Annotated in this window: 49 protein-coding genes (1 of these 49 running past the window's edge); 24 read left to right on the forward strand and 25 right to left on the reverse strand. The window is 31.8% G+C overall.

Annotated elements, in window-relative coordinates; translation table 11 throughout:
• Positions 1-1,162 (reverse strand): dicarboxylate/amino acid:cation symporter (locus tag ACWI69_RS04060; protein WP_448820572.1); only part of this gene is annotated, 1,162 nt, incomplete at its 3' end.
• Positions 1,163-1,363: 201 nt separating this feature from the next.
• On the opposite strand from ACWI69_RS04060, the gene ACWI69_RS04065 reads away from it, so the two are divergent.
• The 6 genes from ACWI69_RS04065 to ACWI69_RS04090 all read left to right on the forward strand — a co-directional run bounded on the left by ACWI69_RS04065 (position 1,364) and on the right by ACWI69_RS04090 (position 9,668).
• Positions 1,364-2,326: an FUSC family protein gene (locus tag ACWI69_RS04065; protein ID WP_448820573.1), complete on the forward strand. Its 963-nt coding sequence runs from the start codon at positions 1,364-1,366 to the stop codon at positions 2,324-2,326.
• Positions 2,327-2,398: 72 nt separating this feature from the next.
• Positions 2,399-4,654, forward strand: coding sequence for an Orn/Lys/Arg family decarboxylase (locus tag ACWI69_RS04070; protein ID WP_448820574.1), 2,256 nt, complete (start codon positions 2,399-2,401; stop codon positions 4,652-4,654).
• A gap of 20 nt (positions 4,655-4,674) precedes the next feature.
• The gene (locus ACWI69_RS04075; RefSeq protein ID WP_448820575.1) at positions 4,675-6,141 is read left to right on the forward strand and encodes a basic amino acid/polyamine antiporter; all 1,467 of its coding nucleotides are present in this window, start codon (positions 4,675-4,677) and stop codon (positions 6,139-6,141) included.
• A 40-nt stretch (positions 6,142-6,181) separates the two neighbouring features.
• Complete coding sequence (gene hdcA / locus ACWI69_RS04080) at positions 6,182-7,060, forward strand: histidine decarboxylase, pyruvoyl type (RefSeq protein WP_448820576.1); 879 nt, start codon at positions 6,182-6,184, stop codon at positions 7,058-7,060.
• Positions 7,061-7,352: 292 nt separating this feature from the next.
• The gene (gene gap, locus ACWI69_RS04085; protein WP_448820577.1) at positions 7,353-8,360 is read left to right on the forward strand and encodes a type I glyceraldehyde-3-phosphate dehydrogenase; all 1,008 of its coding nucleotides are present in this window, start codon (positions 7,353-7,355) and stop codon (positions 8,358-8,360) included.
• A 108-nt stretch (positions 8,361-8,468) separates the two neighbouring features.
• A complete protein-coding gene (locus ACWI69_RS04090; RefSeq protein ID WP_448820578.1) occupies positions 8,469-9,668 on the forward strand; it encodes a phosphoglycerate kinase in 1,200 nt (399 codons plus the stop codon).
• A 177-nt stretch (positions 9,669-9,845) separates the two neighbouring features.
• On the opposite strand, the gene ACWI69_RS04095 is transcribed toward ACWI69_RS04090, so the two are convergent.
• The 4 genes from ACWI69_RS04095 to ACWI69_RS04110 form a co-directional block, all read right to left on the reverse strand.
• A complete protein-coding gene (locus ACWI69_RS04095; protein ID WP_448820579.1) occupies positions 9,846-11,252 on the reverse strand; it encodes a hypothetical protein in 1,407 nt (468 codons plus the stop codon).
• 27 nt (positions 11,253-11,279) lie between these two features.
• Positions 11,280-12,248 carry a type I phosphomannose isomerase catalytic subunit gene (locus ACWI69_RS04100; protein WP_448820580.1) on the reverse strand — a complete coding sequence of 323 codons (969 nt, stop codon included), beginning with the start codon at positions 12,246-12,248 and terminating at the stop codon, positions 11,280-11,282.
• Positions 12,249-12,385: 137 nt separating this feature from the next.
• Positions 12,386-14,251, reverse strand: coding sequence for a bifunctional metallophosphatase/5'-nucleotidase (locus tag ACWI69_RS04105; RefSeq protein WP_448820581.1), 1,866 nt, complete (start codon positions 14,249-14,251; stop codon positions 12,386-12,388).
• Positions 14,252-14,253: 2 nt separating this feature from the next.
• On the reverse strand, positions 14,254-15,378 hold the full coding sequence (locus ACWI69_RS04110; protein ID WP_448820582.1) for a YibE/F family protein: 1,125 nt from the start codon (positions 15,376-15,378) through the stop codon (positions 14,254-14,256).
• Positions 15,379-15,523: 145 nt separating this feature from the next.
• On the opposite strand from ACWI69_RS04110, the gene ACWI69_RS04115 reads away from it, so the two are divergent.
• The 3 genes from ACWI69_RS04115 to ACWI69_RS04125 all read left to right on the forward strand — a co-directional run bounded on the left by ACWI69_RS04115 (position 15,524) and on the right by ACWI69_RS04125 (position 17,968).
• A complete protein-coding gene (locus ACWI69_RS04115) occupies positions 15,524-15,646 on the forward strand; it encodes a hypothetical protein (protein ID WP_448820583.1) in 123 nt (40 codons plus the stop codon).
• Positions 15,647-15,764: 118 nt separating this feature from the next.
• A complete protein-coding gene (locus tag ACWI69_RS04120) occupies positions 15,765-16,325 on the forward strand; it encodes a HutD family protein (RefSeq protein ID WP_448820584.1) in 561 nt (186 codons plus the stop codon).
• 242 nt (positions 16,326-16,567) lie between these two features.
• Positions 16,568-17,968 carry a hypothetical protein gene (locus ACWI69_RS04125; protein WP_448820585.1) on the forward strand — a complete coding sequence of 467 codons (1,401 nt, stop codon included), beginning with the start codon at positions 16,568-16,570 and terminating at the stop codon, positions 17,966-17,968.
• 46 nt (positions 17,969-18,014) lie between these two features.
• Here the strand turns inward: ACWI69_RS04125 and ACWI69_RS04130 are convergent, their stop codons facing one another.
• The 5 genes from ACWI69_RS04130 to ACWI69_RS04150 all read right to left on the reverse strand — a co-directional run bounded on the left by ACWI69_RS04130 (position 18,015) and on the right by ACWI69_RS04150 (position 23,673).
• Positions 18,015-19,340: an HTH domain-containing protein gene (locus tag ACWI69_RS04130; protein ID WP_448820586.1), complete on the reverse strand. Its 1,326-nt coding sequence runs from the start codon at positions 19,338-19,340 to the stop codon at positions 18,015-18,017.
• 136 nt (positions 19,341-19,476) lie between these two features.
• Entirely contained in the window at positions 19,477-19,995 is a 519-nt protein-coding gene (locus ACWI69_RS04135) for a TlpA family protein disulfide reductase (RefSeq protein ID WP_448820587.1), read from the reverse strand.
• Complete coding sequence (locus tag ACWI69_RS04140) at positions 19,979-22,573, reverse strand: hypothetical protein (RefSeq protein ID WP_448820588.1); 2,595 nt, start codon at positions 22,571-22,573, stop codon at positions 19,979-19,981. Before ACWI69_RS04140 ends, ACWI69_RS04135 begins: the two co-directional genes overlap by 17 nt.
• Positions 22,574-22,632: 59 nt before the next feature.
• Positions 22,633-23,469, reverse strand: coding sequence for a hypothetical protein (locus tag ACWI69_RS04145; protein WP_448820589.1), 837 nt, complete (start codon positions 23,467-23,469; stop codon positions 22,633-22,635).
• A 63-nt stretch (positions 23,470-23,532) separates the two neighbouring features.
• Complete coding sequence (locus tag ACWI69_RS04150; protein WP_448820590.1) at positions 23,533-23,673, reverse strand: hypothetical protein; 141 nt, start codon at positions 23,671-23,673, stop codon at positions 23,533-23,535.
• Between the two features lie 244 nt (positions 23,674-23,917).
• On the opposite strand from ACWI69_RS04150, the gene ACWI69_RS04155 reads away from it, so the two are divergent.
• Positions 23,918-24,088: a hypothetical protein gene (locus ACWI69_RS04155; protein WP_448820591.1), complete on the forward strand. Its 171-nt coding sequence runs from the start codon at positions 23,918-23,920 to the stop codon at positions 24,086-24,088.
• Between the two features lie 2 nt (positions 24,089-24,090).
• Here ACWI69_RS04155 and ACWI69_RS04160 read toward each other — a convergent pair whose 3' ends face one another.
• Both ACWI69_RS04160 and ACWI69_RS04165 read right to left on the reverse strand, forming a co-directional pair.
• Positions 24,091-24,861, reverse strand: a complete 771-nt coding sequence (locus ACWI69_RS04160) for a hypothetical protein (RefSeq protein WP_448820592.1) — start codon at positions 24,859-24,861, stop codon at positions 24,091-24,093.
• A gap of 152 nt (positions 24,862-25,013) precedes the next feature.
• Entirely contained in the window at positions 25,014-28,628 is a 3,615-nt protein-coding gene (locus ACWI69_RS04165; RefSeq protein ID WP_448820593.1) for an autotransporter outer membrane beta-barrel domain-containing protein, read from the reverse strand.
• Positions 28,629-29,048: 420 nt separating this feature from the next.
• Between ACWI69_RS04165 and ACWI69_RS04170 the strand changes: the two genes are divergently transcribed.
• The 8 genes from ACWI69_RS04170 (at position 29,049) to ACWI69_RS04205 (ending at position 37,757) form a co-directional block, all read left to right on the forward strand.
• Positions 29,049-30,224, forward strand: a complete 1,176-nt coding sequence (locus ACWI69_RS04170) for a hypothetical protein (protein WP_448820594.1) — start codon at positions 29,049-29,051, stop codon at positions 30,222-30,224.
• Positions 30,225-30,417: 193 nt separating this feature from the next.
• On the forward strand, positions 30,418-30,969 hold the full coding sequence (locus tag ACWI69_RS04175; RefSeq protein ID WP_448820595.1) for a hypothetical protein: 552 nt from the start codon (positions 30,418-30,420) through the stop codon (positions 30,967-30,969).
• Between the two features lie 107 nt (positions 30,970-31,076).
• Entirely contained in the window at positions 31,077-31,775 is a 699-nt protein-coding gene (locus ACWI69_RS04180) for a hypothetical protein (protein WP_448820596.1), read from the forward strand.
• Between the two features lie 20 nt (positions 31,776-31,795).
• Positions 31,796-34,375 carry a hypothetical protein gene (locus ACWI69_RS04185; RefSeq protein ID WP_448820597.1) on the forward strand — a complete coding sequence of 860 codons (2,580 nt, stop codon included), beginning with the start codon at positions 31,796-31,798 and terminating at the stop codon, positions 34,373-34,375.
• Positions 34,376-34,389: 14 nt separating this feature from the next.
• Complete coding sequence (locus ACWI69_RS04190) at positions 34,390-34,893, forward strand: hypothetical protein (protein WP_448820598.1); 504 nt, start codon at positions 34,390-34,392, stop codon at positions 34,891-34,893.
• Positions 34,893-35,327, forward strand: coding sequence for a hypothetical protein (locus ACWI69_RS04195; RefSeq protein ID WP_448820599.1), 435 nt, complete (start codon positions 34,893-34,895; stop codon positions 35,325-35,327). The genes ACWI69_RS04190 and ACWI69_RS04195 overlap by 1 nt, the downstream gene beginning before the upstream one ends.
• A 1-nt stretch (position 35,328) precedes the next feature.
• Positions 35,329-37,041 (forward strand): hypothetical protein, encoded by a 1,713-nt coding sequence (locus ACWI69_RS04200; protein ID WP_448820600.1) that lies wholly within the window; start codon positions 35,329-35,331, stop codon positions 37,039-37,041.
• The gene (locus ACWI69_RS04205; RefSeq protein WP_448820601.1) at positions 37,041-37,757 is read left to right on the forward strand and encodes a hypothetical protein; all 717 of its coding nucleotides are present in this window, start codon (positions 37,041-37,043) and stop codon (positions 37,755-37,757) included. Before ACWI69_RS04200 ends, ACWI69_RS04205 begins: the two co-directional genes overlap by 1 nt.
• A 107-nt stretch (positions 37,758-37,864) precedes the next feature.
• Here ACWI69_RS04205 and ACWI69_RS04210 read toward each other — a convergent pair whose 3' ends face one another.
• Both ACWI69_RS04210 and ACWI69_RS04215 read right to left on the reverse strand, forming a co-directional pair.
• Positions 37,865-39,556, reverse strand: coding sequence for a DUF2207 domain-containing protein (locus ACWI69_RS04210; RefSeq protein ID WP_448820602.1), 1,692 nt, complete (start codon positions 39,554-39,556; stop codon positions 37,865-37,867).
• Positions 39,537-40,091, reverse strand: coding sequence for a LemA family protein (locus tag ACWI69_RS04215; protein WP_448820603.1), 555 nt, complete (start codon positions 40,089-40,091; stop codon positions 39,537-39,539). Before ACWI69_RS04215 ends, ACWI69_RS04210 begins: the two co-directional genes overlap by 20 nt.
• A 148-nt stretch (positions 40,092-40,239) precedes the next feature.
• On the opposite strand from ACWI69_RS04215, the gene ACWI69_RS04220 reads away from it, so the two are divergent.
• Positions 40,240-41,634 (forward strand): hypothetical protein, encoded by a 1,395-nt coding sequence (locus ACWI69_RS04220; protein WP_448820604.1) that lies wholly within the window; start codon positions 40,240-40,242, stop codon positions 41,632-41,634.
• A gap of 75 nt (positions 41,635-41,709) precedes the next feature.
• Here ACWI69_RS04220 and ACWI69_RS04225 read toward each other — a convergent pair whose 3' ends face one another.
• The gene (locus ACWI69_RS04225) at positions 41,710-42,027 is read right to left on the reverse strand and encodes a hypothetical protein (RefSeq protein WP_448820605.1); all 318 of its coding nucleotides are present in this window, start codon (positions 42,025-42,027) and stop codon (positions 41,710-41,712) included.
• A gap of 185 nt (positions 42,028-42,212) precedes the next feature.
• Between ACWI69_RS04225 and ACWI69_RS04230 the strand changes: the two genes are divergently transcribed.
• Together ACWI69_RS04230 and ACWI69_RS04235 are read left to right on the forward strand one after the other, a co-directional pair.
• Positions 42,213-43,136 carry a CBS domain-containing protein gene (locus ACWI69_RS04230; RefSeq protein ID WP_448820606.1) on the forward strand — a complete coding sequence of 308 codons (924 nt, stop codon included), beginning with the start codon at positions 42,213-42,215 and terminating at the stop codon, positions 43,134-43,136.
• Between the two features lie 17 nt (positions 43,137-43,153).
• Positions 43,154-44,431: an ArsB/NhaD family transporter gene (locus ACWI69_RS04235; RefSeq protein ID WP_448820607.1), complete on the forward strand. Its 1,278-nt coding sequence runs from the start codon at positions 43,154-43,156 to the stop codon at positions 44,429-44,431.
• A 50-nt stretch (positions 44,432-44,481) separates the two neighbouring features.
• Here the strand turns inward: ACWI69_RS04235 and ACWI69_RS04240 are convergent, their stop codons facing one another.
• Positions 44,482-45,072 carry a sigma-70 family RNA polymerase sigma factor gene (locus tag ACWI69_RS04240; RefSeq protein WP_448820608.1) on the reverse strand — a complete coding sequence of 197 codons (591 nt, stop codon included), beginning with the start codon at positions 45,070-45,072 and terminating at the stop codon, positions 44,482-44,484.
• 295 nt (positions 45,073-45,367) lie between these two features.
• Between ACWI69_RS04240 and ACWI69_RS04245 the strand changes: the two genes are divergently transcribed.
• Positions 45,368-46,879, forward strand: a complete 1,512-nt coding sequence (locus tag ACWI69_RS04245; RefSeq protein WP_448820609.1) for an ABC transporter substrate-binding protein — start codon at positions 45,368-45,370, stop codon at positions 46,877-46,879.
• A 58-nt stretch (positions 46,880-46,937) separates the two neighbouring features.
• Here ACWI69_RS04245 and pepV read toward each other — a convergent pair whose 3' ends face one another.
• The 5 genes from pepV to ACWI69_RS04270 are packed head-to-tail and all read right to left on the reverse strand — an operon-like array spanning position 46,938 to position 51,238.
• On the reverse strand, positions 46,938-48,341 hold the full coding sequence (pepV, locus tag ACWI69_RS04250) for a dipeptidase PepV (protein WP_448820610.1): 1,404 nt from the start codon (positions 48,339-48,341) through the stop codon (positions 46,938-46,940).
• Position 48,342: 1 nt separating this feature from the next.
• Positions 48,343-48,651 (reverse strand): PTS sugar transporter subunit IIB, encoded by a 309-nt coding sequence (locus tag ACWI69_RS04255; protein ID WP_185892015.1) that lies wholly within the window; start codon positions 48,649-48,651, stop codon positions 48,343-48,345.
• The gene (locus tag ACWI69_RS04260; protein ID WP_448820611.1) at positions 48,651-49,952 is read right to left on the reverse strand and encodes a PTS sugar transporter subunit IIC; all 1,302 of its coding nucleotides are present in this window, start codon (positions 49,950-49,952) and stop codon (positions 48,651-48,653) included. Before ACWI69_RS04260 ends, ACWI69_RS04255 begins: the two co-directional genes overlap by 1 nt.
• A 3-nt stretch (positions 49,953-49,955) precedes the next feature.
• Complete coding sequence (locus ACWI69_RS04265; protein ID WP_448820612.1) at positions 49,956-50,912, reverse strand: N(4)-(beta-N-acetylglucosaminyl)-L-asparaginase; 957 nt, start codon at positions 50,910-50,912, stop codon at positions 49,956-49,958.
• Positions 50,913-50,914: 2 nt separating this feature from the next.
• A complete protein-coding gene (locus ACWI69_RS04270; RefSeq protein WP_448820613.1) occupies positions 50,915-51,238 on the reverse strand; it encodes a PTS lactose/cellobiose transporter subunit IIA in 324 nt (107 codons plus the stop codon).
• 253 nt (positions 51,239-51,491) lie between these two features.
• Between ACWI69_RS04270 and ACWI69_RS04275 the strand changes: the two genes are divergently transcribed.
• Positions 51,492-52,370 (forward strand): hypothetical protein, encoded by an 879-nt coding sequence (locus ACWI69_RS04275; RefSeq protein ID WP_448820614.1) that lies wholly within the window; start codon positions 51,492-51,494, stop codon positions 52,368-52,370.
• Positions 52,371-52,545: 175 nt separating this feature from the next.
• Here ACWI69_RS04275 and ACWI69_RS04280 read toward each other — a convergent pair whose 3' ends face one another.
• The 4 genes from ACWI69_RS04280 to ACWI69_RS04295 form a co-directional block, all read right to left on the reverse strand.
• On the reverse strand, positions 52,546-53,220 hold the full coding sequence (locus ACWI69_RS04280; protein ID WP_448820615.1) for an RloB family protein: 675 nt from the start codon (positions 53,218-53,220) through the stop codon (positions 52,546-52,548).
• A 2-nt stretch (positions 53,221-53,222) separates the two neighbouring features.
• Positions 53,223-54,467 (reverse strand): AAA family ATPase, encoded by a 1,245-nt coding sequence (locus ACWI69_RS04285; RefSeq protein WP_448820616.1) that lies wholly within the window; start codon positions 54,465-54,467, stop codon positions 53,223-53,225.
• Between the two features lie 197 nt (positions 54,468-54,664).
• Complete coding sequence (locus tag ACWI69_RS04290) at positions 54,665-55,543, reverse strand: Rpn family recombination-promoting nuclease/putative transposase (protein ID WP_448820617.1); 879 nt, start codon at positions 55,541-55,543, stop codon at positions 54,665-54,667.
• Between the two features lie 248 nt (positions 55,544-55,791).
• Complete coding sequence (locus ACWI69_RS04295; RefSeq protein ID WP_448820618.1) at positions 55,792-57,060, reverse strand: Gfo/Idh/MocA family protein; 1,269 nt, start codon at positions 57,058-57,060, stop codon at positions 55,792-55,794.
• A gap of 159 nt (positions 57,061-57,219) precedes the next feature.
• On the opposite strand from ACWI69_RS04295, the gene ACWI69_RS04300 reads away from it, so the two are divergent.
• On the forward strand, positions 57,220-57,671 hold the beginning of the coding sequence (locus tag ACWI69_RS04300; RefSeq protein ID WP_448820619.1) for a LacI family DNA-binding transcriptional regulator. Its footprint extends 520 nt past the window's final position; only the first 452 of its 972 coding nucleotides appear in the window; it begins with the start codon at positions 57,220-57,222; its stop codon lies off the right edge, out of view.

A 57,671-nucleotide genomic window follows, 5' to 3' on the forward strand; every position in this document is an offset into this window, starting at 1 on the left:
TAGTTCTAAACATATCCACGAACCTATCAATTCCCATCACAAGAGCCATTCCCTCCAAAGGTAAACCAATCTGTTGCAATACCATTCCAAGCATTATGACCCCGACTCCGGGAACTCCTGCTGTTCCTATTGATGCCAATGTTGCTGTTATAATCACTGTTACAAAATCTCCCATTGTTAAATTGACACCGTATATCTGAGCTATAAATATTGTTGCAACTCCCTGCATTATTGCGGTTCTATCCATATTTATCGTACTTCCCAAAGGAAGCGTAAATGAAGATATTGTCTTAGATACTCCAAACTCATCTTGCATTGTTTCCATAGAAGCTGGTAGAGTTGCACTACTTGAAGAAGTTGAAAATGCTACCATCATTGGTCCAGAAAATTTCTTTAAAAATTTAATAGGATTGTATTTAGCCACAAAAATTAATAAACTTTGATATGTTATCAAATAATGTAATAATAAAACAATAATTACACCTATAAAATATTTTAGGAGCGGTAACATTGCCACATACCCCAGTGTTGCAAATGTTTTTCCAATCAATCCATATACTCCAAATGGAGCCAATTGCATTATAATTTCAACCAACTTTAGAACTAAGCTATTTAACTCCTCCATTCCCTTTCTAACTGTCGAGACTTTATCTCCCAATATTGCCATACCTACACCACACAAAATTGCAAATACTATTATCTGTAACATATCTCCTTTAGCTAAGGCTTCCATTGGATTTATCGGTATCATTCCCAATAAAACATCTACAAATGGTTTTACTTCATTTACTGAAACATTACTTGTTACAATTTGGGATAAAATAACTCCCTTTCCCGGATTTATTAAAGAGCCAACTCCTAAGGCTAATGTTATTGCCACTGCTGTAGTTCCCAGATAAAAAGCTAAAGTTTTTACTCCCACTCTTCCTAATTTTTTTATATCTTCAACACCTGCTGCTCCAACAGTTAAAGAACAAAAAACTAACGGTATCACAATCATTCTTATTGCTCTTATAAATCCCGTTCCTAAGAAGTTGAAGAAAAAGTCTATCACATATTTTTTCACTATTAAATCGTTCCTAAATGGATACAATAACAACCCACTTATGACTCCCATAATTAATGATATAAAAATTTTATTTGTTAAACTTAACTTTTTCATCTCCATTCACCCCTCATAGATATCTTACTTTTACAAAATAAATTATATATTTAAAAATCAAAAAAATCAAGATAGAATAAAATATTTTTTCTAAAATATATTTATTTAGAAATATATTTTTATTTATAGTCTGATGGAGGATTTTTACTTTGTTTGTCGAATAAGCTTTTAAACTAAAATTTATTCTTTGGAGGATTTTTTATGATATTTGATAAACTTAGCACTTATGATAGACACAAAGTTCTAAAGAATATGATCGGTCCATATGTAGCTGTGCTTATCGCTCACTCTTTCTCCTTAGAATATAAATATTCGGCTGCCACAATCTGTATTCTAAGTTTAGAAAGTACAAGAAAAGCATCCTTAAGAAGTTCTTTTGAGAGGGTCTTGGCCGCCTCTTTTGGTCTGATTTTATCCGCTACAATTATTCGAATTTTTAATTTTAATCCTATCTCTTTAGCGGTATTCACAGGTATTTTTATGCCTCTTTGTATTCGATTTAATCTAATGCAAGGCTTTTTTACTAACATTGTTCTAGCTACACATTTTCTATTGAATGAAAATGTCTCCTTAGAATTCGTTTTAGATCAGTATATTCTTCTATTAGTTGGAGTAATCTGTGCTATAGTTTCAAATTTATATGTACCTAGTCAAAATAATGAGATTATTTCTCAGCTAGAAAAGGTGGACTCTGTAATGAAAGATATTATTTTTGACTTTGCTAAAGCACTAAAATATAAAGCTGTTTCACTGAGACAAGATGAGCTTTTTGAAGAACTCAAAGTCAATCTAGATGACTGCGAACAACTAGTTGAGATGGAAAAAGATAACCGATTTTTTTTCAAACAAATAGATATCTCCAAAAATTATTCGTTAAAGTTTTCAGAATATATGGTTCTTTTGAAAATTCGAGAATGTTTTAACAAAATATCTACAGATATATCTATAACATCAGAGTTAGCAGTTATTTTAAAGGATTTAGCAACATTGAATTCATCTACTTACACCTACAACACCCTTTTAAAAAGACTAAAACATTCCGAGGAAAGGTTCAAAAATGAGATTGATAAAAACAACTTAAATATTGAAAATAAAGCGACTTATTTCTTACTCATAGAGAATATTAAGGAACTCATTGAACTGCGGGTAAAAAATATTTTTTAAAGGAAAGCTATCACTTTTTTTTAAGAATAGTGCAGGTTAAAAAAATTCCCAAATCTTTAAGGAGGTTTTATCATGAATTCTTTTAGTTATTTAGATTGGCCTTTATTAGTGCTACATGAATCAGGTTCAACTTATGAATCTTCCAAGCAGTTAGATATTCTTTTGGAGTGCTTCAACACATCTTTTGTGGATAACACAACTGATTTTAAGAGAATATTCTCTGCTGATAAAGCTATTTCAGGAGTTGTCTTAGATTTTAATGATGAACTTGAAAATATAGTTAAATCTATCAGAAAAACAAATTCAAAAATTCCAATTTTTGTTATCACAGAGGACAGTCTATCAGAAATACCCTTGCAAGTTTTAAAACAAATTAATCTTGTAATAAATATTTTTGAAGACACTTTAACTTTTTTAGCTGGACAAATCGAAGTTGAACTTGAAAGATATATTGAATCTATAAAACCAATTTTCTTCGGTCAACTTATGGATTATACTCAAAAATTCAAATATCCTTGGCATACACCTGGTCATGCTGGTGGCACAATGTTTCTGACTAATCCTATTGGTAAAATGATGTTTGATTTCTATGGAGAAAATACATTTAGAGCAGACCTTTCCATATCTGTTCCTGAACTAGGATCGCTTTTAGATGATGAAGGACCTGTCAAAGACGCTGAAAACAACTCCGCTAGAGTTTTCTCTGCTGATAAAACTTACTACATTTTAAATGGAACAAGTTCAGTTAACCAAGTAGTTTGGAAAGGTAGGGTCACTAAAGATGATTTAGCTTTTGTGGATAGAAATTGTCATAAATCTCTTAATTATGGAATGGTTGTAACTGGAGCAATACCTATGTATATGATTCCTAGAAGAAACAGTCTTGGAATAATTGGACCTGTTAAATTAGAGGAGTTTACAAAAGAATATATTGACGAGATAATCGCTAATAATCCCGCATTGACTCCTGAGCAGAAGAAACAAAAGATTAAAATGTCTGCATTGACAAACTCCACTTATGATGGACTTTGTTACAACGTTAATAAAATCAAAGAATCTTTAAATAGCAATGTTCTAAATTTACATTTTGATGAAGCTTGGTATGCTTACGCTAAGTTCCATCCACTATATAAAGACCACTACGCTATGACTGATTCTGACAACGCTATTGATCATCCACCAATCTTTGCTTCCCAATCTACACATAAATTGCTGGGAGCATTTTCTCAATCATCAATGCTTCACGCAAAAAATGGAACTAAAGATAAAATTGATTTTGTAGTGTTCAATGAAGCATATCTAATGTATGGTTCTACATCTCCACAATACAGTATGATTGCCTCTCTAGATGTTTCTACTGCCATGATGGACTTTGCTGGGGAAGAGTTAATGAACGAAACTATTTTAAATGCTATTCATTTTAGAAAGAGAATCGCCAATCTAAATAAGGAGTATGCTAGTCTTAATGAATGGTTCTTCTCTTTATGGCAACCAATAAAAACTCTATATAATGGAGTTCTAACAGACTTTGAAGATATTCCTGATGAATACCTATTAAAAAATCAAAATTGTTGGACTTTAGATGCCAACAATAACTGGCATGGATTTGAAGATATTGAAGAAAACTACGTTATGTTAGACCCTATAAAATTAACTGTAAAATGTCCTGGTTTAAATGTAGATGGAAAATATGATGAGGTCGGTATTCCAGCATCTATATTGAGTAATTATATAATAAGTAAAGGAGTAGTCAATGAGAAAACTGACACTTACTCACTTTTATTCCTTCATCCAATTGGAACTACTGTAACAAAACAAGAGGCTCTTATCAAAGCTTTAATGGACTTCAAAAAAGACTTTGATAAAAACACACCTCTTACAGATATTTTCCCAGATTTAGTAAACTCTTTCCCTGAAAAATATTCTAACAAAGGCTTAAAAGATCATTGTTTAGATATGCATAAATACATTGTAGAATCAAAACTTCTAGATCTTATGGATAAGGCGTTCCAAATTATTCCTAAGCAGATTTTAACTCCTGCCGAAGCTTCAGTAGAAGTATTTAGAGGAAATATTGAACACGTACCTATCAAAGATTGTATGAATAGAACTGCTGGTGTTATTGTCGTGCCATATCCACCGGGAATCCCTGTATTGATGGGAGGAGAAAGAGTAGATGATAACTCTAAACCTATTTTAGACTTCCTTTTGGCTAGAGAGGAGTTTGAAAGAGTTTTCCCAGGATATTACAGTGATATCCACGGAATCGAAGCTTTCGTTGATAGTGACGGAGTTAGAAGATTCCATACTATGGTTATAAAAAATTAATTTTTTAAGGAGGCATCAAAATGGCTGATAGTACTAAAAAACTTGGATTAATAACTCTTACTGCCGTTGTTATAAGTGCAATGATTGGTGGTGGAGTATATAACTTACCTCAAAATATGTCTCAGTACGCTGGGGCTGGAGCGATTATTATTGCATGGGTTGTAACTGGAATAGGAATATGGTTTGTTGCCAACACATTTAGAATTCTGGCAGCAGCTAGACCAGATGCGACAACTGGAATCTACTCTTACGGTCAACTTGGATTTGGAAATTTTATTGGTTTCCTTATGGCTTGGGGATATTGGCTTTGTAACTGTTTTGCTAATATCGGTTATGCAGTTTTACTTATGGATTCTTTGGATTATTTCTTCCCAGGATATTTCACTGGGGGGAATAACTTTAACTCTGTTATCGGAGGGTCCTTGGTTATTTGGATTATATATTTTATAGTTTTAGCCGGTGTAAAAGGAGCAACTTCCTTAAATACTATTGGTACTATTGGAAAATTGGTTCCCATTGTACTATTTCTATTGATCACTGCTTTTCTTTTTAAATTTGGTGCATTTTTTATCAACTTCTGGGGTACAGAAACTATCCCAGCTCTTGCTGATAAGCCTCTTGGCTCTGTCTTTACACAAGTTAAGAGTACTATGCTTGTTACTCTTTGGGTTTTTATCGGAATTGAAGGTGCAGTTGTTATATCAGATAGAGCAAAAAGTCAGTCTGATGTTGGTAAAGCTACTCTTTTAGGATTCTTAGCTTGTTTGATTATCTACATTCTACTATCTTTACTTCCAATTGGATATTATTCTCAAGGACAACTTTCAACTATGGCAGCTCCTTCAACTGCAGCTGTTCTAGGTGGAATGATTGGAATTTGGGGAGACTGGATTATGAACATTGGAGTTATAATCTCTATATTGAGTTCTTGGCTTGTTTGGACTATCATGTTAGCCGAATTACCACTTGCTGCAGCTAAAGGACAAACATTTCCCAAAGCTTTTGCCAAAGTAAACAAAAATAACTCTCCATCATTTTCCCTACTTATTTCCAGTATTATTATGCAAGTAACTATGATTTTAGTTTACTTCTCAAATAACGCATGGAACTTGATGCTAAGTGTTACGGGTGTGATGGTACTACCATGTTACATAGCTTGTACTGCTTACCTTTGGAAAATATCAGCAAAAAATGACAACTATCCAACTACTATATTTGCAAGTAGAAAAAATGCTATAATTACAGGTTTCTTGGGAACAATCTATGGTCTATGGCTCATTTATGCGGCTGGATTAAATTATATGCTTTTAGCTGCAGTTATATACGCTATCGGTATTCCATTTTTTATGAGAGCTAGAAAAGAGTTCAACCCGACTCAACCTGAATTTAATAAAGAGGAAAAAGCCTTATCAATAGTTCTATTTATATTGGGAGTTTTAGGTTTAATATACCTAATTATGAACTATAAAGCTCTATTGGGGCAATAAAAATATATCTCTACTATGAAGCGTATAAGGAGGAACAAAAATGAAAATTGACAAAACTGCCATTAGTTTTTATGAGGATTATTGTGATGGATACGGTGCTCCCGGTTCGACTGGAAATGGGTATGTTTCTGTTTTAAAAGTTTCTGTGGGAACTATTCCTAAAACAGATGATATCTTGATAGATGGTATTGTAGCTTACGATAGAGCTGAAGTTAATGATGCCTATATCGGACAAATCAATATGTTGACTGCTTCATCTTTTTGTGGACTTGCCGGTCAAGTCTGGGGATATGATTTAGCTAGACACGACTCAATTGTTGAAGATTCTTTGCCAACAGTTTTAGAGGTACCTCAATTTGATGGATCAATTTTAAAAGTTTATGATGCTAAACCTCTTTTAGAAGCTGGTATCGAACTTTTTGGAACTGAATCTAACAGAAGATTCACACCTCTTCCCGGGTCACATATGATTTGTGCCAACAAAGGTGTAACTGCATATAGACCCACAGAAGATCGACCATTTAAAGAAAATGAAGGGTATGGAGTTTGGTGTTTTATCGCTATCTCTATAGCTAAAAATAGAGATAAAGATGCAAGTCTATTTATCGAGGACGCAGGTATTTGGACAGATAACGACAATCCAGAAGATTTAAAAAAATTCCTAGAAGAACATAGGAAAGCTATCATTTGGTCTGTCGTTGAATGTGGAAAAGACTCTCATGTGGCATACGATAGAACTTATGTGGGATTTGCTTATACTATTATGAAACCGGGTGAAATAGGTACATCTTTAACTTGTGGTCCATATGTTACTTTAGCTAGAAAAGCTGTCCCAGAAAAAGGGTTTGGAGAGTTAAATAATCTAACTCTTTCACAGTGGCTAGATGTTCAAGGGCTAGAACCTATCATAAAAAAGTAGTTCCAAACGCTTAAAAAGATTTTATCTATCCTAAAGAGGAGAGTGGGGTAAAAATATCCTACTCTCTTTTATTGTATATTTTAATGAAAAAGTAATCATAAAAAGATTAATTTTAGTTCCCATGAATAAATTGACAAATCAAGTGAGATAATATATCATTAAGACATATACAAAAGCCATCTTAACAAACTAAAGAAAAAGGAAATATCTATTTTATCCCGTATTTCTTAGAAGATGTGCAAATATTTATCGAACTTAATTAAAAAAATATAAATTTTTAGGAGGTTTCCAAATGGCAGTTAAAGTAGCGATTAATGGATTCGGAAGAATTGGAAGATTAGCATTAAGATTAATGATGAACAACCCTGAGTTTGAGGTAGTAGCAATAAATGATTTAACAGACGCAAAAACTCTTGCTCACCTTTTCAAATATGATTCAGCACAAGGTAGATTCAATGGAACTATCGAGGTTATCGAGGGAGGGTTCTCTGTAAATGGAAAGAAAATTAAAGTTTTAGCTGATAGAGATCCTAAAAACTTACCTTGGAAAGAGTTAAATGTAGACGTTGTTCTTGAGTGTACTGGATTCTTTACTTCTCAGGAGAAAGCTGGACTTCACCTAGAAGCTGGAGCTAAAAAAGTTGTTATATCTGCACCTGCTACAGGAGATATCAAAACTATCGTATTCAACGTAAATCAAGATATTTTAGATGGTACAGAGACAGTAATTTCAGGAGCTTCTTGTACAACTAACTGTTTAGCACCAATGGCTAATGTATTAAATAAAGAGTTTGGAATTGTAGAAGGATTAATGACTACTATCCACGCTTATACAAATGACCAAAACACATTGGATGGACCACACGCTAAGGGAGATTTAAGAAGAGCTAGAGCTGCTGCTGCTAACATTGTTCCTAATACAACTGGAGCTGCGAAAGCAATCGGATTAGTAATCCCTGCATTAGCTGGAAAATTAGATGGTTCTGCACAAAGAGTACCAGTAATTACTGGATCATTAACTGAGTTGATAACTGTTTTAGAAAAACCAGTAACTGTTGCTGAAGTTAACGCTGCTATGAAGGCTGCTGCAAACGAGTCATTTGGATATACTGACGAAGAGCTAGTATCTTCTGATATTATCGGAATTGAGTTCGGATCATTATTTGATGCAACTCAAACAAAAGTTATGACTGTTGGAGATAAGCAATTAGTTAAAACTGTTGCTTGGTATGACAATGAAATGTCTTACACTGCTCAATTAATCAGAACTTTAAAGTACTTCGTAGAACTTTCTAAATAGTTAGAGCATCTGGGAAAAACAGAATAAACAGAATAGCGGAGCTAGATAGTTCCGCTTTTTTTTAAGAAAATATAAATAATTTATGAAATATTGGGAGGTTCACATAAAATGGCAAAGAAAATTGTAACTGATTTAGATGTAGCTGGTAAAAAGGTTTTAATGAGAGTTGATTTTAACGTTCCTATGAAAGATGGACAAATCACTGATGAGAATAGAATAGTAGCTGCTTTACCAACTATAAAATATGTTTTAGAAAACGGAGGAAAAGTTATCGCTTTCTCTCATTTAGGAAAAGTAAAAGAAGTAGCTGATTTGGAAAAGAGAAATATCGAACCTGTTGCTAAAAGATTAGCTGAACTTCTAGGACAACCTGTTACTTTCATCAACGCTACAAGAGGAGAGGAGTTAGAAAAAGCTGTTGCTAACTTAAAAGATGGAGAGATTCTTATGTTCCAAAACACTAGATTTGAAGATTTAGATGGGAAAAAAGAATCTAAAAATGATCCTGAATTAGGAAAATATTGGGCTTCTTTAGGTGATCTATTTGTCAATGACGCATTCGGAACTGCTCACAGAGCCCATGCTTCCAATGTTGGAATCGCCGCTAATATCGGTGAAGGAAATACCGCTGCTGGATTCCTGATGGAGAAGGAAATCAAGTTTATCGGTGGAGCTGTTGATGCACCAGAAAGACCTCTAGTTGCTATCTTAGGAGGTGCTAAAGTCTCTGACAAAATTGGAGTTATCGAAAACTTACTAGTTAAAGCTGATAAAATTTTAATCGGTGGAGCTATGATGTTTACATTCTTCAAGGCTTTAGGAAAAAATACAGGAAAATCTCTTGTTGAAGAGGACAAAGTGGATTTAGCCAAATCTTTACTAGAAAAAGCTAACGGAAAGATAGTTTTACCTATCGATACAGTGGTTTGTAAAGAGTTTTCTAATGATGCACCACATTCAGTTGTATCAGTAGATGCAATTCCTGATGATGAGATGGGATTGGATATTGGACCTGCTACGGTTAAACTTTTTGCCGATCAGCTAATTGGAGCAAAAACTGTTGTATGGAATGGACCAATGGGTGTTTTTGAAATGTCTAACTACGCTAAGGGAACTATTGGAGTTTGTGAGGCTATCGCTAACTTAGAGGATGCTACTACTATAATTGGTGGTGGAGACTCTGCTGCTGCTGCTATCTCTTTAGGATTTGCTGATAAATTCTCTCACATTTCTACTGGTGGTGGAGCTTCTCTAGAATACTTAGAGGGTAAAAAATTACCTGGTGTAGAGTCTATATCTGATAAATAATATGCTTTATATATGAAAAAAGAACTCCGGGGGGCGGAGTTCTTTTTAAATTTTTCTCAAATATATATTAGGGGGAATATATTAGAGAAAAGGATTTGTACACATAGAGTATCATTTTTAGTATACTGTGTATATATACTTTTTTTAACTCTTTTTATATCATAAAAAATATATTTCCTATTTTTTTAATTTTAAAAATCTTTTATCTAAAGCATATTCTATAAAACATCTTTGAATCTCTCTCAAGCTCAAAGTATTTACCTTTCTAAGATTCTTAATACTATAACTTTCTGTATCTGATATTATCAAATCATAGCTTTCAATCTCTTCTTTACTTTTAAACCTAAACTCTAAAAAAGACTCTGTTGTAAAAGATATTTTTGGATAAAAAGTTTTCATGGAGTTAATAACCCTTCGATTATACTCACTATCTATATTTCTGGATACACTCAACACTTTGAATCCCTCTATATATTCTTCTAACATAAAAAAATTTGTTATACAACTCGCCAGCCTCAAAATATCGGAATATATCATCTCAATTCCTAACTCCTTTAGACTCTCCTCCACTATTTTCCCCAATTTTTTACATCTCTCCGAATTTGGACTTTTTCTAACCCATAACACCCCGTATTTTTTATCTAAGTATCCCATAGCATAACAGTTTTCAAGTTGCCTATATAGTTCTCTTCTCTCCCAGTCATCCAAATTAAATATATCTTGAATTTTATTTATAAATTTTTCATAGCTCTCCTTCAAGAATCTATTCAAGTCACTGATATACATAATCTTTAACACTACACTTGCCAAAAATCTTTTAAACTCAAGGGATACCTCATCCAAAGACTCTATTTTTTCTAACCTCAACAATACTGCGCCAAACTCCTTATGTTTTTCAATTCCATTTAACTCGTACTCTGTAGCGCCCTTAATTTTTTCTATTATCGCCATTGTATAAATTGCATAGTATGAAAAAGAGGATTTTCTTAACTTAAACTCCTCTGAAATTTGAGAGTATATTTTCAAATATTTCTCCTCTTCTAAAATATCTATCTCTTCTAACAACTCTTTTCTTTGTTTAGATAGAAACTCTCTATCTATAAATAACTTCATTATTTTTTCACAGAGTATATTATATAGGTTTCCCTCATTGATATCTTTTAGAAAAATTCCTTTTGAGTTTTTAGATTCCACTTTAATTTCCTTCTTTTCTAAAAACTCCCGTACTTTTTTTAAATCTTTGACAGCTGTGGTTCTTGAAACCCCCATAGTCTGCCTCTCTTTTTCCAGATTGATATATCTATCTAAAAGTAATCTTATACAATATATATCTTGCCTTTCTCTCGACGAAAGAATATCCAATTTTGAAAAAAACTCGGAGAACTTTTCATCTCTATTTTCAAGACTATAAATATTATTTATTTTTTTTATTGGCTTTATTCCTTTTTCACGTAGATATTCGTTCAGTATACTTATATTTCTTTCTATAGAATTTATATCTAAATCCACATATTTTGTTATTTCTTCTAAATGGATATCCCCATGTAACAAAACCTTTAGCAGAGCTATTGCTTTATTTGACATATACCATCCCCTTAAAATTTTTTCTCTCTATATGTAACTTTTCATAACCTCTAATCTCCCATTTATACTAACAGATGTCTTAGCTGGTATAAAGTAAGTATCACCCTTTTTAACTTCATACACTACTCCATCAGATTTTAATGTTCCTTCTCCATCAAGTATTGAATATACTTTAAAATTCTTATAAGCTTCATCTTCAAATACTCCCTCAACTAATAACCTATCAACAGAGAAATATTCGCCCTTTATTAACTCTTCAACAGTTGCATCCTGAACTCTTATTTTTTTTCTTGTGTCTTCAGAACTGATATTCACATCCTTTCCAAATTGGATTACATCCATAGCTTTGTCCAGATGTAACTCTCTTTTCACTCCGTCCACTTCTCTATCGAAATCATATATTCTATAAGTTGTATCTGAATTTTGTTGTATCTCACAGATTAAAATAGACCCCTCTAAAGTTCCATGAACTACCCCGGGTTTTACGTCTATAAAATCTCCTTTCTTTACACTTACCTCATTGAAGAGCTCTGTAAAATCTTTTCTTTTTACCTTTTCTTCATATATCTCTGGAGTTATCTCCTTTTTAAGCCCCAATATAAGTTTAGCATCCGAACTCGCCTCCATAACATACCACACTTCACTTTTTCCAAACTCTTTCTCCACCCTTAAAGCGTACTCATCACTTGGATGAACTTGTACAGATAGTTTATCATTGATATCTAGATACTTTATTAAAAGAGGAAACTTCTCCCCATACTTTTCAACAATCTCCTCACCTACAAGCTTTGTTCCATATTTTTTAAATATATCTTCTAGGCTTTTCCCTTTGAACTCACCATTCTCAACATAAGACATCCCAGCTTGATGACAGCTCACCTCCCAAGACTCTCCATATAGCTCATCAGTAGGTAATTGAAAGTCTAAAGTCGTTTCAAACCCTCTTCCTCCCCATATTTTTTTCACTAGATTTTTTTTAAATTTTAATAGATACATATTCTCCTCCTGTAACTAATCCTATGATATATATTAAGTATTTAATTTTCTTATATTTCCATCTATTGTAACTTTATTTATTAAAAATGTAAATAAAAAAGAGGAAAAAACTTTCCTCTTTTTTACTTTTACTGCTATTATAAGTTATTTATGTTTATTGACTGAACATTTAATGTTCTTCCATCATCTGACATTGGTATTTTTATTTCACCAGTTCTGATTTTTTCAATAATAGCGTCCTTCCCCGGAACATTCTCTTCAAACCCAATGATTGACCAGTTGTTGTCAACTTTTGGATTTAGTTCTCCTTTTAGATTCTCCTGCACATATTTTACAATCAGGTCTCTAATTCTTCCTCCATCTTGTAACTCCTCGTAAGAGTCATAGTATTTATCTTTTTCTGTCACAAGACCTAAATTCATAAGAGTTCCAAATCTATAGTTATTTATAGCTACCTTATATGTCTTTTTTGGATCTATCGGTTGACCATTTATTGTTGCATCAACTATTCTTTCACCAGCTGGTTTAGATATATCCACTTTATAGTTCACTCCATCAAACATATCATAGTTGTACCCTCTAACTTTTGGATTAAACGATACAGTTACATCTCCTGGTTTCGCTTGGTTATAATAGTTCATTGACCATTCCATATACTTCAATAAGTTTTCTCCAGTCATATTTACACCCATCAAAGTATTTGTGTATTTGTATATAAATGCTACATCTTTCTTTTTAAAATCCCCAGCATTCAGATTAGAATCAAAGTTGAATACCGCTGCTGCTGAAACATCAGATTTAGCAAAGTAGTTTTGTACTTCATTTATTAGTTCAATTATTGCATTATCCTCTAACTGCGAAGTTGGCATTGTTGTAACTTTATCCTCACCAGTAATATAATCTGTTCTCTTTATAAATTTATCATTTACCTTTCCAACTACCTTATTTGCATCCGCTCTAGATTCATCATGTACATTCTTAAATTGATCTAGTATCCCCTTATCAGCTTCAACATCCTTTGTTTCCACATTTTTAGCTACTATATCTTGAACTTCCCACTTTCCATCTTTCTTAACGACTTTTATTTCCCCGTTTGAAACTCCCCATCCATAAGCTCCCGGCTCAAGAACTGTTGTTCCATTTATATCTGTGACATATCTAGCGTGTTCATGCCCTGCAAATATCAAATCAAATTGAGGATAAGCCTCCGCTAAATCAAATACTCCAGTTTTTCCGTACTCATCTTTTCTTCCTAAATGGAAAGCTCCCACAAGTACATCATATTTACCATCTAATTCATCTAACGTTTCTTTTACTGCCGTCATTGGATCTTCAAAAGTAAGCCCTTTGAAGTGCTCAGGAGCAGATGCTTCCCACATAGGTACATGAGGTGGTATTCCTCCTATCAAAGCTACTTTTACTCCTTGAATATCATAGATTTGATATGGTAACACAAATTTCGATCCATCATCTTCATTCTCTATATTTACGGATATTACCGATCCTTTAAAGTTTTTAACATTTCTCAGTAGAAAATCTTTTTCAAAATTAAACTCATGGTTTCCTAAAATCCATGCGTCATAATTCATTGTGTTCAAGGCCTCCACCATAGGGTGTGTCTCTAAATTATTGAATAGTTCAGCACTATTATCTTGAACAGTATCTCCAATATCCATCAAAATTAAATTTGGATTTTTCTCTCTTAAATTTTTTACAATTGTATAAGTTTTTGCAAGTCCTGCACTTGGGTCCTCAGAATCAATTCCATACTCATACGGATATATTCTTCCATGGACATCAGAAGTAGCTGCAAAAGACAGTGTAACTTCCTCTGGTCCTGCCTCTCCTTTTGTAATAATTTTTTTCTCTAGATTAAGTTTATTCTCTTGATACTCCTTAACCTCTGTGTTTGTTGCTGTTTTAGGTGCTTCCTCTTTCTTTCCACAGCCAATTAAAGCCATAGATAAAAGAGTTCCTAAAACTAAGAATTTAGTGCTTCTCACTATTATTCCTCCCCTTTTCTTTTTATTAATATTATTGAAACAACTGCTGTTATTGGTACAGTTGCTATTATACCTATACTTCCTGCCAAAGCATTGACAATCTCAATCGCTATAGCCGGTATGTTTATAAATTGTTGATAAACCATCCCGTATCCCCATATCATCATCATCAAAGGTAATGACCCTCCTGCAAAAGCAAGTATCAATGTGTTTATCATTGTTCCTACAATATCTCTCCCTATCACCATAGCAGAGTTAAATAGCTCTTTTGAAGTCAAACTCTTTTTATGTTGATGTATTTCATTGACGGATGAAGATATTGACATAGCTACATCCATAACAGCTCCTAACGAAGCTATCAATATAGAGACAAATAACAATCCCTCTATTTGAAGTTTAAAATCTTTTGTTATATAGAGTAGTTGCTGTCCTTCCGATAAATTTAATCCACTTAAATTCATTATTTTTCCAAATCCATAGGAGATTAAACCTGCAATAGTTATTCCGCTTATGGTTCCTATTATAGCTGAGTAAGTTTTTCTATCGTAGCCACCTATCAATAAAAAACTTACCACAATTATTATAGAGGATAAAAATATTGATGTCGATATGGGATTTACCCCTTTAAATAAAAGCGGTAATAACACATATATTATCATTGACCCTGTAAAAACTAGAGCCAAGAGAGATTTTACTCCCTTCATTTTTCCTAAAATTAAAACTGCTCCTATAAATATTGCTCCCAATAAATATATCGCTCTATCTCTTTTTAAATTATATAACCAAACGGTAGTTTTTTCTTTTTCCTCTCTCACAGTAAATATAGCTTTCAAACCCACATCCGCATATACATTGTGAAGAGCACTTAAAGAGTTATAAACTTTAAAAACTTCACCCCTATGTTTTCCCTCTAAAATTCTTACTTCTAAATTTTGTCCACCTCTAAATTTTCCCTTTATAACAGGGTCTTTCATCAACTCTTCATCTATAACTTTAGTTACTTCTCCTTGAACAAACTCCTGTGGAAATTTCGTTTTTCCTTTTAAATCCACACTCAGTTTTGGAGAATATATCGCCATTATAAAAATAGATATAACTACTAACAGTGGTAATATTCTTTTTTTCATTTTTACCTCTTGTTCTATTAAAAATCACTTCCGACATAAATTATAACATTTTTTTAAAAAAAAATCTCTTTTTTGTTTGACTATTTTACAAAATTTTTGTATTATGGTATGTGTAATATCAAAACTTTTTTAGTGAGGTGTAGAAATGCTAGAAGCTAACATAAAAGAACTACTAAAAGGTAAAACTATGGACGAATTATTGGATTTAATAATATTGGGATTAGAGCACACTGACGAGAATGATAAACCACTTATGGAGACTGCATAATAACTCTCTTGAGATTTTCTCAGAGAGTTTTTTTATTTTTTGCTAAAATTGACCTTGATTATTTGTAATTTATGAGTTATATAAGTAGTAAGATTAACTGCTATATAGGGAGGGCATTATGGATTATAAAATCGTTAGAAAAGAGAATCAAAAAGAACGTCTTTGGACTGGAGGGATTTCTAAAGAGCTATATATTTATCCCGACGGTTCTACCATTGACAGTCCTTTTTATTTTAGAGTCTCAACAGCAAGCATAAATCCCGGTGAATATAACTTTACATCTTTCAAGGGATACAAAAGACTCCTAGTTTTATTATCGGGAAATATTAGACTCGAAGTAGATGGAAAAGCACACTGTCTAAAGCCACTATCTCATATATATTTTTCAGGGGATAGCCATAGCAGTAGCTTAGCTGACGAAAAAAGTATCGACTTCAATCTCATTTTCAAAGATAATATCGATCTTTTGGATTTCAAAATCATTGAAACAGAGTTTCTAGGTAAAAATCTATCTGCTAAGGCAATCAATATCTTTTATAACTTAGAAGAAAATCGTCACGTTCAAATAAATAGTAATGAATATACTCTTGGAAAAGAGGACGCCCTTATCGCTTGTGGTAACAATTTTAATATAGAAGGTAACGGTAGAGGTATTTTGCTCTCCCTAGCTATTAAATAAAAATCCCCCTTAAAGGGGGAAATTTTTATTTTAAATTACATTTTTTATAAATAGCATTGTGAGTAAAATTAGCATGGTTATTGTGATTTTTTCTTCCAATTTAAAACTCCTCCTATTTTTACTAATTACTATATTCTATCACCTCTTTTACTTTTTTTCAAACATAAAAACATTTCAAAAGGAAATTTTGAAAAAAACGGTAAATAATTAATGGAATACTTTACGTAGAGGGGGGCATCATTATGTATATTAACACAAAACATCTGCAAATTTTAAAGACAATAAAAAACAATCAGGTTACGAATATCAGAGATATCAGTGATATTTTTCTGCTGTCTAATCAACACGCTAAACTTCACCTTGAAGATATCTATTGCGAACTATTTCAAAAGCTATCTTGTGATTTAAAGCCCGAAGTTATTATTGAGCAGATTAAAAATTTTTCTAATGCAAAGAATATTTTAAGGAACTCTCAACAACTTACAAAAAATCAAAAAATTTTCTATTTAATTTTTCGCTTAATTAAAGATAAACACATAAAACTATCTCATGTTTGTGAAGATTTAAACTTAACCAAACGAAATTTGAATAACTATTTAAAAAGCATTTCAGATATATTTTCGCTCTATAAGTTCAAGATTAAAATTAGTAATAAGGGGGTTACACTTATCGATTCCCCATATTTTATTAAAAAATTCAAATTTATTCTCACATTTAAAACACTGGTAGAAAAAGATTTTTTACCAAAAAAAATCAGAAATGAATTAGTTAATTTTATAAAAATTGAAAACTTCTATACCTTTAGAAAAGATGTATCAAAATTTTTTAAAATCATTAATTGTGATTTTATAAAACATTCTGAAATGTCTATTTTTTCTTTTTATACTGCTTTTGTAACGCCATATAAAGAGCAAAAAACTGTCGAGAATATCTCATATGAAAATTTTCTTAAGTATAAACCTACTTACTATGATTCTGAATTTTTTCATAAAATTTTTAATTTTTTAAAGACAACTATTTTTAAAAATCTTCCCACAATTTATTTGAATGATTTTTTCAACTTAATTGATGTTCTCAACCCATTCAAAGATCATTTCAATAAGTTTGTTAGGAGCAAAAGTGAAGAGTTAAGACACGTATTTGCAAAGTATCTCGGTTCGCACATCTACACGAATACCGATTACTTTAGGATGGTCAACCCTTGGGTTAACTACGTCTATTTAAAAAATATTTTTTTCATTGATGATTCAGCCTTTTTAAATATAAATTTGAACTATTTTGCTAATTCAAATATATATGAGATGACACGGGAAATAAATAAAATTCTACCCGGCTTTACTCTTTTTGAGAGCATTTTTCTCTGGTATTATTTTTCTGAGAATGAGGACAGACAAGAAAATAATATTTTTGTTTTTAAAAACCTTCCATCTGCGATTATTCCCTCTCTTATAAATGAAATTTATAAGAAGCACAACATAAAAATAACTTTTTCTGTCAACCTCAAAGAGTTCAATGAATATCGAAAGCATCACTCCATAGATACCATTATCACGGTAGAGAATTTTAAAATTTATAGCAACGACATCCCCATTAAAAATCTATTTTTTCCAATACCTAACTTTCAAAAGATATCCCCTACATGAACTAAAAAAGAAGCTGGTCTCTACACCTACAAACCAGCTTTTTTTCTTATTTTATATTTTTCAAAATAAAAAATTTAAGATCTATCAAATTAGATTCCAATGGAAATCTATTTATTCTATACATGGGAATATCTAAAATATCATTGATATTGCCACTGGTTATTATCAAATCATATTCTTTTTCACAGCCAAATATCTCAAATATATGTGATGACACCTTATCAATCTCCTTAAATTGAAACATGGTTTCCAACTTTTTTAAAACTATATTTTTTACACTATCAACCTCATCTGAAACAAATAAAACTTTCATCTCTTTAAAAGCACTATAATTTTTTAATAATAAATTATTATAAATAATATAAAATATGCTCTGTATATCTTTTTTTACTAATGCTGTATCTTTTATTTTCTCTGAAAAATCTTTGTACAGATTTGTCTCACATATTTTCTCTGAAATAGGTAGTCTTTCTCTTATCACACCTATTTCTGCCAGTAAGCTCTCCATCAAATCGTCATCCTCTTCCAGCTCTAAATCTTTTATTACACCTCTCAATGTGTTCTCAATCTCCAAGGTTCTATCTTTTTTTAAGGAGCTATTTTTTACCTCTTTTATTACCTTTTCTATAAACTCTTTTCCTAAATCACATAGGATAAACTCTGTTATCTCCTCCGTGTTGTAACCTCTTATCCCTTTTTCTAATTTATGCCTTGTATTTATAGAAGCTAATTTACAAAATACTCTGTTGTAATAGTTTATATTGTATTCCTCTTTTAATACCTCTTTCACTCTCCCTTTCAAAATTTCTGGAGATACATCCCCCACAATTTTTCCTATTGTATTTTTTAGTATATTTGGGAAATTTATAAACTGCTTTTCCACTATGGAATAAATCTCTTTTTCAAACACCTGAATAATCTGCTCCTCATCTCCAAGTACTTTTATTCCTCTAGATGGTAACTCTTTTATTTTTATGTTCTCTGCAATAAACTCCTTTTTAATTACTGCTAAATCTTTTTTCAAGGTGGTTCTTGATGTATTTAAGTACTCAGCTTCCTTTGTTAAATTTATGACCTCTTTGGAAAAAAGTTTTAATTTTAGGTATCTTCTTCTATTCTCTGAAAACATACCTGTAAAATCACTGATTATTTTATTTAGTTCGTTACTTTTTAAATTTACTGTGAAAATACCTTTTTCACATTTTTTTATTGTATCCAATTTATATGTTTTTAAGATATAGTTTATATTTTCTATATCGTATCTTATTGTCCTTGTGTGTACATTAAAATTTTCTGAAAGTTTTTTTAGTGTGAACTCACTTGTTTCATTTAAAATAGATAAAATATTTATGCACCTCTCATTAATGACCATTTGATGCCCTCCCCCGATATTTTTTCTTTATTCCTATTGTATCTCTTTTTTGGAAAACAGTCTTTATGAAAAAAATTTTATTTTTATTTTACTTTATTTCACTATGAAAAAAATTTTAAAAATTTTAATATTTTTTTCACATTGTTTGAAAATATTTTATGTTTTTATATCCTGTTTCTATATTTACATCCTCTAGAACTCCATCTTCATCTATCAAAAGTGTTGTTGGAATATTTATGACTCCAAATTGACTATATAAAGATTTATCCTCTGTGTCATAATATGGTCTGAATGTATACCCATTCTCTTTCATATATCTTTCCACCTTTTCTCTGTTGTCAGTTCTATATGGACCAAATACAACTATAAATTCGATATTGCTGTCCTTATACTTATCTTTATATTCAAGTCCTAAAATCTCCTTTTCTTTTATACAATCTGGGCACCATGTAGTTGTAAAATTTAAAAAAACTTTTTTTCCTTTTAACTCTTCAAGTTTTACAGTTTTTTTCCCATCCAAGGATGTTATTTCAAAATTGTCCACTTTCTCGCCAATTAAATATGTCAACTGCTCCTCTCTCGGGTCTCTTTCACTAGGAAATGATATATTAAAAACCAACAGTGCCATCAATACCATTTTAACTATTTTCTTCATCTTTTTTCACCTCTATCTCCTCTTCATCTAAAATTTCATCTTCAACTACTTCAATATTTTTTATTAAGAAATTATTATCCTCATAGTATTCTCCCTCTCTACCAGCCTTTACCCCTATCTCTATTCTCTGTCTATCAAATGATCCTTTATACCGCTTACTCGTTGACAAGAGCTCAACCACATACTCTCCGGGTAGTATGTTCTCAAAGAAATAGTAACCATCAATCTCAGGCTGAGTTCTACCTATCTCTTCATCACCTTTTTTTAAAATAACATTTAGCCCAGCTAACATACTGTTGTACTCTCTTTCATCTGTCCCCTCGCCATTTCCTACAACTCCAGTTATCATAGAAACTGGTACCAACGGTATATCCACTTTCACCCCAGAAGAGATAGCACCTTTAAATTTTATTTGTTCTTTTCCTTGAATCAACATGGGGTCTATCGTTTCTTTATTGACCTCTACCATATGAATATCTTTATTACTTATATTTCCGATTATATATTTACCATTTTTTTTGACACTACTAGTTCCACCAGACGCAATAACTTCTGCTCCTTCATAGATATCCTCATTTTCATCCATTATTCCATTCGAATTTTCATCCACAAAGACTTTTCCTTCGACCCATCCGTCTGTGACATTGTTATTATTTATTTTCAACAGTGGATTTCCTAAGTAAAAAGATTTCTCTATTCTACCTCCCACTCTTGTTTTATTGTCCTCTCTCCTTATATCAGGAAACTCTATATATATGTCTCCATCAAATATATATGTGAATCTTACCTCAAAAAAGGTCCCTTTATCTTTCGAATGTCCAACTTCAAATGCAGCATCCACATCTTTAAAAAATCCCTTATCTGTTGGAGATTTTGCTATTCCAAACTTAATCTCATCCTCTGTCATTTCACTCTCTTCATAATTTACTCTTCCCTCTAAGACTGCAACAATACCGTCCATACCAGAATATGTTATCTTTCCTTGAGTTCCATATCCTTGAACCTCTCTTGGTTCAGTATTTGGGGTTGAATATTTATAGTATTCACTTGTTAAACTCATTCGTACACTACGGCTTAAAGTATAGTCTAAACTCAAATATATTTGATGTAAATCATCTGCCTCGTAACTATTTTTAAAATAACCTACACTTCCCGATAGTTTCCTAAACTCTTTACTTAAGTCAATGTTATATGAGTAATCCTTTTTTAAACGCTTTGCAGTTTTATCTCTATATTTTTCATACCTCATAGTCAAATTGGTATTATATGGTAATTTCTGTTCTCCTGTTCCTTTAAAACTCAACTCTTTAGAATTGAACTCCTCTAAAAAAGTTCCAGATATCAAAGTTGGGTATTCATCTAAGCCAAATCTATACGCCACTCCTCCTTCTAAAACTTCATATTTATTTTCCAATTTATTTTCTAATAAAGATACACCTGTAACCACAGTCAAATCTTTTGTCAATCCATACTTGAATTTTCCTAAATATTGATTTTTTTTATCATCTTTTCCCTCTCCCAACTGAACTACAAAGTCACTTTCACCTTTATTCAATATATTTTGATTTCCTAAGACATATATCTCTTTTGTTTCCTCACGTCCATCTCTATAATATATTTTTAGAGTATACCTATCCGTTGATGATAAGTTTATGACATCAAATCTAAAACGATCTCCTGTTACCATTTGAAAATCATCTAAACTGCCATTTCTATACAGCTCAACTAGATTAGCATTATATGCCTCGCCCTCTATTACTGTTCTATTGTCAATCCTTATTCCATAGTATTCATTTTTAGAAAAACTCGCCCCTCTCATGCTTCTTTCACTGTCGAAGATGGAATCGCTCTCCAAATAGAAATCTCCAAACGTTAAATAATAGTTATTAAATATCTCTCTATATTGGAGCCTAATATACTCCAAGTTACTTTCCGGGTAAACCTTTTGAGATATCTGAAACTCCCCGTATAAAAGTTCTGTTCCGTAGTCTATATCCACGGCATACTCATTATTTTCAATATCTGAATTGGTATATGATAGTTTTAGTATCCCCGGGGATAACAGCGATTTTTCCTTTTTTATATAATCTCCCTTAGCCTCCAACTCCCTCTCCTTTTTTGCCATTGCTAAGAGAGACCTTTGATTATTTAATTCATCTTGGGACTCTTTTGATGTCTTAAACTCTGGATATAGGTTTAAAATATACCTCTCATTATCCCAATTTGACTCTGGTATAAAAAAGTATCTTTTAAACTCATCTAACTCTATGAAAATATCATCCTCCGTCTCTATTGAGCTCTCCTTTGGAATCTTTATATCAATCTCTCTTTCCGCATCCAATTTTCCTTTGACCCTCATTCTTTTCTTATCAAATTTAACCTCATCCATTCTAGCAAAATCTATGAACTCCCCAACCCCTATATACATCTTCTCTGTTTCTTCATCTATTAAAACTCTATAAAACTCATTTTTTTGTCCCTTCATCTCTAGCTCTATATATGCTTCCTCTGGAGTTGCTGAAAAAATGATACTTTTTACTACACAGTAGATTAAAATTGCTCTGTTAACTCTTCCCATCTCTTTCCCCCATACACTCTTCCCATCTGTAATCTCTCTAAACTACAACTTCCCAGTCTCTATCTCCTTATCACAACTCTTTTATTAGGATTCTTATTTTCGATTGAATAATCTAGGTATTCATAGAATGCTTTAACTCTTACACTTTCTTTATATTCTCCCGCTTTTACAACTGGAACTGTGGAAAACATTCTGCCTTGAAGATATATCTTTTCTTTTGTTTTATCCTTTTTCGGAATGAATCCCAAAACTCTAATTAGCTCTCCACCTTGAGTCGTTTCACTCATAAAATTACTTTTGTCCTTACTCTCTAGCTTCACAATAAGTTGTCCATTTGCCATTGTAATTTGCTTTGGATACTCAAAGTACATCTTTGTATTTCCCACATCTTTTTTATCAATAACTAAATCCACAGTTATCTCTGGATTTTTTTTACTGGTAACCCCCCCACGTGGGACCCTAGGGTTTATCGTTCCAAAATCCATCTCACCTTTTACATTCATATCTATTTTCCCTATTTTTCTAAACTCTACAGCTATATTCCCAACCAAAACTTCATTTTTTCCAATCTCGTCTAAAAAGTCCACTCTTCCTAAAATAATCTGCTCATCTACCGAATTAATTTTTAATTTATAAATAAAATCTACTCTCATTGTTTCATTGCTAATGATGTAGATATTATTTTCATTTTTATTACCATTCACTCTCAAAATTTCAATATTTTTATCTGGATTTATTTTTATTCCAGTCTCTTTTTTATGACTGAAAACTCTTGCATCAAGAGACCCTCGATAACTCGCTCCCCTTTTTTCTAGGTTATATATCTGTCCGTTAATTTCTGAAGAAAATACATAGTTGGATAAAATTAAAAATATTATTACTAGAATCTTTTTCATTTTCACCACCCTCTATATAAAAATGGGCATAGTATATCTCACTATGCCCTTAAATTTTTCTTTCTACCAAGCTGATGTATCGTAACCTGCCACTAAAGTAGCTGTTGCTGTATAAGTTGTTCCTGGTTCCAATAAATTTATACCTGGTTTTGGAATCTTAACGTTTACTGATCCCTGTCCTTTTCCTGTTGTTGCATCCAACATAACTGATCCTGTTTTGTGAGTTATTGTTCCCGCAAATTTGTGAACTAACTCATTTCCTTTTTTAAACTTTAATGATCCATTGTCTTTAAATCCAATCTTAACATTTTGTCCTTTTTCTCCCTCTACTGTATGATGATTAATGTGATCTAAATCTATATCTTTATCTCCACACCATAGTCCTAAATCAATATCTTTAACTGTTAGCTTTAATTGCTCAGGAACTTTAACCTTAACTTTAAAGTCCTTGTTGATACTACATGGGTTTGTAAAACAAAATGCTGGGTCTGATTCTGGAGATGATGCTTCAGTTGCTAATAGTGATGCTGATCATAAAATAAATAATACTGATAATAACTTTTTCATTTCTAATACCTCCACTATTTTATTTTTATATACTCAAGTTATTTTGAGTTAATTTTATAGCGATAGCTCTTTGCTACCAAGTTTTAAACCACTTTTATCCTTGAAACTAACTTTGATGTATCTACTTCCATTTGGAATATTAATCAGTTCTGACTCCACTTTTGTTTTGGGTTCCCTTGTTGTTATCCCCAATTTAACTTCCTCTTTTGACAGTCTATTTTTAGCGCCATCTAAATACTCTATATCTCCAATAACAGCTAATCCACTATTTCCTTTCAAATCAAAATTAGCCACAAGTTTTTTATTTCCATTACTATCTTTTTTTATCTCACTACCTGTGAGTTGACCGCCTATTTTTCTTTCACCTTTTAATCCGTATGCTGCTACGTGGACCTCTGTCAGTAATTCAAATTCAACTGCCACCTCTTGTCCTGTCTCACCCTTTACTTTTTTGGTATTTTCCTTTGGTTTTCCCGGAAATTCTCTGAAAACAAGTTTTGTCTTATACTCGCCATCTGGTAAATCTTTAACCCCTCTAACTGCAAATCTAACACTTCGACTTCCATTTGGCTTTAAAGTTATACTTTTAGGATAGACTTTCATCATCTCTCCCATATCATACTTTTCCCATCCCTCATCCTTTTCAACAGATATCTCAACTCTCATTGGTTTCATAGTATTATTTGTAACCATTATTTCATGTGTCTCATTTTTATCTAAAGATGTATAAAATCCAGTTGGAGCTATACCTATATTAAATGCTAATAGTTTTGTAAAAAATGATAGATATACAACCGTGAAAAATAATCTTTTTATTAATTTCATATTTCCCTCCCAAACTCAAAAATTTACGTTATTTTTACGTCAATTTTAGTGTAATATTTTCTCTTCATGCCCATTTATACTTCTTTTTTTTAATCACTCTTTTTTTCTGTTTCATACATATCTTTTCCATTTTTTTGCATATCTTCTCTTTTTTACCACTTATATTGAATATTTAATCCTATTCGATTACTCATTTCATCTTTTCTAAATGTCCCTGTATAATCTATACCCGTTGTTATATCATTTTTAAAATTATACTCCGCTCCTATTCTGAAATATCCCACATCCTTTCCTATATCCAGCCCCTCTATTCTATATAATGCAGAACTTTCATTATAGAACTTCCCATCAAAAGATTTAAAATCATCAAAATAGTGTTGCCATCCAAAATCTATAAATGTGCCTACTCTATTCCAACTCTTTTCATACATCAGTCCAACTTTACTAACAAATGTATCTAACTTAGTCTCATCTATATCTAGGGCATATACATCCCCATTCTCTTTATAGCCCTCTCTCGTATACCATATATAGTCCAATCCAACATACGGATATAGATATGAGCTTTCATCCAATATGTACCTATATCCCAACTCTGTCCCCACAGATATTAGGTGAGAATAAAAATCTGCTGTCATTGTTTGTACTGGCGATTTTCCTAAAACTTCACTGTCTCTATCATATATTCTTCTGTTCAAATCGTGCTTATTCCAAGAATACCCTATCGAATTTATTGATAACCAGTTATTTTTTTCATATGCTAAATGTAGATTCACTCCTATGGTATCTACATCCTCCGTTCCTCCCTCACCAGTTTTATAATCAACTTTAGATTGAGCATAGCCATAGGTAATTCCAGTTAACCACTCATCATTAAACCTGTGGAAGGTTCCACCAGTTATTCCCCATGTGTCGTAACTAAATTCGGAGCTTGAACTTCCAGTGTATTTTCCGTAGTCCCCAAAAATTTTTGCCATCTGTATGTTGTTATATCTCTCCTCATTTTCGACCTCAACAATCTCAATGCTTGGAGGCAAAAGATTCTCTTTTCCTAAACTGTTTCCCTTATCGGATAGATATTGTGGATAGACTACCTCTTGAGCTACTTTACTATATTTTTTTGGCATGAACGCTATTTTTCTGATATAATTGGACCCTTCGTTTCTTATATACATAGTGTTAATTATATCCACATTTGATTGAGTATATCTTTCTATGCTTTGAGCATATCCACCTTGAAGTCCTGAGTTTCCATCATCTGGTATAGTAGGAGCTATTGGATTCACTGGAACTCTTTCAAACACTAACGTTACCTCTCCAGTCAAAGGGTCATACTCATGCCATGAATCCCATCCAACTACACCCCCCTTTGCTATACTCTCCACTTTAAAATACTCCTCCGGCAATTTTATATTCCCAGAAACTTGCTCCCCATTTATCAGCAACCCTTTCTCTTCAATCTCTCTCTTTTGTTGTTCTGTCAAAGCGGATGTAAAAATATTTGTTACCTCTATTCTATCGGCATTTGTCACAAATAGATTGTCCAGTACCCTTTGGGTTATTGTCCCACCATTCATATTTATTGAGTTTGCAGCTAAGGTTGATGTCACATTTTTACCCACGTGTTTAACTAAACTACTTCCATTTTCAAAGACAATATTCCCTTTCAAAAGCTCATCAATTTTTTCTCTATCTTCGCCATCTCTATCTAAAAAAACTCCATTGATATGAATGCCATTGAATTTATCTGATGTTATTGTTAACTTTCCATCTTTCATAATCGCCGTGTAATCTGTTTTATTTGTATTTTCATGGTAATCCAAAACAATTTCATCTTTTATCTTCCATACACTTTCACTTAGAGATTTATCCTCATTGAATATCAATTTCCCATTTTCATCTATATCCACTGTGTGTTTCCCAAAAATTAAATGTGAAAATGATTTGGGAATAATCTCTCCATAAAGGTTATTCTCTATCAATTTCCCAGTGCGTTCATCATATGTATCTATAAAATATAATGTGTTGTCTCCCAGACCTCCACTAACCTTTCCTGAGATTTGTGATCCTGTTCCCAACATTATTGTGTTATGTCCCTCTCCGCCTACAATCGCCACTTTATCAGTTTCGCTAAATCCTAAAGCTTTTAATACAGCTTTTCCCTCCTCCGTTTTTGTTATTCCTTCTGGATTTATAAGTCCATGATTTATAAAAGTAGAGTTACCTCCTACGTATACTCCGATATTTCCTTCGTTTTTTATCCCCCCAGACACACTTATCTTTTCTATCTCCTCCCATATTTTCTCATCTTTGTTCTCTGATTGTAACTTTGGAAGTAACTCTGCCAAAATATTTGATAACTCCTCACCAGTTAAATCTCTTCCCCTATTTTCTATCACACCTCCTACTCCTTCCGAGTACATTCCAAAATCGCCTGTGTTCGCCACTAGACCTCTATTTATAGCTTTAGATTTTCCACTTCCATCTGTGAGAGCCACCATTCCATAGTTGCCTTTATTTTTTACTCCTCCGCCTATCTCAACTGTTGCCTTACCTACATAACTGATGTCTACACCCTCGTTTATCAATAGAGACTCACCATTTTCTAAAGCTGTTCCTATCATTCCAACATCACCGGCATTTGCCACCAAGCCAACTCCTAAAATCGGCTCTAACCTAAAAGGTTTATCTGGATCTTGACAAACTAAATCTTTTGAATCTATTGTGCATCCACCATCTGACTTTTGAATATTGATTGCATTTATCCCTTTTACTTCCCCTCCATTTTGAGCTAAAATACTCATCCCATATTTTCCATTATTTTTTATACCGTTTTTGTTCTCATAAAATAGTGCCTCTGCATTTTGATTTCCAACTCCAGCTGTGTAGAAGATTTTTTCCTCTCCTCCAACGTTCTCTATGTTAGAGATTGACCCCTCTCCTATCGACTGAGCTACCATTCCATAATCATCACCATTTTTTATCAATCCATAATTTTTCTGATTCGAAATCCCCCCGTTTAAAGATAAAGTTGCCATTCCATACTTTCCTGCATTAGAAACACCGTCCAAAGATTTTTCAATCTTTTCATAAAACTTATCTGAATCCTTTATATCACTGTACTTATCTATCGAATCAATACCCTCATCACCCAATCTATATCCAGCTATATAGTAATCGATACTATACCCTTTGTTTTGACTAAAAACTTTAGTATCTATTCCATTAGCTTCGCTATACATTCCATAGTCACCACTGTTTTCAACTAATCCATGATTTGAAATTATGGATTTTTCGCCACCTCGATCAGTCACAGCTACCATTCCATAACTCTTCTTATTGAAAATTCCTTTTTCTCCACTGCTAGAACTTCTGACATTATCGATCTCATCTGTCCACCATCTACTTCCAAAATTTATACCTGTTCCTCCATTGATAGCTACCATTCCATAGTCACCACTATTTTCAATCTTTGATATATTCCATATCTTGCTGGGAGAATTTTTTATTATTACTCCATTGATTTTTGAGCTTATTTCACTAGCATCAATTACAACTCCACTATCTCCATCTATTACAGTTGAATTTTTCTCTGTAAATTTGTTTTCATCTATCACATCCCTATCACTTTTTATATCTCCTATTACAGGAACTGCAAATGAAACTCCACCTGTGATTAAAAATACTATCAACAAACTCTCGGTAATTCTTAACTTTCTTTTTAGATTCCTTTTTAAAACGTAATAAATCTTAAATGATTCATTCATGGTGCACTCCTCCCCTTTTTTATAATTTCTCTTTTTCAATTTATTTCTAACTTTTTTACTTTCTCTTATTTTTTATAAAAATTTTTCTTTCACGACTCTTGAAAAAATATTTCATATCTATTTAATATTTTTCATTTTTATGATATAATGTTCTAAAATAGTTTGTTAAGGAGCGATATGTGTATATAAATAATAGACATTTACAAATTTTACACCTCATCAAAAATAACCCTAATTTTAATTTAAAAGATATTGAAAATATTTTAGATATGTCTCAGCAACATATAAAACTACATCTAGTAGATATTTATGATGAAATTTCGGAAAATGGGGTTACCCCCCCTCCCCCCCCGATCCCGCTCCCAAAAAACTGACAATATATTAAAATATATTTCCGACTCCAAGGGAGCTAAAAAAATATTGAGAAAATCACAGGAATTTACAAAGAATCAAAAGATTTTTTACACTCTATTTTTTTTGGGTAGATTTAAAAATATCAAATTTCACAGTGTTTCAAAGGAGTTAGATTTAACAACTCGAAATCTTAATAACTACAAAGAGGTTATAAATGGCATCTTAGTTCAATATAATTTAAAATTGGATATTTCTAGTCAGGGAGCTAGGCTTATCGGTTCTAATTTCAATTTGAATAGGCTAAACTTTTTTCTATTTTTTAAATTTATGATTGAGAAGGATTACTTACCATATAAACTCAGAAAAGATGTTTTAAATAGTCTGAACTCCAATAATTTTTTAAAATTAAATAGAGATGTGCGTAATCTTCTAAACCTTTTAGGTTTTCAACACTCTTCTCATCAATATGCCACTCTTATGTCTATATGTGTCTCTTTTAAGGGGGAATCCCACGAAAAGACAATAAAAAAACTCCCTTTTGACCAGTGGTTAAAATACAAACCCGGACATTGGGAGAAAGAGTTCTTCTATAAAGTATTTCACTGTTTAAGAGAAAGCTCATTTAGTGATCTCAGAACAGATTCACTATCTCTTCTTTTTTCAGTTGTAGATACGTTTTGTCATTCCAAAGTTTACTTCTGTCCCTCTTTTGATAAAGAGATAAAATTTATTCAGAAAAATTTTTATAAATACTTTGATGAAAATACTTTAACACGCACACCCTCTGTGGCCGTTGCCAACCAGTGGATATATTATTGTAAACTTAAACAACTTTTTTTTATTGATGACTTCTCTTTAATAAATCTAAATTTGTCTCACATCTCAAATTCAAACGTTTTGAATATGACTAAGGAGATAAAGGAAGTTATCCCCAGTTTTACTATTTTTGAAGGTATATTTGTATGGTATCTACTTTCTAAAAGTGAAAATCACGAAGAGGTTAATATATTTGTTTTTAAAAACCTTGAAAGTAGCCTTATTCCAAGCATAATAGATGAAATTTATAAGAAACATAGTATCAAAATTTTAGTGGCTATCAACTTGAAAGAGCTCAATAAATACAAAAAAGAAAATAGAATAGACAATATTATAACCGTAGAAAATTTCAAAATTTTTGATAAAAATATAAATATTAAAAATTTATATTTTCCGATACCTAACTATAAAAAATTAAAAGATTAAAATCTGATAGACTCCTATTCTAATAGATGGATAAAGCGACCTAAATCTGTTTATTATGAAGGGAGTTTTTTTACATTTCCTTTTTTCTTATCAAAGAAATTTTTTTCACTTTCTCAAAAAAATTCTTCGTATTATTTTTTAAAAATTTATATATTATAATCTAGTAATTCGAATGACAAGGAGGGAATAAATCATGAAAAAATATGTGCTATTATTTTTGGCTTTATCTTCTTTAAGTTTCGCTGACGTTATAATTACCAGTGGTGGAAACGTTAATACAGATGGACATTTAACTGTTGGTGGAGACTCCTCTGCCAGTATCAATATCAATGTCTCCGCTGTGGTGACTGAGGATGGACCTGCAATAGAGATTGTTGATGAAAATGGGAACCCAGTTACTGCGGTCAATTTTGTTCACACACTGACAGCTGGAGCTGATTTAGCTACTCAACAACAAAAAGAGTTAACTGCCAATTTAAAAGTTATAGCAACTGCTGGAAATACAGCGACTATCAGTGGTGCAACTTTAGGTAGAAGCGACCTTAATTTAGACGCTACTTCTGGTGGTAATCTTGTATCAACTCTAACTACTACGGTTCCAACAAACGGTACAGTTACTGATACTGGAACTTCTTTTGGAATCACTAGTACACTTGCTGGTAGTGTTCCTAGCAGTGCTGGTACATACGCTGACGGAGCTACAAGTTTAACTATAACTTATAGTAAGCAGACAGTACAACACTAAAACTGATTGAGCTTTAGTATTGCTATATTTATTTTAGTAAAAAGGAGAGTGCGTATCTTTATAGCACTCTCTTTGGTAATAAAATAAATCTGGAGGGGAAAACTTTTATGAAAATACTTTTTCTTTTTTTTATCATTTTTAAACTTTCATTTTCATATATAAATATACATCCAACTTTTTTTGATAAGCCTATCGATTTTGGAGGTAGCTATCAAGAGTTCACTCTTTTTAACCAGTCCAATGAAACAGTTCTATATCGAATCTGCTGTGAACCTCATAGTGGTACTACTGGCAAAGATATGAGCAGATGGGTTAACTTCTACCCTAGGTCACTGACTTTAGCTCCGGGAGAGAGTGGAAAGATACAGGTCACTGTTGCCAGTAATTCAAAAATTGAAGCTGGAGAGTACTCAGCAGTTTTGGGGATTCGTGAGCTTCCAATCTATGAAAAAGTCCTTAAGGAAAATTCCAGTGGGCTCGGAATTTTAACAGATCTAAAATTAGTTATAAATGGCTATGCTGGAGATATATCTCCAAAACTGGTTTTTTCAAATTTGAATCTCCAAGTGGCACCTAATAAAATCACTTTAAATGGCAGTGTTGAAAATCGTGGGGAGCGTCGTGGAAAGTTTGAACTCTATATCGATAATTATTTTCTTGGGAACTTGAGGATTCACTCCAATGAGAGCTTAAGTCTAACCGATTTAGACTTCTCATATACTGGACAACATAAAGTCAAGTCTAAGAAAAACCTTATTATCGTGGACTATATCACTAAAAAAACTGTGGGGAAAATTAAATTATAATTTTTGAAGGGGGATTAGGTATGTTAAAAAAAATATTTTTTTTATTTTCCATTTTATTAATCCATTCAACTTCTTTCTCTTCTGCCAATATAACTTTAGAAAAATTAGAGGAGCTAAAAAGTAAAAACGCTATTTCACAGGAGGATTATCTTTTTTTAAAAGATGAGTTAGAGGGAAAGCTAGAGGAAAAACATATATCTACTCTCTTTGTCAATAGGATTCAGATAACCAATAACTTTCATGTCATACATAGAGATGATAAAACATATATCCCTTTAAAAGAGTATTTTAAAGCTATAGAGTTCACTAACTATACGCTTACAAACAATGTTTTAGATATGAGTTTGGGTTTGGATTTAGATAAAGTTATAATAAACTTCAATACTTTAAAAGTAACTGGCACTACTCCAACAACTTTTACCCAAAAAGATTTCTTTTTTAAAGATGATGAACTTTTTTTAGAGTCCAATTTTTTCTCAAATATTCTTTTAAAAGGTATTGAGGTTGACTATGGAAAAACCCAGGTATCTATGACTTCTAAATACGCTCTTCCTGCTGAAATAGCCCATCTGTTTAAATCACAAGAGAGCGACTTGCAAAGAAAAAAGGAGATAAATGATTTTTTATATACCAATGCAAGAGAACTTTTTAATCTGGGATATATGAGAGTCAACTTGGATAAGACTTTTACAAAGAGTGAAGGAAGTAAAACCCATGACTGGGACGGATTTTTAGAGTATCAAGGACCGCTTTTTTATGGGGAGTTCACTGCTGAATACAGCATAAGGGATGGAGAGTTTACAGGCGCTAATCTCTACTACCCAAACCTTAAATACAATCACTATTTAGAAATATATGGTGATAAAGGTAGCGACAGTTGGAACAAGACTATTTTATTTGAAAAGGACAAAGGGTACTATGAGAATGGAAAGACCTTTGTTATTAGAGAAAATGTACCTATTGGCAGTAGAGTTGAATTAATATATCTAGGAGCCACTATCGATATTGGATATGAGGAGAATGGAGCGGTTGAATTTTCAAAAAGTGACCTTAGAAGTGACCGTGAGTATATATTAAAAATCCACACAAGAGATGGTCAGATATTCACCAAGATAATTAAAACAACTGATGACTTCAATCAACAAAATAAGGGCGAGTTTCAATATAGATTCTTTATGACTGAAAATGAAAGTTCGAAAAAAGTTGATACTGACACTAGTGTCTACTATGGTATCAGCGAACAGTTCACGATTGGAGGAAAATATTTTAAAACTTCTGAATATATAGATGATGAGTATATCTATGTTGAAAGAGGAGGAGCGGAATTTGTATACAACAACTATTTTTATTCCAATCCATATACACTTGTTTTAGGAACTGAGCAGATTCTAACTCCAAAAAAATTTGACAATGAAACTACCTTTGAAGGGCTCTTTCAAATAAAAGTTGATAAATTCAAAATCAGATATGAAGATGGCTATTACAGCGATTACTACGATAAGAAAAAAGCTCGTGGTGTACTTGTTGAATACAATCCATGGGATTTTTTAAGAGTTGATTACTCCTATCAGTGGCAGGAGAGCTGGGATGATTCAAAGAGCAAGGGAGCAGAAATAGAGGTGGAGATAAATAAAACTTTCAATAGATTTTTATCCACTCTTCAATTTCAAAGAGATTTAGCTGGAAAAAAAAGTTATACTGCAAATCTTTACTACACAGGATATAGAGACTACTCCGTTAGATGGACTAACACAATAACTGAAAGAGGGGATGATTTTGAGTCCACTTTATCTATCTTCAATAGATCTAGACAACACGGTATTGACTACGCCTTTGAAGCTGGATACAGTGCGGATACCAAAGAAAAATTCACTTTTAGAATCTCCATTGATTACGATAACTGGTTTAACCTTGATATAAATGCAAAAGATACTGGTGACTATGATATCTCTGCTGGAATTGACCGTGTAGTTGATTTAAGAAATATTGGTAAACCTCTTAACAATATGGATGTATCAAGAGTCAAAGCTATCACATATCTAGATATAAATAATAACAACATCTATGATAAAAATGAGCCTTTTGTAGGAGATGTGGAGTTAGAGATAAACGGTGAGAAAAAAATTACATCAGCCAAAGAACCAACATATTTCCACGGAGTTCCAAATAATGTACTATACAATCTAAATCCAATAGTTAGAAGACCGGGATTTGATATTATAAACAGTACTTTCTCTTTAAAAGGAAAAGGTGGTGGAGATATTGAAGCATATATCCCTATAAAACCACTTTTCTCAATAACTGGACAGCTGACTTTAGATAAATCCTACACTGACCCTACAAACATCTATGATGGAATTATCATCAGAGTTCTTGACTCTAATAACAAGATTATTTCCACTATGATTCCTGATTTTTCAGGATACTATGATATCAGCTCACTTGTAGCTGGAAAATATTTTGTAGAGATTTTATCCTTTAAAGATCGTTCCATTGCACCAATAAAAGTTGAGATAAACATCACTTATGACAGTTTAAAAAACAATGCCTATGAGCTGAATACATATATATCCAACCATGAAATTAAAGTTGTTAAATAGGGGAGGGGGTAAAAATGGCAATACTTATTTCAATCTTTTGTTTTTTAATAAATTTTAGTATTTTAATAGCAGTGGGGGAATCTTTTCCAGCAACTCCACTGCTACCTTCCATTCTCTCTGACAGATTTGAGCAGGGAGAAAATTCTGAAGCAACCCTTAGAAGGCTTCTTAGCACTGGAGTTTTAGAAGTTCAGCTTGAAGCTGATGTGGTGGTTCCACTGGAAGTTATATCTGATGTTCATATCAAAGCTCTTGTAATTGATGATGAAAATTTAGAGATACCCTTTGAAGTTGAACTAAATAAAAAACCTGAGTCCTCTGGGATATATAGACTACATTTTTCTAAAACTGCTCTTGATATAGATAATGATGGAGTTATCGATACCGAAATTTTCGCTTCTAAAAACATAGATAGCAAAAGAATTAAGGATAACTATGTAAAAATAACTGGAAAAAATATATCCAAAGAGGGAACGCACAAGAAAAGAGTCTATATAACTGTGGAGGTGAACGATTGATGAAAAAATTTATACTGATATTTTTCTTATTGACCTTTACAGTTTATGGAAAAATTAAAATCACGTGCAAACCTGTTATTTTTAAAGAGGTTCGTGCTCAAAATAATGGTCTTTATAAAAGTAAAGCGACTGCTAGAGGAGTTATAGAGATATACTCCGACAACATCAAAGAGGACTTGGGGAAACTTGTAGTTTTTCAAGTTCCATCCCATACATATATCACCAATAGAAAAAGATGGGTCAAAACAGATAAAATTATTTTTCAAAAGAATGAACAGGAAACAACTATAGATTCAGAAACTAAAAAAATTGTCTTCCATGTTATTCTAGATAAAAAAGAGCTTTCCAAAGAGGAAAATAGTGATTTAATCGACGGTGTATACACTGGGAGTCTACCTATAAACTACTCAATTTATGAGAAGGAGATGAGATAATTTGAAGAAAATAAAATATTTTTTTATGATTGTGATTCTCCTTTTTAGCTCAATATCTATCAGTTTTTCCAATGGTGGCAGAGAGATTATAAAGGCATATGAAAAAGGTAAACCTGCCAAGTTGGAGATAGAGGTTACAAAAGTTCGCAGTGATAACTATGTTGATCTCTTTATCGATAAATCTGAGAAAAAAATATATAGAGATATCAGTAAACAAACTAGAGAGAGCAGTGATTTAAGCCAAAAGCTCTATGTTACAACATATTTAAAACCTAACTCTAAAAGTAACACTATAAATGATGAACTACCGCATAGAGTTATAAATCTTGATGGGAAAAAATATCTGGAGATAACATATTTTCAAGAGCCTAAAAATATCTATCTTTGGACTGTTCAAAATGGTAAGGTACAAAAGCTTTACACTGGGATTTTAAAGGAGTTCGTCAATCCACAAAATCCTATAACACATATCAACTATACTCTAACTGAGAAACATAGTGATAAAATACATAAAATTGGAAATAACTATTTGATATTTAAAATTGGAAACATACAACTTAAAGATATATCTGATAGAGATATTAGATTGACTCTACATGAGGGATATAGTTTTAAAAACAAAGATTTAAAAAATATTCCAGTAAAACTATATTTCAAAAATAATGAGAGAGCTATTACACTTACAAAAGATAGCCCCACAGCTGATATTTTCTGTTATTTTAAAGTTCAAAATGAAACTGATGCTCTTGGTACCTTCTATCTAAATGATTTGGAAAAAGATTCAAAAGAGTTTTCTTTGGCTGTGGATTTTAAAGATAGTGGAATAAAAATAGCTAAGACCTCTGATAATCTCTTAACATTCAATGACTATGAGATTATGCCCCTAGGATGGTTCAATGGTAACGTTATTATAGACACATATAGCTCCCAAAATACGGCTCTTAACGTGAGCTTTAAAAAAAGTAGCTGGTACTCCTATCCAACAGATTCTCAACCAGCTGGGATATACAGTGTAAGTGGTAGTCTTTCCAATGGTTGGTCTTGGTTTAACAGTACACTTACTTTTAGTAAAACAGCAAAAATTGAGTTTTCTGACGGTACTTCCACTATCACAGTTTCATCAACTCTTTTAAGTGATTTGAATTCAAATGGTAATTTTAAAATGACTTTTAAAAAAAATGGGGATCTATTGGAAACCCAATTCACAAGATACAATGCCAATATTAAAAAAGTTACTGTTACTATGAAAGGTACTATTCTTTTTACTATAACTGAAGATGTGATAGAGATAATCTACAATGAGGGAGAGCCTCTTTTTGGATATGAAGTCACGCATATGGACTTTGGGACTATCTCTTCAAAAAGTAACAAATCTGAGTTTAATGCAGAGGCTGAAGTAACCATTACACCTAATAAAAATCTTACTTGTCAATATAGCTTCCCATCAAATGTTGATATAGTTACAGGTGATGGTTCGGGTTCAAGTACTGAAATCCCTGCCAATCAAAAAATAGCCGTTTCTTTGCAAAGAAGTGAAAGTGGCGGTTCAACAACCAGTGGTTCCATAGATGTAACTGAAGATATCGACACCACAATTAAAATAAAGGGAACAATCCAAAAATCAAACCTGACAACTAAAGATTTAGGTGAGTACAGAGGAAATTTCTCATTTACGATTACGGCATCAGAAAGAACTAAAGGGGGTAAATTTTAATGAAAAAATATTTAATTATACTGCTATTAACTATTAGTACATTGAGCTTAGCTTTTCATATATCTCCAGATGGCTTTGGAAGAAGAATAGATGAGGGCGGTTTTCAAGAGTACACACTAAAAAACAATACGGGAAAAGTTATTAGATATAGATTTAAGATACTTCCTGGAAATAGTGACAAAACAATGCACGAATGGATTGAGTTTGAACCTAAAGTTATGACTATAAAGGATGGGGAGTCGAAAAAATTAAAACTTTTTGCTAAGTCTCCTCCAAACACTCCAGTTGGGCTATACTGGTTCTTCCTTGGAATCGAGACTATAGTTCTTCCACCTGATTTACCAGAGGTTCATGAGGAGGGATCCACTTTTGCTGGTTCAGCAGTTGGTATCAATATAAATATCGAAATGGGTGGACTCGTTGGAGACCTCCCTGCTCAGTTAAAACTTGAAAAATATGAGTTTTATGAAAAAGATGGCGTGGTACGTATGAAAGGTTTAGTTAATAACGCAACTCCTTTACGAGCTGTACGTTATATGATTGAAATAACTGATAACAGTGGAGTTCGTGAAAATTTCTATGGAGGTGTAATAAACGCTAAAACCACCAGAAATATAGATATCCCTCTACCTAAATTTAAAAAGAAGGGGAGTATTTGGAAGATAGAGGTTCGAGAAACCTTGGATAGAAATCTCCTTCAGACAATTAATCTATAAATTAAACCACCCTCCACTTAAAATAAAGAAGACCAAATCTCCAACTGAAGGAAATTTGGTCTTTTTTTATTTATTTTTCACAGATACAGTGTATCCTCCGTGTTATTTTACCAGCTTCCGCCTCCGCCTCCACCGGCTCCACCCCCAGATGATCCTCCACCCATAGATGAACGTCCACCTCCAAAGTTACTAGGAGCTTTTGGAGCTGATAGCATAGTATCATTTAACGCTGATAAGGAGTTGTTAATACTTCCCATAAAGACTCCTAAAATAAAGGCATCTCCCATACCTATATTAGACCCGCCATACCACTGAGGAGGCTCGACCACAAGATCTTTAAACTTATCCGCCCAAATACTGCTAACTCCTAAAACTATTGTATAGGGAAGAATATTATAAAAATAACTTGGATTTTCCTCCAATAGGAGTTCCAATTTTCTTTTTTCGGCAGTTTCTAGAAATCTTCTAAAACCAAGTATTTTCCCTAAAATTTCATTTCCATATTGTGTTCTGCTTTTTATCTTTCCACTTATAGCTAAAGTTACCAACACTGATACTCCTCCAAAAATGATAGTTAGGATAGTATCCACGCCTTGAGTGACCCCAAAATAATAAAAATATCCAAAACTAGCTCCCACAATGAAGAGTATAGATGTTCTAACAGTATTTCCTGCTCTTAAACTTTTAGTAGTGTATAAAGTCCTTTTATTCATAACCAAATCTATTTCTAAAATCTCGGCAGCTTTATCAATATGTTTATAAAATCTGTTTCTTAAATCTTTTATATTCAATCTATTATCCGAATTTTTATATGCTGATAGAGCCTCATACATATATTTTTCAAACTCTTTTTCTGTTTCTATATCGCTTTTTAAGAACTCTATTTCAAACTCTTCCTTTTTAAATACCATTCCTTTTTTCAATTCATGAATTTTCAAATACCCCTTGTTAGCCCAATAAAAAATTAAACTCGTTAAATCTTTTGAATGAACAACTCCATCTATATAGTATCCAATCTCTGTCGGTGTAAGATTATCTGGTGGATAAAATTCAACAGTTTGAACAATAGTGTTCCTATCTCTATATTTTTTTAAAAGACTTAAAGCAATCCCCGGAATAAGCAGATATATTAGATATAAAACACCTTTAAATATATAAAAAGTGATTTTTTCATCTGTAAAATTAAAATATCCCTCTGGTAATGGAAGAGCTATTGTAATACTCTCTTTTGGATTTAAAGTGACCGTTGTATAGCCAGTGATTGTGTTTCCATTCACACTCCATTTAACTCCATTACTATTTATACTACCGTACCTTCCCAAAGTAAAATTGACTTTGCTACTATCAAAACTTTTAGGCAATTCGATAGAAAATTCAACCTTTTTTATAGTTGTATCCCAATCGTTTCCCACTAAATTATAGTAAACTTCATCATATGAGGAGTTTCTATCCCAACCTATATTATAGTTGTATTTTATTGTATAATCCTTTAGTCCTGTCAAGTATACACTGGGATTCCCAAGTCTTAAATAGATATAGTTTCCCTCGTCTTTAGCAACTGTTTGGACATTTGTTTGAATGTTTGTAACTTTTATCTCCTTGCCATTGAACTCCTCTGGAATTATTCGATATATACCTCTTCTTGGCTGTAAAAAATCCACTCTTATATTTTCATTGACATTGTAAACATTTTTATCATCTATTTTTATATCTATCTTATAGTTTTCAATGACATATCCAGCGTCTGCAAAGATAGATGTGACTAGAAGGAAAAATAGACTAAAAATGAACTTTAACATTCTGTCTTTCCTCATCATTTTCAACTTTAAAGAATGGATATTTTTTAAATCCAAAGTTATTAGCCACTATAACACTTGGAAATGTTTCGCACATTGTATTATAAACTCTAACACTGCCATTGTAGTATTTTCTCGCCTGTAGAATATCCTCTTCAATCACAACCAATTCTCCTTGAAGTTTCATAAAATTTTCATTTGCTTTTAGTTCAGGATAATTTTCTGTCAACGCAAAAAGTTTTCCTAAAGCTCCTGTTATCATATTTTCATTTTCTATTTTTTCCTCTGGAGTTGTGGCAGTCATATATTTATTTCTTGCTGCTATCACAGCTTCCAATGTGCTACCTTCATAATTTTTATAACCTTTTACAGTTTCCACCAAGTTTGGTATTAAATCATATCTTTTCTTCAAATACGCGTCAATTGTTGAAAAAGCCTCATCTACAAAATTTCTCTCTTTGACTAGCTTATTATATATTCCTACAATATAAGCGATTAAAATAACTAATACTCCTATAAACACGATTCCTAAAATCATAGTGCCCTCCCTATTATTTTTTTCTTCATATATATTATACTATATTTATTTTTAAATCCTTATCAAAAATTTTTTGATATAAATAATAAAATTTATTATTTTAATAAATTTCTATATATGATAAACTATTGAGGTCGGGGGTGATTTAATGAATACAACAGCTGCTAATATTTTAAAGGTTTTATCTCAAACAGAGATGTCTATAGAAGATATGCAACTGTATTTAAACGTAGAAAAAAGTTCCATTGTAAAAACAATTTCACAACTTAATGATTTTTTATCTTCAATTAATTTACCTATTATTTCAAAAGATGAAAACTTTTATTTTTTTAAATTAAACCAACAAGAATTGAAATTTTTATTTGAAAACTTTACTATTTTAACCACTGATGAAAAAGTAGACTATCTTTTTATTAAGTTTATCTCTACTGGTTTTTTAAACTTAGAAAAAGAAAAAGAAATTTTGGAAATTTCACGAAGTACTATTCTTAGAATTTTTCAAGTGGTTAAGGATGAATTTTTAAAAAATGGTACCACTTATGAATACTGCCATGGAAAAGGACTTGTGCTAAAAACTCTTTCTCAAAAAGATAAAGAACTATTTTATAAAAAACTTATTAAATTTTTTATTGAAGAGGATATTCTTGTACCTGTAAGAAAAGATCTTTTAAATTCTATTAAAAACTTTGATACAAAACAAAGGCTGATGCAACTTTATCCTATACTAAGAAACTCAGGTATCTCTATAAACTACTATCTTCTTTCTTTTATCTGTTCTTTAGAGGTCTGTATGAATATCTTTGGAGGTTTTAATTTTATTAATGAATCCAATTTAACATTAGATAAATTTAAAGATATTGAAAAAAACATCAACTTATTTGGAAATGATTTTGGTAGTGAGTTTAAAAATCAACTTGCCCATTTTTTAACATCTCTTTATTATGAAGAAAATATATTTGAAGATGAAGTAAAAAATAAATGTCTCAATATAATTGATTCTATAAAGAAAAAATTTCAAATAAAAATTTCAAATGAAGATCTTGAGAGAATGCTATTCAACAAATTATATCTTTCGTTTTTTAAATATGACAATAAAATTGTAAAACTAATCAATGTTTTCTTTAACAAACCACACAAAATTATTTTAGACTCTTTAAACGAAATTCTAAAAAGATTCTCATACGATCTGTATTTAGTAGACAAATTTATGATTGTAGATGTTATTAGGAGAATACTTATAGATGAAAACTTTTTCAATATAAAAAATGTACTTTTACTTTTCAATGAAGTTGGTTCAGCAGATCAGATTATATTCAAAAAATCTTTAAAAAAATTTCATCCTAATATAGATTTTGATATTGAAGCAACCTTTCTTCATAAAAAAAATATTATCTATAAACATAAGGACTACGATATCATTATCAGCGATAGCAACACTATTCCCAATGTGGAAGTTGTCGAATATTATAATACCATCAATGTCCACAATATCTTAGAAAACCACGCTTTATTGAATGGATTAAATAGATTGAGTAATTCCTAGCAAAAAATCAAAAGCCCTCAGCAAATTGAGGGCTTTTATCAAATAATAAACTCTATAAGTCATTAAAAAATTAAATTATTGAGCAGGCTTAGTCACAGGGGGAACAATCGCTTGAACTTGCTCCTCTATAGTCTCTTCGACTGCTTGAACTGGAGGCTTATCTGAAGCTCCCTCAGCAGATTTAATCTCTTTAGGAGTAGCTGGAGTAACTTCCTCTACAACAGTTTCTTCAATAGCTTCAACCGGCTGACTAGTGTTATTTGTATTTTGAGCTGGTTGAGCAAGATCTGTAGTTTGTACAGGGGGATTTGGATAATCTGGAGTTGTATCTTGTTTTTCTCCACACGCCACCATTGCCAAAGATAGAGCTAACATAGCTAATAATTTTTTCATAATTAATCTCTCCTTTTAAAACAAGTTTTTTCGATAACATATTATACCACAAAAAAAGAAAAGTTCCTTCAAAGCATAGAAAAAAAGTTGACTCTTTATTCAACAGGTATTTACTTTTTGAAAAAATATGCTATACTAAAAATGAACAAAAGTTAAATGAGTGTAAAAAAACGGAGGTGTCCCAAATGAAGCTGTCTAGCTATCTATCTGAAAAAGTAATTATTCCAAACATAAAAGGAAATAATATCAATGAATTGGTAGAAAATCTTTTAGATCAACTTGTTGAAAATAACAAGTCATTAAAAAATGAAAAAGAGATTATGAAAAAGGCTGTTTTAAAAAGAGAGGAAGAAGCATCTACATATTTAGGATATGGGGTTGCAGTCCCACACGCAAGACTAGAACATTACAATGATATTTTAGTGGCAATTGGATTCCCAGAAAAACCAGTTGTTGTAAAAACTATCGATAATAAAGAGGAAGAGTTAAAAATAGTTATACTTGTAATAGCTGACGTCTTAAAAGGTAAGAAAATATTAAAAATAATGTCTGGTATCTCTAAATTAGCTATAAAAAACAAAGCTATTTTGGAGCGAATAATCAAAGAAAAAAATCCAGTTGAAATTATAAAAATATTAGATGCTGCAAATATTGAAATAGATCACAATATTACAGCAGAAGATTTAATGACCAATATACCTAAGCCAGTTAAGGAAACTAACACACTGGAAGATATTGCCAAAGTTATTGTAATGGAAAAAGTCAGTGGAATTCCTGTGGTAGATAAACACAATAATTTTTTGGGAGAAATCACTGAAAGAGAGTTAATAGCTTTCGGGATGCCTAAATATACAACCATTTTGAGTGATTTAAACTTCATGACTGTGGGAGAACCATTTGAAAACTACCTAATCAATGAAAAAACAGCAACGATTGAAGAGTTATATAGAAAAGAGGGTGTCGTAACGGTAGACAAAGAAGCTTCATTGATGGAAGTATCATATTTATTTATGAATCGTGGTGTTACTAGAATATATGTTGTTGATAATGGAAAGTATCTAGGAATTATATTAAGATCAGATATTATAAGAAAAATATTACATATATAAGAAGGAAGTGAAGATTTATGTTAAGCTTAATATTAGGGCTTGGTATTTTTATAGCCGTGTTCTACTGTATCATTACAGAGAAAGTTCCAGGAGCATGGGCAACAATGCTAGGTGGACTAGCTATGTCAATGGTCGGTATCTTTAATGAAGAACAAGCACTACACGCTATAGCAAGTAGATTAGAAATTTTGTTTTTATTAGTTGGTATGATGATTATAGTTCACCTTATATCTGAAACAGGTGTATTCCAGTGGTTTGCTATCACATTGGCAAAATTTGTTAGAGGAGAACCCTTTTTGCTTATAGTTTTTCTAGCGATAGTAACTGCTATTTGCTCAGCGTTTTTAGATAACGTAACAACAATTCTATTGATGGCACCTATATCGATACTGTTAGCGGGAGAATTAAAATTAAATTCATTCCCTTTTGTAATAACAGAGATAATGGCGGCAAATATAGGTGGTACAGCAACATTGATTGGAGACCCTACACAACTGATTATAGGTCATGAAAGTGGACTAGGATTTAATGAATTTTTATTCAATACATCCCCAGTTGCGATACTATCAATGATAATACTACTAGTTAACGTATACTTCATCTATGGAAAAGACTTCCACGTTTCTACGGAGCTAAAAGCTAGAATCATGGAGATGAATCCTAGCAGAAGTTTGAAAGACAAAAAGCTTTTAAGAGAAGCGGGAACAATATTTGCACTGGTTATCTTGGGATTCATACTAAATAACTTTATAAATAAAGGACTGGCTATAATCTCTTTAAGTGGAGCGTTTTTACTTGTAACATTAGCTAAAAGAAAGCCAGCAGATGTATTTAAGCACGTAGAATGGGATACGCTGTTCTTCTTTATTGGATTGTTTATGATGGTATTGGGAATCGAAAAAATAAATGTAATCGATATGGTCAGTGATAAAATGATTGCAGTAACTAAGGGAAATTTTGAGTTTGCAACTATGTCTATTATGACTTTATCAGCTCTATTCACATCTGTGATAGGAAATGTTACCAACGCTGCAACTGTTTCAAAAATTATAGATGTCATGGCTCCCACATTTAAAGGTGTTCATACAGAAGCTCTTTGGTGGGCATTGTCTTTTGGTTCATGTCTAGGTGGAAACATATCTATTCTTGGTTCTGCAACAAACGTAGTAGCAGTTGGAGTGGCAAGAAAATCAGGATGTAAAATAGAGTTTGTAAAATTCTTAAAATTTGGTACATTGATAGCTGTACAGACTTTAATTGTAGCAGGAATATACTTAAAATTAAGATATATGTAAACAAAAAAAAAGACTAGCTTTTATAGTTAGTCTTTTTTTATTCTTAAATATCAATCTTTAGTGTACTCCGATAGGTACCCTAAAATCTTTTTTCTCACTCGTTGAATTGCATTATCTATTTTTTTAGTTGGTTCGCCCAATAATTCCGCAATTTCATTATACTTATACTGTTTGCAAGTATAGAAAAAAACTTTCTTTTCCAAGGGAGTTAAAGTACTATCTAAAAACTCTCCTAACATTTTTACTAACTCTTTTCCTATAAGGATATCTTCTGGTGAATAGAAATTTACAGACGGTTTTGTATATTGTACTAAATCATCTAAATTGACATCTTTATCTCCAATTATCGACGTATTTAACTTTTGATTTCTATTTGAATTTGAAGATTTCACAGCAGTAATAATCTGCCTTTTTATACATAGATTTGCAAAAGTACTAAAACAAACCTCTCTTGTTTCGTCATACGATTTTACTGCTTTCATAAGACCTATGTATCCCTCTTGAAGCAAATCATCAACGTCTCCACCTTTTATGAAAAAGTTTTTACTATTTCTCAAAATATCATTCTTATATCTCAAGAAAACCTTTTCCATTGCTTCATCATCACCACTTTTTGCTAACATTACATCTCTTTCATCCATATTAGTCTGCCCCCTTAACTATTTAACGGTAAAAAAAGTAAAATTTAGCTCATCTATAAGTTGTCAAAATTTTTAATCGCCTTAAGCTATAAAGAATAATACCATATATTTTTTTTATTTTAAACGTTCCATTTTTTCTTTTCCCTTCATATTCTTTGAAATATACAATAATATGGATATATATTACTTTTGGTTCTTTTTTTTCATTTTAATAGTATTTTGAAAATAAAATTTGACACAGCTATTTTTTTTTGATAGTCTAAGTAAAATAATCAAATAATAAGGGGAGTGGTCTATGAAAAAAATATTGGGATTATTAGTTTTAGTTACACTTTTTATCAGTTGTGGAAAACAGAAAGAATCTGAGAAACAAGCCGTAGCACCTAAAGAAAGTAAATTGATCTATACTCAAAGTAGTGAGTCTACAACTCTTCACCCTCATGAAGCAACGGATGTATATTCTAGAAGAATCATTGCGAATATTTTTGATAGACTTATTGAAACAGATGAAAACTTAAATATAGTTCCCGGATTAGCTGAGAGTTGGGAACAAATTTCACCCACTGAGTTAAAATTTACTTTAAGAAAAGGGGTTAAATTTCAAAATGGGGAGGAATTAACTTCTGAAGATGTAAAGTATACTTTAGAAAATGCTAAAAAATCATCTAAAGTTGGAACTCTATATTCTGCAATAGACACTGTGGAAACTCCTGATAAATATACTGCTATTGTTAAAACTTCGGCTCCATCTGGTTCATTGATACACCACCTAACACATATAACAGCTTCTATTTTAAATAAAAATTATTATGAAACTACAAAAGATGCTAACCATACTCCTTTGGGGACTGGAGCATACTCTTTAGTAGAATGGAAGCCCGGGTCACACATGACGCTTAAAAAAAATAGTGAATACTTCAGAGGAAACCCTGCCATTGATATTGTAGAAGTTAGACCTATCCCAGAGGAAAATAGTAGAGTTATTGCTATTGAAACTGGAGAACATCACATCACAGGGGATATTGACTCTATCGGTAGAAAAATTCTTAGCGATAGAAAAGATATTCGAGTTGAAGAGATTAGCTCTCTTGGAGTAGGTTATTTAGGTATCAACACGAGTAAGGGGGCTCTTCAAGATAAAAACGTTAGAAAAGCTATCGCAATGGGAATCAATAGAGATATAATCATTGAATCTGTTTTAAGTGGAGCTGTAGAAAAGGCCAACAGTATCCTAGGACCTGGAGTGGTTGGGTACTCTAAAGAAACTACACCATTTGAATATAATCCTGATGAAGCTAAGAAACTTTTAGAGGAGTCTGGTTACGACAATCTAACTTTAACTTTAGTTACAAGTAACAATGAACTTAGAAAACAGATGGCTGAAATTATTCAAGCCCAATTAAAAGATATTGGAATAAATATAAAAATTGAAATTTTAGAGTGGGCTGCATTTTTAAATGAAACTGGAACAGGAAAGAGTGACCTATTTATGTTAGGATGGTCAAACTCATCTGGAGATGCTGATTATGGTATTGGTTCTGTTCTTCACAGTAGCATGAAAGGTTCTTCTGGAAATAGAAGTTTCTTTGATAACCCTGATTTTGATGCTCTTTTAGATAAAGGAAAAATTGAGCTAGATTCCAACAAAAGATCTGAATTATACGCTCAAGCACAACACATTATGAATGAAGAGGTGCCTGTTTTACCGATCTACTTTATGCCTGCAAGTGCTGGTATTAGAGAGGAAGTTAAAGGATTTGTTCAGTCTCCTATAAACAATCCTACTTTCTATAAATTGTCATTTTAATCCTCTTAAATATAGTAAAAAACTACCCTATATTATATATAAGGTAGTTTTTTTATTCTTACATTAATTTCAAAACTCCCAATGCGTACATCAACATCCCTTGCTTTAGCATATCTATATCCATTTTTTCATCAAAACCATGAGGATTTCCCTTGAACTCCTTAAAATTAGGTCCAAATGCAACTGTATTTGGCATAAGCTTTGCATATGTTCCCCCTCCTAAAGCCACAGGCTCATCATTTCTACCTGTTACCTCTTTAAAAACGTCTTGAAGTTTTTCAACCAATGGATGTTCCTTAGGAAAATATAGAGGTGCATTGTGATTCTCTTTTACAAACTCTATACCACTATCTTTTCCCATTTTATTCAATGTAGTATCCAATTGGTTTTCACTAGTAGTCACAGGATATCTGACATTAAATTTAACGTATATTGAGGAATCTTTTTTCTCCACTATCCTTACAATTCCACAGCTTAAAGTTAAATCCCCAGTTTCTTCATTCTCAGCTCTTATATTTAGTCCACTTCCATCAGTTTCCACACCGACAACTTTATCCATAAAGTCAACAAATCTTTTTAATGAATCTTTTTCCGGTATAACTCCATTTAAGAATCTGAATAACCATGTTATTGGATTTATCCCTCTTTGGGGAGAACTTGCATGAGCTGGTATTCCCTTGCATATAACCTCTAAATAGTTTTCTTTCTCTAAAACTTCAAATTTACATGGTGTATCTTTAAAACTTTCCAACTCTTTTAAAACCTTTTCAGATAAATCTTTTTTTAAAAACACCTTGGCCTCTTCAGGAACTACATTTGATCTTGTTCCTCCAACTATATCTAATATTGAAGTGTTTTCTTTTATAAAGCTATCTTTAAAAGAGAATGTATAGATTCCTTTTTCTGAAAATACAACTGGAAACTGTCCATCTGGAGTAAAAGCATATTTTGGAGACTTTTCTTTAGATAGATAGTATTTAATATCCTCATCTCCACTCTCTTCATTTGTTCCAAATATTATTCTAACTCTATGATTAAAACTTGGAACGCACTCTTTTAGAGCTTTCATTGAGTGTAGCGCTGAAATAATCGGCCCTTTATTATCTAAAGCACCCCTTGAAATCATATTTTTTCCCACTATCTCTCCACTGTATGGTGGAACACTCCACTTAGAATGTTCTCCCTCTGGTACCACATCTATATGACCTAAAATACCGATATACTCCTCTCCCTCTCCAAACTCAGCGTAACCAATATAATTATCTAAATTTACAGTTTTAAACCCTAGAGCTTTTGCTATATTTAACGTTTCTTCCAGTCCCTTTTTCAATCCTAAACCAAAGGGAGCACCAGCGGTGCTCTCCTCTTTTACAGTTTTAATTCTAACAATTTTTTGGATATCTTTTAAAGTATCTTGAAAATGTTCATCTATATAGTGCTCTAGAGTTTTTCTAGTATTCAAACTACTCCTCTATCAATGAAAGAGCAAAATCTAATATTTTATCCCCTTTCATCATTCCATAGTCCATCATATTTATAACTTCAACTTTCTTTCCAACCTCTTGAGCTATTTTATTCAGTTCATCTTTTCTAAACTTAACTTGAGGTCCTAGTAAAAATGTATCATATTTATCCAAGTTCTCTTGGAACATCTCCAGTCCGACAGCTTTTATCTCTACCGGTATCCCCCTTTTCTCCGCTGATTCTAACATCTTTTTAACAACTATACTTGTTGACATCCCTGCTGAACAAAGTAGTAATATTTTTTTCATTATTTTGCCTCCTTTTCAAACTCTTCAACTGTATCCTCTTCATATTTACTTGCTTTATCTAATATTCTTAAAAATGGTAGATATATCAGTGCACCCAGTATTAAATTAACTATTTGAATGATAGCTCCTGACATATCTCCAACTGTTAAAAATCCACTAATTATTGCTGGTGTAGGCCATGGAAATGCTACTCCAAGTGGTCTGCTTACAATTCCAATCGTCATTGCTACATATTGAGTTGTAACAAACACCAAAGGAATTATATTAAATGGTATTAACATAATCGGATTTAATATTATTGGCATTCCAAACAGAATCGGTTCATTTATATTGAATATCCCCGGCACAGCACTGATTGCTCCAACACTTTTTATATGTTTACTCTTTGCAAAAAGACCTATGGCTAAAAGCAGTGATAAAGTTGCTCCAGCTCCACCCATCCAGATCATATCAAAGAATTGCTCTGTAACAACGTGTGGTAGTGGTAGCCCCTCCTTCAGTGCATTGATATTTTCAACTTGATTCTCAAGCCAGAAAGGTCTTACAAATCCATTTACCATAGATCCACTATTTATACCAACTGACCATAGTATTGATATTGAGAACACCGTCAATAGTGAACCTAAAAATGATGTCCCTAAAGCTCTAAGTGGCATCGCTAAAACTTTATATACAAAATCATGGATTGTTCCATACTCAGTATTCATCATTGCTATTCTTAAAAGTAGTGCTAACGACAATATAACTGTTCCCGGAATCAATGCTTCAAATGATTTTATAACTTCAGGTGGCACTCCATCTGGCATTTTAATAAGAATTTTTTTATTCACAAAAAATCTGAAGATGTTAGCTGTGATTATTCCTATTACCATAGCTATAAACATTCCCTTACTTCCAAGCCAATTAAAACTTAAAACAGAACCCATACCTTCAACTTTAGACAGTGGAGTCAGAATCAAAAATGAAGCTAAAGACAAAAGTCCAACTGCCACACTGTCAAGCTGAAACTGATTAGCCAACTGCTGAGCAACTAAAAATGCCACGTAAACCCCAACCAGTGAAAATGTCGCACTCACAGGAATATCTATCACATTTTTCCAATTACCCCCAAATGTTTCTAACATAAACTTTTGATAGGCTGGCAACGGAAATGCTGATATCATTAAAAATATAGATCCAATCATTAAAAGAGGCATCATTAAAACGAATGCTCTTCTAATTCCATTGATGTGTTTATTTCTTCCAATCCAAGCTGCTACTGGAACTAGCTTTTCCTCTAAAATCTCAATTACTTTTGACATTTATTAAATCCCCCTTTGAATTTTTTCTTTGTATGCTCTCATATACTCCTCAGATGCCACCTCTATCTTAATCTCTCCATTTTCTTGAGGAGTTGATATATAGACTTGAGGTTCTTCTGTCTCGGTTCCAACACAGAATGTGAACTCAACATTTGTTCCTATTCCCCATTCACCTCTATTGTTCATAGCTACGATAGATATCTCTCCAGCTTTTCCTCTTCTTTTTCTTAAAGTTTCAGAAAACTCATCTACAGCTTTTTGAGCTGCTTCCATTGGATGTTCTCCCTTTTTCATCCTCTGAACTACTTCATAGGATAGACACCCTTTCATTATATCCTCTCCAAGACCCGTTGCTGCCGCTCCTCCAATCTCATTATCAACATAAAAACCTGATCCTGAAACTGGCGAATCCCCAACTCTTCCCTTCTTCTTCATAAAAAGCCCACTTGTTGAAGTTGCCACAGCCATATCCTCATCTTTATCCAAGGCTATCATACAAACAGTATCATGCCCATCATATGGAGAAAGATTCTTTTCCTGTATCTCTTTAACCCTTAACTCCCAAGTTTTTTTAGCTCTCTCTGTCAACATATTTTGTCTCACAAAACCATTTTTATGTGCATATGATTCTGCTCCAGCTCCCACCAAAAAAATATTATATCTATCTGCACTAAGTTTTCTGGCTATAGATATTGGATTTTTAAAATCCTTTATTGAAGCTACTGCTCCTATCGAAAGAGTTTTTCCATCCATAAATGCCGCATCTAACTCAACTTCACACTCCTCATTTGGAAGTCCGCCGTATCCTACAGATTTATAAAAAGGATAATCCTCCACAAATTTAACTGCTTCCTCTAACGCATCCTGACATTTTCCACCATTTTTTAATATCTCTGAACCTAAAGTCACTCCTTCAGAAGCCATTCTCCAAGTCGCTATCATACCCCATTTTTTTCTCATGGCTATTTTTCTCCTTTTAACTCTTTCAATTCTTTATGTACTTCAATTAGCTCTTCTACTAACTCTCTAGCTAATATTGCATTCATAAGATGATCTTGTGCATGAATCATAAGTAGATTTATCTCTACACCCTTTCCATCTGCTTCATTGCATATAAGCTCAGTTTGTACACTATGTGCCGCATACATTCTCTCTTTTGCTTCATCCAATAATTTTTTAGCTTTTTCAAACTCCCCCTTTTTAGCTTCCCTCAAAGCCTCATAGGATAGAGCTCTACTCTCTCCCGCATTTCCTACTATGGCCATTGCTATCGCTTCGATATCCATAAAAAACCTCCCATAATCTATTTTATGCTCTAACTCTATACTAATTCTTTTTATAGGTCAAACTACATTTTTTCAGTGCGTATTTCGTTAATAATATCCTTTTTTTATATATAAATCATTGATTTTAATCTTTTTATAAGCTATTATATATATAACGATATAATAATTTTATTTATATCGTCTAAAATTATTATATTTCATATTAGAAAAAATTTTTTTAATTAGAGAAAGAAGTTCAAAAAAGGAGTTCAGAATGGAAAATAAAAATATTTTTATTGAATTTTCTAAAAAACTGAGTAAAAAAGAGAGGGATTTTTTAAAATCAGTTGATATTACTAGTAACTCAGTTACTATTCACTTGGAAACACTTTATAAAATATTTGAAATTAAAGAGGAACCAAAAGTTCTAGAGTTGGAAAAACTTTTATTTAAATTTTTTTCTAAAAATATAGTTATTAATGATTTGAATTCAAATTTAAAAAAAAGATTTAATATTTTAAATAGCTACTCTCTTGAGAAAGATTATATAACTTTTGAGTTTTCATCACATATACTAGATGAAAAAATTCAAAAAATACTTAATTTTAAGGAGAGATACTCGTATAGATTTTATCAAGAGATTTTAAATAATGAAAAAAACATTTTAAATATCTCAATGGAAACTTTAAGGAATATCTTAGAGATTCAAGAAACTTATGATAGATTCTATGATATTGAAAAAAACCTTTTAAAACCTATTTTTAAGGATCTTACAACTATTGGAGAGTTAAATATCAAATATGAAAAAGATAAGATTGGAGAGTATAAAAGTGCTAAAATTTTAGGAATTAAAATTATAAAAAACTATGACTGTCCCGAAAAGAATGTAGTTAAACCTATTTTTACTTTGACTAAGACTTTTAAAAATCTTTTTGAGCTTCATAATGAACTTATGGAAATCTATAAAAGACTCAAAGGGGATACATCATATATCTCTAACTACCATTTCAACTCAAAACTTTTAGTTAAAATATACAATATAAAAAATGATGAAACTTTAATCTACACCTATAAAGAGTTTACATTTAAAATCTTATATAAAAAAGACTTGCCAACAATTATTGAGATATTTGAAAATCTTAATGAAAGCTAGAGTGAACTGCCACCGCCCTAATAAAGGGCGGTTTTTCATAAAAACACCTAAATAAGGCTTTTTATTTCTTCTAAAGGTAAATTCGCCTTGAAATCTTTTTATATTTTGTTTATCTTCCGCTGTAAAATTAATAATCATAATTCCCTCATATAATTAACAAATTAATATACTTTATTCATAATAGTCCTTCTAACAACTCAATTAATTTATAAACTGTAGTAGCTGGCTTCATATCAGCATAATTAAATCCATCTTTTAATAATCTTTTAGCATTTCCAATTGCAAAATCTTGAGATCCATATTCTTTTAAGATATTGTAAATTCCATCCATATTTTTTTCATATTTACCTAATCCAATACTTTTAAAAATATAGTTTAACTTATCTATATATTGATATCTTGTTATCCCTGTTGAGATATATTCAAAATGGAGTAAAAACCAAAGCTCAATAGCCTCGTTAGACCAAGCTACTTCGATATCCTCTTTTTCTGCGTTGATTATTGCTGAATTAAACTGCTCGTTTGTAAATGAATCTTTATCAAACACACACCACACATGGCCAAAAGGAATAGAAGCTTGCGCTTTTAATCTCAGAGTATGCCTAACTAAAGACTTCGTATTTTTTCCACTTCCATCAATCTCTATAAGCTCTTTAAGATTTACCTTTTTTAAATCAACTAAATCTCTAAATTTTACTTCTAGTAAATCTTTTAATGTTTTAAAATAACCTGGTTCTGTTTTCTCTCCTTCACATACAATTAAAATTCTATAAGGAATCAAATCTCTAACTGCTTCTTTTCTTACTTTTCTTCCTCTAACTCTTTTTTTATGTAAATCATCAGACCCCAAAGTTATTCACCTCCCATTCCAAATTCTTTTAAAATAGGAACAGCTCCATATCTTCCATATAGATAATCCTTGTTATAACTAGCATCCTTTCTAATCTTTGTATTATCTAATCTATATTCAATAAGAGAGTAAAGACTAGATTCATTTTTTTCATTTTTCTCAACAAACCATATTTCATCTCTTCTAAATAGTTCCTTTGTTAAATTAACAACATCATGAGTTGTAAAAATTAATTGAGCATTTTTTTTATTAATCTCCTTATTAAAAAAGATATTAACAACATACTTAGTCAAAAGAGGATGTAACTTAGCATCCATCTCATCTATTAATAAGGTAGCTCCATTCTTTAAAGCATTTTTAATCGGTCCGTATAAAGTAATCATCTTTAAAGTTCCATGAGATTCTTCAGATAAATTTAATGATTCTGGTTGCTTAGTCTCATTGTTAGTGTAGATTGAGAAAACTTTATAAGTTGCATTTCCATCTTCATCTTTTGAATCAGGAATCTCTTCCACTTTTATTTCTTCAATTCCCACATCTATAGAATTTAGATATTTTTTAAATTCATTTTTATTCTCTTTCTCATCAAAACACTCTTGTGGCAGTATTTTATGAGCCATCATATCTCTTAGAGGATCCCCAAAATTTATAATATTTGTTTCAGAAAACCAATCATAAACATTATTTATATCAGAAAGCTTAATATTAGATAAAAATGAAAGTAATAATGTCTGAGGACTTAGAGTATTTAAAAGTGGTAAATAATCTTTTAAACTGTCATTTAAACTATATTCTTGGAACTCTCTTTCAAATATAAGGGTGTATTTTTCTTTCATACGAAAATCTCTTTTATAGAGCCACTCTTCAAAAATTTTACTGTTATCTAAAGAGAATCCATATTGATATTGTTCCTCTTTGTATATAAAATAAACTTCAAAAATTGAAGTTGAATTTTTGCTTTCTTCATCAAAACTAAATCTTTTAAGTGGAATAACTTTTCTTTTACTCGCATCTGTAAAAGATGTTTTCACTAAAAATTTCATATGCTCTAAAGCTTCTAAAACATTTGATTTACCACTAGCATTAGCACCATAAATAGCTGCAACTTTCAATAGTTTTTCAGTTACTGCTCCTTTATTTAATAAAACAACATGATCAGAATGCTCAGTTATCGATGTTGCACTCATATCTAAAGAGAACTCATCTCTATATGACTTGAAATTTTTACAATTAAATTGCATTAACATTATCATCACCTCTTAATTAAAGAATACCATTTTTTTCTTTAAAAATAAAGAAAAATGAGAAAATTTCTCATTTTTTATTGTATACAGAAATTATAAAAAAAATAGCAGCTCACAAAATAACGTGAGCTGCTTTTCTTTTTCATTCATAATTTTATATAATATCATCATGGATAAAATAGTTTACATCTATAGCTCTTCTACCGAAGATTTTTTATTTCTTCTAAAGATAAACCTGTTATTTGAGAGATTATCTCAATACTTAATCCATTTTTTAAAGATGATTTTGCAATTTCTAACTTTGCTTTTCTTTCTCCCTCTGTTAATCCTTCTTGAATTCCCTGCTGAATTCCCTGCTGAATTCCTTGTTGAATTCCCTCTTTTTCTGCTGATAATAAAGCATTTAATCTATCATTCCTTGCATTTTCACGCATACGATAGTTTTCTGCTTCCTTTGGATCTCTACTTATTCTTGCAAGTTCCTCTTTAGCTTCTTGAAGTTCTTCAACTCTCCTCTCTAAAGATATTACCTTCTCATTGTTTGGATCCTCTAAGAATCCTACCCAAATGCTTAATAAATCTGTTTCATCTATATCTTTCATTTTAGGTATCTCTATAAAATGAAGTTCTAAGGTATCTGTCAATAAATTATTATTACTTGCATTTTGAATTAAATATTTATTATGAAATTTCTCTTCATCTAATAAAATGAAATCCAATACATTTATACATATTGTTCTTGGCAAATTTGCATAAGCACCTTTTCCAGTATATTCGCTGATGTATGTTTTACTCCAGTAATATAAACTTCTTTTTACCATATTACGCTCATCCGCTCTTTGCATTTCAATATTGATTAGTTCACCTGTGCTTGTTTTAGCCAGTATATCTAGTCTTGAAAAGCTATTTTCTACATATTCCTTAGTTATTTCTGTGTTCTTTAGCCTAACCTCTACAATGGGATCTTTAGGCTTTATACAAGCATTTAAAAAAGATATCAATATTCTTGGATGTTTTTCAGAACCAAAAATATTTTTAAAAACATAATCAATTTTTGGATCAAATAATTGAGTACACATACTACATCACCTCTTAACCTTTCTTTTTATTATACCTTGATATCTATATAATATCAATATATTACTCCCATACTTATGTTATTTTCTCATTTAAAAAACAATATTTTATATTCACTTGTTTACCTACCTGTCTCTAATAGAGGAATCAGCATTCTTTTTGATTAATCCCAAATTAAAATGGCTATCAAATATTACAATAGCCATTTGTCTACAACTCTATACAGCCCCCGTCAGTTAGCCCTCTCATTCTAATTAAATCTATTCAAATATTCATCCATATAAACAACATTTCCATTAACTCTTGAATCCTCTGCTGCAAATGCCATTATATGGCTTTCTAAAGATGTTCTTGGATTAGTTCTTGAATCCTCCTGTCTTCCCAAACAAAGATTTATGAAATCATTCATAAGCCCTGTGTCTCCTCCTCCATGTCCACCTTCTAGAACATCTGGAATAATCTCAGTTTTTCTTCCATTAGCAAAACGCCCATCACCTTTTCCAAACTCATAGACCTCTATATGATTTTTTTCATCATTTCCTCTTATCTCCCCTTTAGTTCCCATAATTTTTATAGTTCTACAAACCTCATCTGTAAAGGCACAAAGATTAAAAGTTACATTTACCCCATTTTCAAACTCAATTATAGAAACCATATTATCTACAACATTATTATCACATTTATAGACACATCTTCCATACTGATTATGCTCTAATGATTTTGTTAGAGCTTCCTCTGTCTGTATTTCACTAGCAACTAAAGTTGGCCATGCTCCAATATTGTTATAATATATTTTTTTAGGAGAGTATATACAGCTATCTATATGTTTACAATCTAGACATCTATCCGCTGCCCCCTCTGGAGCATTCTCTTTTCTAAAATGTCTTAAGTTTCCAAAAGAAGCTATTTTTTTACAAGGATTTCCATTTAAAAGCCAAGAAAGAATATCTAAATCATGGCAACTTTTTTGTAAAATAAGAGGACTTGTTTCATCTGAGTTTCTCCAGTTACCTCTCACAAAACTGTGTGCAAAATGGAAGTTTCCTATATTTTCATTGTGCTGTATATCCACAACCTCCCCAATTACTCCACTGTCTATTAACTCTTTTAATTTACTAAAAAATGGTGTGTATCTAAGTACATGGCAAACCATTACTTTGACTCCATATTTTTCAGCCATCTTAACTATTTTTATACACTCTTCAGCTTTATTTGACATCGGTTTTTCAAGAAGAATATCATATCCTTTTTTCATAGCAAGTTCCATAGGCTCAAAGTGCATATCATCACCTGTTGCTAAAATTACAGCATCACAAAATCTATCTTTTTCCAAAAAATCTTCCCAAGTATTAAATACGTACTCTGGTAAAATTCCATGAGCTTTTATCATCTGATCTCTTTTTATAGGATTTGGTTCTGCTACAGCTACAATCTCTGCTTCATCACTATTTTTTAAGATAAAATTAGCATACACATCCTTCCCTCTATTTCCTGCTCCAATTACACCAATTTTTAACATAAATATCCCCCTTTTAATTTTGTATACGTATACATTAATTTTTAATGTGAGTATAGTACAGATTTTAAAAATTGTCAAATTTTTTTCATAAAAATTTGCTTATAATAATTTTTTAGAGTATCATTTTTTATATACAGTTTAGATTAATTGGGAGGATACATGAAAAATAAACGAATGACTATGACAGAGATTGCTAATTTAGTTGGCGTATCTCAAGCCACAGTGTCAAGGGCTATCAATCAACCAGAGAAAGTTAAACCTGAAGTGAGAGAAAAGATTCAACACTTTATTGATAAATATAAATTCATTCCAAATGAAAATGCCAAAACTATGAGAGGTGTAGGTAGCAAGATTTTAGGTCTAATTGTTTTTAGTTTCTCCAACTACTACTATCTAGATATGATTAAATACGCAGAAAAATTAGCTAGAGAAAAGGGGTATAGCGTTCTTGTTATGAACTCTGAAAAAAATGCCAACCTCGAATTAGAACATATAAAAATGATGCTCGCTCGAAATGTGGAGGGGATACTTATCGCCCCTGTGGACGAAAAAAACCTTGATTTTCTAGAGAGCACTAATGTGCCCTTTGTAGCTTTAAACGAGGAGTTCCC

It is taken from the genome of Cetobacterium sp. (genome assembly GCF_977044495.1).

Excerpts from the sequence above, each read along its gene's own strand:
- ACWI69_RS04255 (WP_185892015.1), bottom strand. The coding sequence starts at position 48,651 with ATGAAAAAAATATTACTACTTTGTTCAGCAGGGATGTCAACAAGTATA.
- ACWI69_RS04175 (WP_448820595.1), top strand. The coding sequence starts at position 30,418 with ATGAAAAAATATGTGCTATTATTTTTGGCTTTATCTTCTTTAAGTTTC.
- ACWI69_RS04145 (WP_448820589.1), bottom strand. The coding sequence starts at position 23,469 with ATGAAAAAGATTCTAGTAATAATATTTTTAATTTTATCCAACTATGTA.
- ACWI69_RS04190 (WP_448820598.1), top strand. The coding sequence starts at position 34,390 with ATGGCAATACTTATTTCAATCTTTTGTTTTTTAATAAATTTTAGTATT.
- ACWI69_RS04245 (WP_448820609.1), top strand. The coding sequence starts at position 45,368 with ATGAAAAAAATATTGGGATTATTAGTTTTAGTTACACTTTTTATCAGT.
- ACWI69_RS04270 (WP_448820613.1), bottom strand. The coding sequence starts at position 51,238 with ATGGATATCGAAGCGATAGCAATGGCCATAGTAGGAAATGCGGGAGAG.
- ACWI69_RS04125 (WP_448820585.1), top strand. The coding sequence starts at position 16,568 with ATGTATATTAACACAAAACATCTGCAAATTTTAAAGACAATAAAAAAC.
- ACWI69_RS04215 (WP_448820603.1), bottom strand. The coding sequence starts at position 40,091 with ATGATTTTAGGAATCGTGTTTATAGGAGTATTAGTTATTTTAATCGCT.
- ACWI69_RS04095 (WP_448820579.1), bottom strand. The coding sequence starts at position 11,252 with ATGTCAAATAAAGCAATAGCTCTGCTAAAGGTTTTGTTACATGGGGAT.
- ACWI69_RS04260 (WP_448820611.1), bottom strand. The coding sequence starts at position 49,952 with ATGTCAAAAGTAATTGAGATTTTAGAGGAAAAGCTAGTTCCAGTAGCA.
- ACWI69_RS04230 (WP_448820606.1), top strand. The coding sequence starts at position 42,213 with ATGAAGCTGTCTAGCTATCTATCTGAAAAAGTAATTATTCCAAACATA.
- ACWI69_RS04140 (WP_448820588.1), bottom strand. The coding sequence starts at position 22,573 with ATGGGAAGAGTTAACAGAGCAATTTTAATCTACTGTGTAGTAAAAAGT.
- ACWI69_RS04070 (WP_448820574.1), top strand. The coding sequence starts at position 2,399 with ATGAATTCTTTTAGTTATTTAGATTGGCCTTTATTAGTGCTACATGAA.
- ACWI69_RS04220 (WP_448820604.1), top strand. The coding sequence starts at position 40,240 with ATGAATACAACAGCTGCTAATATTTTAAAGGTTTTATCTCAAACAGAG.
- ACWI69_RS04275 (WP_448820614.1), top strand. The coding sequence starts at position 51,492 with ATGGAAAATAAAAATATTTTTATTGAATTTTCTAAAAAACTGAGTAAA.
- ACWI69_RS04165 (WP_448820593.1), bottom strand. The coding sequence starts at position 28,628 with ATGAATGAATCATTTAAGATTTATTACGTTTTAAAAAGGAATCTAAAA.
- ACWI69_RS04265 (WP_448820612.1), bottom strand. The coding sequence starts at position 50,912 with ATGAGAAAAAAATGGGGTATGATAGCGACTTGGAGAATGGCTTCTGAA.
- ACWI69_RS04210 (WP_448820602.1), bottom strand. The coding sequence starts at position 39,556 with ATGTTAAAGTTCATTTTTAGTCTATTTTTCCTTCTAGTCACATCTATC.
- ACWI69_RS04110 (WP_448820582.1), bottom strand. The coding sequence starts at position 15,378 with ATGAAAAAAAGAATATTACCACTGTTAGTAGTTATATCTATTTTTATA.
- ACWI69_RS04285 (WP_448820616.1), bottom strand. The coding sequence starts at position 54,467 with ATGTTAATGCAATTTAATTGTAAAAATTTCAAGTCATATAGAGATGAG.
- gap (WP_448820577.1), top strand. The coding sequence starts at position 7,353 with ATGGCAGTTAAAGTAGCGATTAATGGATTCGGAAGAATTGGAAGATTA.
- ACWI69_RS04160 (WP_448820592.1), bottom strand. The coding sequence starts at position 24,861 with ATGAAATTAATAAAAAGATTATTTTTCACGGTTGTATATCTATCATTT.
- ACWI69_RS04075 (WP_448820575.1), top strand. The coding sequence starts at position 4,675 with ATGGCTGATAGTACTAAAAAACTTGGATTAATAACTCTTACTGCCGTT.
- ACWI69_RS04130 (WP_448820586.1), bottom strand. The coding sequence starts at position 19,340 with ATGGTCATTAATGAGAGGTGCATAAATATTTTATCTATTTTAAATGAA.
- ACWI69_RS04100 (WP_448820580.1), bottom strand. The coding sequence starts at position 12,248 with ATGTATCTATTAAAATTTAAAAAAAATCTAGTGAAAAAAATATGGGGA.
- ACWI69_RS04065 (WP_448820573.1), top strand. The coding sequence starts at position 1,364 with ATGATATTTGATAAACTTAGCACTTATGATAGACACAAAGTTCTAAAG.
- ACWI69_RS04295 (WP_448820618.1), bottom strand. The coding sequence starts at position 57,060 with ATGTTAAAAATTGGTGTAATTGGAGCAGGAAATAGAGGGAAGGATGTG.
- ACWI69_RS04150 (WP_448820590.1), bottom strand. The coding sequence starts at position 23,673 with ATGTTGGATGCAACAACAGGAAAAGGACAGGGATCAGTAAACGTTAAG.
- ACWI69_RS04090 (WP_448820578.1), top strand. The coding sequence starts at position 8,469 with ATGGCAAAGAAAATTGTAACTGATTTAGATGTAGCTGGTAAAAAGGTT.
- ACWI69_RS04120 (WP_448820584.1), top strand. The coding sequence starts at position 15,765 with ATGGATTATAAAATCGTTAGAAAAGAGAATCAAAAAGAACGTCTTTGG.
- ACWI69_RS04185 (WP_448820597.1), top strand. The coding sequence starts at position 31,796 with ATGTTAAAAAAAATATTTTTTTTATTTTCCATTTTATTAATCCATTCA.
- ACWI69_RS04195 (WP_448820599.1), top strand. The coding sequence starts at position 34,893 with ATGAAAAAATTTATACTGATATTTTTCTTATTGACCTTTACAGTTTAT.
- ACWI69_RS04135 (WP_448820587.1), bottom strand. The coding sequence starts at position 19,995 with ATGAAGAAAATAGTTAAAATGGTATTGATGGCACTGTTGGTTTTTAAT.
- hdcA (WP_448820576.1), top strand. The coding sequence starts at position 6,182 with ATGAAAATTGACAAAACTGCCATTAGTTTTTATGAGGATTATTGTGAT.
- ACWI69_RS04205 (WP_448820601.1), top strand. The coding sequence starts at position 37,041 with ATGAAAAAATATTTAATTATACTGCTATTAACTATTAGTACATTGAGC.
- ACWI69_RS04115 (WP_448820583.1), top strand. The coding sequence starts at position 15,524 with ATGCTAGAAGCTAACATAAAAGAACTACTAAAAGGTAAAACTATGGAC.
- ACWI69_RS04235 (WP_448820607.1), top strand. The coding sequence starts at position 43,154 with ATGTTAAGCTTAATATTAGGGCTTGGTATTTTTATAGCCGTGTTCTAC.
- ACWI69_RS04180 (WP_448820596.1), top strand. The coding sequence starts at position 31,077 with ATGAAAATACTTTTTCTTTTTTTTATCATTTTTAAACTTTCATTTTCA.
- ACWI69_RS04225 (WP_448820605.1), bottom strand. The coding sequence starts at position 42,027 with ATGAAAAAATTATTAGCTATGTTAGCTCTATCTTTGGCAATGGTGGCG.
- ACWI69_RS04290 (WP_448820617.1), bottom strand. The coding sequence starts at position 55,543 with ATGTGTACTCAATTATTTGATCCAAAAATTGATTATGTTTTTAAAAAT.
- ACWI69_RS04240 (WP_448820608.1), bottom strand. The coding sequence starts at position 45,072 with ATGGATGAAAGAGATGTAATGTTAGCAAAAAGTGGTGATGATGAAGCA.